A 57,671-nucleotide genomic window follows, 5' to 3' on the forward strand; every position below is an offset into this window, starting at 1 on the left:
GCCCAGCGTAAAATAGACTGCACCGATAATCAGATAGAAAACCGCTTCGACATACAGCGACCAAAACGATCCCGCCATTGATTTAAATTCAATCCCGGTTAACTGCGTCAGGGTTTCTGGATTGGTGAATATCAGCCCAGGCAACAGATTTCTGACATACGGCGTCATCACCGACCATTCCGGGAAGAAGCCACCCACCGCGAACAGCAGCATACTGGCAATAAACATGGCGGGAAACAGGCGCAGCCAGCGTTTCTTTAGAAAACTGAGGTAGCTCTCTGATTTATCCAGGGTCATAAAAATGACAAAACCTGAGATCATGAAAAATAACTCTACGCCGAGCCAGCCATAGTTAAATATTGGAAAATGTTGAGTTGCCGTGACATAGGGTAATAATTCCGGCCATCGCGCATAAGCATGATAACCAATAACCAGCAGAATCGCTAAGCCGCGCATTCCATCAAGATGCGTTATACGTGCGTGCATAATTCCCTCAGGAAAGATGACCGGAAAAAGATAACTCAAATTAACCTGACGCAGTTTTACAAGCAATAAGACTAATTCTGATTAACGACATCATGAATAAACAGCAGACCTAATAAATAGCCTTAGTTATTCACACTGAAAAGTGGCATTGATAAACTTGTTTTAATGGCATCGAATTGAGAAGGCTCATTGCATTTAAATGATTTTTTCTAAGATAGAGAAAATAAAAACAGGCCATTTATGAGTTAAGCATTAGATGGCCTGGAGAGAAATATCGCCTGTAAAATTAATCCCTGCGGAATTTCTGCTTTAACTATCACAATTTGTTATGAGGGCCGGGACCTACCGATTCACGCACCATCAACTCACCCGCAAAAGTTTTATCATTACGCATTTCGCCACCATCCAGCATTGAGATCAGGCGTTCGATAGTTTCCTGAATCATCTCGGTCACCGGCATCTTCACGCTGGATAGCGCCGGAATGGTGAACGGAGCCAGCGGAATATCGTCAAAGCCCATTACCGCGACTTGTGCCGGTACGGCAATGTGGTGATCGGACAACGCTTTCAGCGCCCCCACCGCCATATCATCGTTACTCGCTACCAGCGCACTAAATGCACGCCCCTGTGCCAACAGGTGTTCCACCGCCGCCATGCCGTTTTGCGCCTGCCATTTGCCTTCGACGATTAACGCCTCATCAACCGCAATACCCTGTTTTTCCAACGCGGCTTTGTAACCCGCCAGTCGTTCGCGTCCCGTCGGGGAATCGAGCGAGCCGGTGATAAAAGCTATCTCGCGATGTCCGAGGGCAATCAACTGCTCAACCGCTGCGGCGCTGCTGCGCTGCTGATCGGAGTAGATGCAATAGCTGTGGTGCTGACGCAGGCGACGATTGATCACCAGGATCGGGTGTTTGTGCTGTGCAATGATGCTATCCATCTCATCGGTAGTGAGAAAACGCGGATAGATAATCACACCATCGCAGCGCAGATCGAGCAGGAACTGGATCGCGGCGCGCTCCTCCTCGGCGCTGTGTTTGCCATCAACCAGTAACAACTGCCGCCCCTGCTGTTCCATCAGGCGTGCTGAGTGCTGCATCAGTTCGGTGAAATAGCTGCCGGTATACAGGGTATTGGTGATTACCAATCCGATGGTTTGGCTGGATTTGGTCGCCAGGTTTCGCGCCAGCAAATTAGGGCGAAAATCGGTTTCGGCGATGGCCTGGTACACCTTCTCACGCTTTTCCTGGCTGACATAACCGTTGCCGGACAGCACCCGGGAAACCGTCGCTTTCGATACACCTGCTACTTTTGCCACCTCAAGTATGGTCGCCATGTTTCACTCTTTTTCCATGCTGATTGCATCAGTTTACCTAAGCTGCGAATTATTCGGCAATTTTTCTACCCTCACGGATTCATGCCCTGCCGCTGTTAAACGATCAACTTCACACTTTCAACCAACAGTTTTTAAATTTCTTGCCTGATGCGTCGGGCGTCTTCATGATTTTGTGAAACCGGTTTCTCATGGCGAACAATCGCGCAGAAAACCGCTGTACCTCTACTTAAAAAAATCAGAGACCAAAAATCCATGGCTAAAAATTATGCGGAAGTCTCACGCGCCATCGTGGCTTCGCTCGGCGGCTTAAACAATATCGAAGCGGTGACGCACTGCATGACGCGCCTGCGTTTCGTGGTGAAAGACAGCAGCCAGATCGATAACGCCAACCTGAAAGCGATTCCCGGCGTCATGGGCGTGGTGCACACCGACACACAGTGTCAGGTGATTATTGGCAACAACGTTAACCTCGCCTATCAGGAAGTGCTGAAGCTCGGCACGCCAAACAGCGATGGCGCCGCGCCGGTGAAACGCAAAATCACCCTGCGCAGCATCGGTGCTGGCATTCTTGACGCGTTGGTTGGCACCATGTCGCCACTGATTCCAGCCATTATCGGCGGATCGATGGTGAAGCTGCTGGCGATGATGCTGGAAATGAGTGGCGTGCTTGAGAAAGGTTCATCGACGCTCATTATCCTCAACGTGATTGGCGACGGAGCCTTCTTCTTCTTGCCCATTATGGTGGCAGCTTCGGCAGCGTTGAAATTCAAAACCAATATGTCGCTGGCCATTGCCATCGCCGGCGTGCTGGTGCATCCAAACTTTGTTGATTTGATGGCCAAAGCGGCGCAAGGCCAGGCGGTAGAGTTTGCCGCTATCCCGGTAACCGCGGTGAAGTACACCTACACGGTTATCCCGGCGTTGGTCATGACCTGGATTTTGTCACACATCGAATACTGGATTGATCGCATCACACCTGCGGTGACCAAAAACTTCCTTAAGCCCATGCTGATCGTGCTGGTGGCCGCGCCAATCGCCATTGTGCTGATTGGCCCACTCGGCATCTGGATTGGTAGCGGTATTTCCGCGCTGGTGTATACCATTCACGGTTATCTTGGCTGGTTATCGGTGGCGATCATGGGTGCGCTGTGGCCGCTGCTGGTAATGACCGGCATGCATCGCGTGTTTACCCCCACCATTATTCAGACCATCGCCGAAACCGGCAAAGAAGGCATGGTGATGCCTTCGGAAATCGGTGCCAACCTGTCGCTCGGCGGCTCTTCCCTGGCCGTGGCGTTTAAAACCAAAAACCCTGAGCTGCGCCAGACGGCATTTGCCGCCGCGGCTTCGGCGATTGTCGCCGGTATTTCCGAGCCCGCGCTGTATGGCGTGGCGGTAAGGTTGAAACGCCCGCTCATCGCCAGCCTGATCAGCGGCTTTATCTGCGGCGCGGTGGCCGGTATCGGTGGACTGGCCAGCCACTCAATGGCTTCGCCCGGCTTGTTTACCAGCGTGCAATTTTTTGATCCCAGCAATCCGATGAGCATTGTCTGGGTCGGCGGCGTCATGGTGCTGTCGGTGGTGCTCTCTTTCATTCTCACGTTGATTCTTGGCTTCGAAGATATTCCGGTCACGGATGCCGCACAGCCAAAAGCGGCCGTCGATGAGACCAAGCCAGCCAACGTTAATTTATCAAAGGTGTAATTTTATGTCTGAAGTGACATTTCCAGCAGGATTTTTGTGGGGCGGCGCGTTAGCCGCCAATCAGTCAGAGGGGAGCTATCTGGCAGACGGTAAAGGCTTAACCACGGTGGATATGATTCCGCACGGTGAGCACCGCATGCCGGTAAAACTGGGACTGGAGAAGCGTTTTGCGTTGCGCAGCGATGAATATTATCCCAGTCATGACGCCATCGATTTTTACCGTCGTTATAAAGATGATATCGCGCTGATGGCGGAAATGGGCTTCACCGTATTTCGCACTTCCATTGCCTGGAGCCGCATTTATCCGCAGGGCGATGAATTAGCCCCGAACCCGCAAGGCATCGCCTTTTACCGTAGCCTGTTTGCAGAGTGTCAGAAGTACGGCATCACGCCGCTGGTCACGCTAAGTCACTTTGACGTGCCGATGCATCTGGTGACGGAATACGGCTCGTGGCGCAATCGTAAAATGATTGAGTTCTTTAGCCGCTACGCGCGTACCTGCTTCGAAGAGTTCAATGGCCTGGTGAAATACTGGCTGACCTTTAACGAGATCAATATCCTGCTGCACAGCCCGTTCTCTGGCGCCGGTTTGGTGTTCGAACCGGGCGAGAATCCGGAGCAGGTGAAATATCAGGCAGCGCATCACGAGCTGGTCGCCAGCGCGCTGGTAACGAAGATCGCCCATGAGATTAACCCCGACAATCAAATTGGCTGCATGCTGGCGGGCGGTAATTTTTATCCGTGGTCATGCAAGCCGGAAGACGTCTGGGCGGCACTGGAGAAAGATCGCGAAAATCTGTTCTTTATTGATGTGCAGGCGCGCGGTGCTTACCCATCTTATGCGGCTCGGGTGTTTCGCGAAAAAGGCGTTGAGATCGCCATGGAGCCGGAAGATACCGCCACGCTGCGGCATACGGTCGATTTCGTCTCCTTCAGCTACTACGCCTCACGCTGTGCATCGGCAGAGATGAATGAGCAAAATAGCAGCGCCGCCAACGTGGTGAAATCACTGACCAATCCGCACGTGAAGCGCAGCGATTGGGGCTGGGGCATCGATCCGCTTGGCCTGCGCATCACCATGAACATGATGTATGACCGCTACCAAAAGCCACTATTCCTGGTGGAAAACGGTTTAGGCGCCCACGATGAAATCAACGCCGACGGCGAAATTAATGATGATTACCGCATCAGCTATTTGCGACAGCATATTCAGGCGATGGGTGAAGCGATTGCCGACGGCATTCCATTGATTGGTTATACCACCTGGGGGTGTATCGATTTAGTGGCGGCATCGACCGGAGAGATGAGTAAGCGCTACGGCTTTGTCTATGTCGATCGCGACGACAAAGGTAACGGCAGCCTGCAACGCATTCGCAAAAAATCGTTCTGGTGGTACAAGCAGGTGATCGCCAGCAACGGACGTAATCTGGAATCGATTTAATTACGGGTATAAACGAGGATTTTGTAGGGTGCGCATGGATGCGCACATGGAGGCCATACATAGCACCCTACAGAGCCAGATTATGACCACCGACCGACAAAACGCTGTCGCTGCAGGATTTCCGCCTGGCGCGGCGTGGCAATTGGCCAGGCTTGCTGCGGGAACAGATACAGCCGAATACTGAACAGATGAAACAGCGGCGTCAGTACCCGTTCATCGCGCTTCGCTAGCTGCTCCAGCATTAGCAGCAGCAAATCCAGTTCATCCTGTAAATCCGCATGCGGCGGCGTTTGTAGCGATTTCAGACGTCGCTTCAGAAACAGCGCCAGCTCATGAAACATCTGTCCGCTATCCAGCTGATAGTGCTGCAGCAGCGCTTTATGCCGTGCGTAATAATCAAAGCTGTTGACGCCCAGCCACACTTCTTTGAGCAACATCCCGGCTGAGCGCATATCCGGATGCGGATCAAGCCGTAAACGCGGCAACACCACGTTAACCTTATCCAGCATCAGGCTAATAAAACGTTGTCGTCCCAACAGGGATGAACCATTACGCTCGGTCTCTTTAATAAAGCGCAGCAGCTCGCGCAGGCCTTGTCGCACCGCACGGCGCGCGGTCCAGGACGGCCGTTTATTGCGCATAATGGCGGGGGTGTTCACGGCGCTCCGCACGCCCCCCATCGTGGCGGTGGCATTGTTGATCAGTAGAACCAGATCGGGTTTCAAATGGTGACCCAGCCCAATAAAGCCGGGAATTTGAATCGCTACGCTCAGGCCAATCATATTGGTGGAGGGACGGGCGATCATCAGTGCAAGCATCATCAGGCCGGGCACGAGGCAGATCATCAACGCTTCAAACGAGGTGGCCTGTGGCAGCAACAGCGCCACATAAATCACGCTGATAATAATTGCGACGATAACGCCACGTACAAACAGCTTCATCGATGTCAGTGGCGTATCCTGGCTCGCCAGCAGCGAGCAGAGAATCGCCGCCATCACCGGCGCTGATGCGCCATCACGCCAACCCGATGCCATCCATAACAGACAGGATCCAAAGGTGGCGCAAAACGCGGTTAACGCCGAAAGTCTAATCAGCCCTTTGTCGAAAAAGCGGTGGGTGCGTTTGCCGCGCGCCAGCGTGGTGTCGCCAGAAAGATCGCTCACCAATCCCCCGACACTTTGATATGCCCCGGCAATACGCACGAAATCCGCCAGCCGCTCCATTAATCCAGTGAACAGCAGCCAATTTTCCGTGGGCAACGCGCCCTGCTGCCATGCGGCGTTGAGTTCAGCCTGGCAGCCACTCAACGTCTGCTGGATCGCGCTGGTTTCCCCTAACGCTTCGCCGTCGTTTAACCAGTGCAGAAACAGTTGGAAAGTGTGCGCGACGTTTTCGGGAAAGGTGATTTGCAGGGTGGATAGGCGCTGCAGGCGCATCTCAATCGCCGTCAGCGTCGGAATTAAATAGGAGAGATGCTGGTATTGCACGCTCACCAGACGAATCAGCCGCCGCGCGGCATCTCCCTCATACACGCAGTGCGTGATCAGCACTTCCACCTGCTGTGGATGGGTCGCCATACGAATCAGAATGTCATCGCGCTCGGGCGAATTATCGCCCGGAATCCCGGACAGCAGGTCGCTGCAGAGCTTGCGCGCATTGAGATACCAGTGACTGACGCTCTGCTCCAGTAGGCTACGCATCGATACCGGGAACAACAGCGCATGCACCAGGCTGCTGCAGACAATGCCGAGCGTGATCTCTTCGATGCGTGATATCACCGTACTGGTGATGGACAGCGGCGTAGCGACTTCCGGGAAACCCATGATCGCCGCGCTGTAACCGGCGAGCATAAACACATAACTTTTTGGCGTACGGTCATGCAGCGACAAATATAAGCAGACGCTGACCCATAACGAGACGCAGAAACAGAACAGCAACGGATGCTGTACCGTCGGTGGAAAAATAAAGAAGATGAATACGCCGCCCAATAAGGTGCCCAGCAGGCGAAACACCGATTTAGAGATGGTCGAGGCTGAATAGAGCTGAGAAGCCAGCAGCACGGTGGTGACGGCCCAGGCGGGTTTATCCAGGTTGAGTTCCAGGGCGAGGTAGAGTGCCAGAAAGGCGGCCAGACAGGTTTTTACAGCAAAAAAAACGGCGTTTTTTGAAAACCACTGCATGACACAAAGACCAGGATGTACTGAATGTTGCGTATCCTGCCAGAATGTAAAAAACCCTCACCCCGATAAATACGTCAAATTGTTTCGTAATCGAAAAACATGTTCATCAAACGCATTGTTAGCACGGATGAAACGTAAGCGTGGCTAATGGAGTTAGCCTGATGAGCCCCGTATTAGCGGCTAAAATGCCCACTACCCGCCGATTCACCTGTGGGAAACAGGGATCAGTTATCAGGCAAATAAATGTGTACTGGATCACACTTTGCTGTAGCCCGCCCTGTTGTTCTGGTTATCCATAAAATAATTTCGCGCATAAATCTCCCTGGTAAAAGCGACAGTGCGGGAAGAACGTTCGCCAGTAATGGCAAACGGAAGCATCAGTACATTTTTAAGCGCAGCGATGTTAATATTTACGCGCTTAATCAGGCGCTGATCCTTGCGAAGAACTTTCGGGAACGCAGTATGTTATGTAAACAACTTCATCATCGGCAAGCTGACTTGCTCCTCTCCCTGCTTCACGCCTGTAAGATTTTAATTAATGCCGTTTTTGTGCTGTTGTTTATTTCTCATGCGGCTTTTGCTGAAATAAAAGACGATAAAGCCAACCGTATTGTCAGCGGCATTATTAGTTTTACCCATTGGCCGGAATTAACCCGTGCCCCGCAACTCTGCGTATTCTCTTCGGCCCAGCATCTCTCCTTGCTGCCCAAAGCTGCGCCTGCGGCAACACCCTTCAGCGTGGTCTATTTGACCAATGAAAGCGAACTGGCGTTACAACACTGCGACGCGGTCTATTTCGGCGACCAGTCCCCGCAGCAACAGTTAGAACTGGCGAAACAATTCCAGGGCAAAGCCGTGCTGACGCTCGCGGAGAACAACGCAGACTGTACTGTTGGCGCCGCGTTCTGCCTGATCTTCAATACCGATCACACGCTGTTCTCCGTTAATCTTGATTCGCTTGCCCGCAGCGGCGTCAAGGTGAGTCCGGATGTGCTGTTGCTGTCGCGCAATGGAAGCAAATAAGATGAAATTCGAAAAATTAAGTCATGAAAAATCATCGATTCGTAATACGCTGCGCAAAATTAGCACCATTAACTCTGCGGTTATTTTACTGCTGTGCTGGCTGTTGCTCTCGTCTACTTCCCTGCTGTTTATTAAAAGCTACGAGAAAAGAAATCTCGAGTTGATTGCCGCCACGCTCAGCACTACTTTGACTGCCGCCACGGTATTTGAAGACAGCTACGATGCGCATAATAAAATCGCGCGATTGGGCAATGAAGGGATGTTCGACTCGGCGAAACTGGTGACGGACGATAACACCGTGTTGGTCGACTGGCATGATCAACAAGAACAAACCGGCTGGTTCTCGCGTTTATTGCGCGAGTGGATTTATCTCAAGCCGCTCACCGTTAATATCAACCACTCTGAAGCCACCGTCGGCATGCTGACGCTGGAAGGCACCGTAACCGGCGCTGCCGAATTTATTCGCTACTCGCTGATGATTTTGACCAGCGGTATGTTGTGCGTTTTAATTATCTCCTTCCTGCTGAGTGAATTCCTGCATCGCGGCATTCTCGCCACGCTGCGTAACATCACCAGCTCCATCCATTACGTGATTCAATCTGGCGATTTTTCCTTACGTATTCCGGAGAGCCCGACCCGCGAATTCCAACTATTTTCCGATGACCTCAACTCGCTGCTGAGCGAAATGCAGACGCTGCAGACCTCGCTAATGCGAGATAATCGCTCGCTGGCCGCCAAAGCGCTGGAAGATCCGTTAACCGGTCTGGCGAACCGCACGGCGTTTGTCGCTCAGCTCACCCGATTACTTGATCAACAATTTGCCAAAGAGCGCTTTGCCTTGCTGTTTCTTGATGGCGATCGCTTCAAAAGCATCAACGATAACTGGGGCCACGCCGCCGGCGATGAAGTGCTGAAAGCCATTGGATCACGCCTCTCCTCTTTGGCTTATCAGCAGGATTTGGTCGCCCGCTTAGGTGGAGACGAGTTTGCCATGCTGGTAAGCAGCCGGGCCAGCGAGGCGCACCTGCAACTGCTGATGCAAGAGATTAATGAAAGCATCAAGCATAAGATTGTGATTGCGGAAGGCACGCCGATCACCACGTCGGTGACCATTGGCTACGCCTGGTCGCAGCATGGCGACACGGTCGAGTCGATTCTGGAGCGCGCCGATATGAACATGTACAAAAACAAGGGAATGAGTAAGGTACGGATATGAAGATAAGAATTTTGCTGTTGATGGCGATGTTGGCGCTGGTCGGCTGCCAGTCAAAAGGACGTTTTACTGATGCGCAGATTGCGGCAATGCGTGATGCCGGTTTCAGTGAAAATAACGAGGGCTGGGGATTGGGCTTATCGGACAAAATACTGTTTGGCGTCAACGAATCGGAACTGACGCCCGCCAGTAAAAATACCATTCAGACGATGGCAAAAAATCTGGCGACAACCGGCATTACCCATGTGCGCATTGATGGCCACACGGATAATTACGGTAAAGCGGATTACAACCAACAGCTGTCGTTGAAAAGAGCCAACGCCGTGGCGGCGCAGTGGGCGCAAGGCGCATCGATTTCGCGTGACACTATCGTTACGCGCGGCTTAGGCATGAGCGCGCCGGTCACCACGAATAATAGTGCGCAAGGCCGCGCCCAAAACCGCCGTGTAGCGATTGTGATTACCGCGCCGTAATCAATTGGCGCTCGAGCGCATAGTGATATAAACGGTCGCGCGCCAAATTCTTCATTTTTACTTCGCACATTATATCGAACGCATTAAACGACAGCGCCCAATCATTTAACGTCTGATTAAAGTAGTAATCAGAGTGGGCGCGAAGTTTCGACTTCGATATGGCTAAATCCTGCTGATCGGGAAAACCGTGATCGGGGATGATGCCTTCCTGAGCAATTGAATAATGCAGCACCGGTCGCACACCGCGCCATGACTCGTTGATCAGTGCGATGCGTTCATCATCGGCCTGAATATAGTGGTTCTCTTTCACCCAATGATGGTGAATATCCAGCACCACCGGGCAGAGATTGCGCGCCTGTAACACATCATCCAGCGAGCAGGAGATTTCATCATTCTCCACCGTCAGCATATTGCGCGCTTCCGGACTCAGGCGGAGAAACGCCGCGCGAAATCCATCAATCCCCTTTTTACCGTTCATATGGATGTTGATTTTGAAATCCTGGAACTGCCGGCCAAAGCCCATTAACACCGCGCAAGTGGCGTGATACTCCACATCCTCTATTGCCCGATCAACCACGCCCTCATTATCGGACGCCAGCACCGTATATTGGCCGGGATGAAACGAGAGACGGATATGATGACTGCGCGCCAGATCACCGCAGCGGCGCAATAACGGCGTGAGTTCGGCTAACAGTTCGCCATACAGCTGGGTTGCTTCAGGCACGGTATAGAGCGGCAACAGATCGCTGCCAATACGCATCATGCGGAGAGCCTCAGGTTCTTTCGCCAGCTGCTCAAGTGTCAAGTAGAGGTTTTGTAGATTGTTTTGCGCCAGCAGGTTCAGCAGCGTGATGCGTGCATCATCATCCAGACTGAGAAAGCGCGTGCGGGTGGTACTTTTAAAGGGATACGGCTGTTTAGCCTGTTGATCCAGATACTTACAAGCAAAGCCTAATTTCATTTTATCCCCCATTTAATCAGCTTGAAAGCTTAGCTGTGATTGGGGAATGTGCCAGGTGCAGGATGCAGCTGCACCTGGCGCAAAGCGTAGGTCACCATTTATGGCGACCACCACAGGTTACACGTCCGGGAAGGTCATGCTGCTGCCCGGCGCTTCGCGATGCAGATGGATAAAGTTCAGGTGACGTTCGTACTGATCGAGAATATCGATGATCACCTGCTCTTTGTTGTAATCCATCAAATCATTGCCCTGGCTGCCTTCCAGCAGGAAGGTTTCGAGGCGGTAGTAGGTCGATTTACCGCTGCGAGCGCGGTAGGTGAAGCCCGGGACCGAATACTGCTGAGGCCAGATCTGATAGACGAAGTCCTGCTCTTCACCCAGCAGCACGCGCAGATCCAGGTGGCCCAGCGGCTGCGCTTCATCGGGTTCAACGCGCTCCAGCGAAACACGTCCGCCGCGCAGTTCCAGCTCTTTCGCCACATCCTGCATCGCCGGGAACAGCACCTCTTCCATCATTTTCTGCGTATAGCGCGTACCCGGATAGTTCATCAGGCGCGACAGGCGCTTCTTCCAGCTCAGACGATCGTTACTCGCCGGAATGTAAGGCGCAGTATCGCGGCTGGCGCTGGCGCGGCGATGATCTTCGACCTTGAGCGATTTATACAAGCCGGCCATCACAAAGAAGATCACGAAGCTGAACGGTAAGCCCATGATCACCGTGGCGTTCTGCAAGGCAGAAATGCCGTTGGTCATCAGCATGCCCATGGTCAGCACACCAATCGCTATCGACCAGAAGATACGCAGCCAGTTTGGCGCATCGCTATTGATGTCTTTCAGCTTCGAAGTGAAGTTACCCAGCACCAGCGAGCCCGAATCCGCCGAGGTCACGTAGAACAACATACCGGTGATGGTGGCAACCGAAGCACTGAGTTTAAACGCCGGATACTGCGCCAGCAGGCTGTAAAAACCACGCTCAGCATGCGCCATCACTTCCTGCGCAAAGCCCGCATCGCCGTGAATAATTTCATACAGCGCCGCGTTACCAAACACCGACAGCCACAGCAGCGTAAAGGTGAACGGAATAATCAGCGTGCCCAATACAAACTCACGAATGGTACGGCCGCGCGAAATACGGGCGAGGAACAGACCGACAAACGGTGACCATGCCACCCACCAGGCCCAGAAGAACAGAGTCCAGCTGTTCATCCACTCTTTCGGTTGATCAAAAGCAAAGGTGTTGAGCGTCATGCCCATAAAGCGATTGACGTAGTCGCCGACGTTCAGCACCAGCGCGTTGAGCAGGAAATCCGTTTTGCCCATAAACAGCACGAACAGGATCAAGCCCAGCGCCAGTGCGACGTTGAGTTCCGACAGAATACGAATGCCTTTATCGACGCCGGAGGTCACTGAAATGGTGGCGATAATCACCGACAGCACAATTAATGCCGCCTGGGCAGTGAATCCTTCGGGAATATCAAACAGCACGTTGAGGCCGTAGTTCAGCTGCACCACACCAATCCCTAACGTGGTCGCGATACCAAAGATGGTACCGATAACCGCGGCGATATCTACGGTATGGCCAATCGGGCCATTAATGCGTTTGCCGAAAATGGGGTAGAGCGCCGAGCGGATGGTAAGCGGCAGGTTGTAACGATAGCTAAAGTAGCCGAGCGCAATACCCATCAACGCATACATCGACCAGCCAGTAACGCCATAGTGGAACAGCGTCCACACCATCGCCTGGCGCGCGGCTTCCATGGTCTGCCCGGCCCCTTCTGGCGGCTGCATGTACTGCGTTACCGGTTCGGCAACTGAGAAGAACATCAGGTCAATCCCGATGCCAGCGGCAAACAGCATTGCTGACCAGCTCAGCAGGCTGAATTCAGGTTTGGATTGCTCCGGTCCGAGCTTGATCGCCCCATAGCGTGAGCACGCCATATAGACCACGAACACGATATACACCGTGGCAGCGAGCATGTAGTACCAGCCAAACGTGGAGGTGACCCAATTCACGGTGGTCTGTATCCAGTTGGCAGCTAATTCGCTGTAAAAAATCGTGACAAGTGAAAATGTCAGAATCAGTCCGGCTGAGGTGAAGAACACCACAGGATTGATTCTGTCTTTTTCACTGGCAGGTGGATTAATCATCGATTACCTCTGGTTAATTTCCTGTAATTCATGCCAATAAAGCCCGTTTTAGTCGCCATTGATGGCGATCCTGCGCGGGAAAGTGCGGTTTTCGTTGGGTGCGCGTTAATGCACACCTGCTGAGTTCCTTTCAACTCACCGCTCCGTTTTTGTAACAAACGAAGCACAGCATCCTAACAAATTTCTTTTTTATATTGAACGTGCAATCAAAAAAAGTTTTAATAGTGTCCTTACATTGCGGTGGAGCTGGAGTTTTATGCCAAAGGTGGGAATGCAGCCGATTCGTCGTCGGCAACTGATTGATGCGACCCTGAGCACCATTAACGAAGTCGGGATCAACGACGCCACCATTGCGCAGATTGCGCGCCGTGCTGGCGTATCGACGGGCATCATCAGCCACTACTTCAAAGACAAGAACGGTCTGCTGGAAGCGACGATGCGCGACGTAACGCGTCAGCTGCGTGATGCGGTCGCAGCAAGGTTGAAGCCGCTGGCCGATGCCAGCACCGAAGCGCGTCTGGTGGCGATTGTGGAAGGCAACTTTGATGATTCGCAGGTGCACAGCGCCGCGATGAAAGCCTGGTTAGATTTTTGGGCTAGCAGCATGCATCAACCACAGCTCGGACGCCTGGAACGCGTCAGCAGTCGTCGACTGTTTTCCACGCTGGCTGCCGAGTTTCGTCGCGCAATTCCCCGTGAGCAGGCGCGTCTGGCGGCACATGGCCTCGCCTCGCTGATTGATGGCCTGTGGCTGCGCGCCGCGTTAAGTGGCAAACCGTTCGATTTAGCCATCGCCAGAAGGCTTACCACCCAATTCATTCGTCAGCAGTTGGCTGACCAGAATCACTGAGGAAGGAGAAATCATGTCCCGATTCACCGAGCAACACCTTTATATCGATGGCGCACGCGTTCCAGCTGCGGCTGGCAACACATTCCAGACCATCAACCCGGCAAACGGCGAAGTGCTGGCCGAGGTTCACGAAGCCGAGCTCACGGATGTTGATCGCGCTGTCGCCGCGGCGAAAAAAGGCCAAAAAATCTGGGCAGCGATGACCGCAATGGAACGTTCACGCATTCTGCGTCGTGCGGTGGATATCCTGCGTGAGCGCAATGATGAACTGGCCGCGCTGGAAACCCTCGATACCGGTAAACCGCTGAGCGAAACCCAATATGTCGATATCGTCACCGGTGCCGATGTGCTGGAGTATTACGCCGGCTTGATTCCTTCGCTGGAAGGCCAGCAAATCCCGCTGCGCGACACCTCTTTCGTCTATACCCGTCGTGAGCCGCTGGGCGTGGTGGCCGGTATCGGCGCATGGAACTACCCGATTCAGATCGCCTTGTGGAAATCGGCACCCGCGCTAGCTGCCGGTAACGCGATGATCTTCAAACCAAGCGAAGTTACGCCGCTGACCGCGCTGAAACTGGCAGAAATCTATACCGAAGCGGGCGTGCCGAACGGCGTGTTTAACGTGGTGAACGGCCGCGGCGCGGTGACCGGCCAGCTGCTGACCGACCATCCGGGCATCGATAAAGTCTCCTTCACCGGTGGCGTGGCCAGCGGCAAGAAGGTGATGGCAAATGCCGCGGGCTCAACGCTGAAAGACGTCACCATGGAACTGGGCGGTAAATCACCGCTGATCATCTTTGATGATGCCGATCTCGACCTCGCCGCAGATATCGCCATGATGGCGAACTTCTACAGCTCCGGCCAGGTTTGCACTAACGGTACGCGCGTCTTCATCCCAGCCAAACTGCAGTCGGCATTTGAAGCAAAAATCGCCGAGCGCGTGGCGCGCATCAAAGCGGGTGACCTGAATCATCCTGACACTAACTTCGGTCCGCTGGTGAGTTTCGCGCATCGTGACAACGTGATGCGCTTTATCGAATCGGGTATCAGCGAAGGTGCGCGTCTGCTGTGCGGCGGTAAACGCCTGAGCGGCGCAGCATTCGACAAGGGTGCGTGGGTAGAACCGACCGTGTTCACCGACTGCCGCGATGAGATGACCATCGTGCGCGAAGAGATCTTCGGGCCGGTGATGTCAATTCTGAGCTACGAAAGCGAAGAAGAGGTGGTTCGCCGCGCGAACGCCACTGAATTCGGCCTGGCTGCCGGTGTCGTGACGCAGGATCTTAACCGCGCGCACCGCGTGATTCACCAGATTGAAGCCGGTATCTGCTGGATCAATACCTGGGGTGAATCGGCCGCTGAGATGCCAGTCGGAGGCTATAAGCACTCTGGCGTTGGCCGCGAAAATGGCCTGATGACGCTGCAAAATTACACCCAGGTGAAATCAGTGCAGCTCGAAATGACCCGTTTTCAATCCGTATTTTAATTTTGGCTTTTTAACCTGAGGAACGACTAATGGAATTTGATTACATCATTATCGGAGCCGGATCCGCAGGGAACGTTTTGGCGACAAGACTGACCGAAGATAGCAGCGTCAATGTACTGCTTTTAGAAGCGGGCGGCCCAGATTACCGCTTCGATTTCCGCACGCAAATGCCGGCGGCGCTGGCTTTCCCATTACAGGGCAAACGCTATAACTGGGCATACGAAACAGAACCTGAGCCGTATATGAACAACCGCCGCATGGAGTGCGGACGCGGCAAAGGTTTGGGCGGCTCATCGCTTATCAACGGCATGTGCTACATCCGCGGTAACGCGATGGATTTGGATAACTGGGCGAAAGAACCTGGCCTCGAGAGCTGGAGCTATCTCAACTGCCTGCCCTACTATCGTAAATCTGAAACGCGCGATATCGGTGCCAACGATTATCATGGCGGCGAAGGCCCGGTAAGCATCACTACCTGCAAACCCGGCAACAATCCGCTGTTTGCTGCGATGATTGAAGCGGGCGTGCAGGCCGGTTATCCGCGCACGGACGATCTTAACGGCTATCAACAGGAAGGTTTCGGTCCAATGGACCGCTTTGTGACGCCGAAAGGTCGCCGTTCCAGCACCGCGCGCGGTTATCTCGATACCGCGAAAACGCGTCCGAACCTGAAAATCATCACCCATGCCACCACAGACCGCATTCTATTTGACGGTAAACGTGCGATTGGCGTGCAGTATCTGCTGGGTTCCAGCAATACCTCACATAAAGTGCAGGCGCGTCGTGAAGTGCTGCTGTGCGCGGGTGCGATTGCATCGCCACAGATTCTGCAGCGTTCCGGTGTCGGCTCGGCTGAGTTAATGAAGCAGTTCGATATCCCGCTGGTGCACGATTTGCCGGGCGTGGGCGAAAACTTGCAGGATCACCTCGAAATGTACCTGCAATATGAGTGCAAAGAGCCGGTTTCGCTCTATCCGGCACTCAAATGGTGGAACCAGCCGAAAATCGGTGCCGAGTGGCTGTTTAACGGCACCGGCGTCGGCGCCAGCAACCACTTCGAAGGCGGCGGCTTTATCCGCAGCCGCGAAGAGTTCAGCTGGCCGAATATTCAGTATCACTTCCTGCCAGTCGCGATTAACTACAACGGCTCGAATGCTGTAGAAGCACACGGTTTCCAATGCCACGTTGGCTCAATGCGCTCACCAAGCCGCGGCCATGTGCGCCTGAAATCACGCGACCCACGTCGCGATCCGGCGATTCTGTTCAATTACATGTCGCACGAGCAGGATTGGCATGAGTTCCGCGATGCAATTCGTATCACGCGCCAAATCATTAATCAGCCGGCGCTGGACAAGTATCGTGGCAAAGAGATTAGCCCAGGCCTGGATTGCCAGACCGATGAGCAGCTGGATGAGTTTGTGCGCAACCACGGCGAGACCGCTTATCACCCGTGCGGCACCTGTAAAATGGGTACCGATGAAATGGCAGTGGTAGATGGTGAAGGTCGCGTGCACGGACTGGAAGCCCTGCGCGTGGTGGATGCCTCGATTATGCCGTTGATCATTACCGGCAATCTCAACGCAACCACCATTATGATTGGTGAAAAAATCGCGGATAACATTCGTGGTCGCCAACCGCTACCGCGCAGCGAAGCAGATTACTTTGTCGCCGGCGATAAACCGGTGCGCGCTGAACCGATGCGCGGATAACCACGCCATTCGCAGGGTAACGTTCTGTTACCCTGCTCTTTTACTTCATAACTCAATAAATCAATTGGTTATATCTCCGTCTGGCTATGCTAAGTCTTAGCCGTTACCATATCTGCAAAAGTAACTTTGCACAGTGATTGACGGAAAGTGATATGACTTCAGTGAATAGCGATCATCATGATTTAGCCGATACGTTCGCCTCGTTTTCTTTTCATCAGAGCATGCTGCTTAATCTGCTGGCGGTGATGGCGCCCTTATCGAAAACGGCGATCATGGCGGCGTTAAACGCTTTTGACAGCAAACCCTGTCGTATCAATCATCCCGAGTTAGATGCCTTATTGGAGGAGTTTCAACAAGCGGGTTTGATTGCCCTGGTGGAACAACGCTGGCAGCTCACTAAAAACTACGAAAATAAGGTTGTTTTGCAGCTGTTACGCCATCCCGAAGTCCTACACGCCGTTCTTGATCATTGCAGTACCTATCGCACCAAAGTCGTCGATATTCATAAGACACTTATGTGGATGTCTGCGCTGGCGGGAATGATGGATCAGCTCACCGAGCAGACTATCCGTTGGCGCTATTACGGAAATTTCCAACTGGACGATCACCCTGCCATTAAGCTGATTGCGGATGAGGCGGGAAGAGAGGCTTTTACCCTGCTGCATCACGATGTGCAAATCCTGCTGCTTTCCACCGCGCTCAGTGATGCCAGCGAGCAATTCAAGGTCAGCCCGCAACTCTGGCAGTTCGCACGTAACTTCGCCGCAGCTTTACCAAACATTCCTGGGATGATGATTGACGCCTTAGCGCTTGAGGCACTGTGGCGCGACGATCGTGACTTCCTGAAAACCGAATCATCTTATGCAGCTCAGTGCTGGTTGGCTTTGTATCAGGGAGAACCTCAGTCAGCGATGCAAGCCTGGCAGCTACTGGTAAAACAGCTGCGGAAGCTTACCGGCAAACGCAAACTGCAGCTGCCGCCGGAATTGGCGATATTAGCTGCCATCACCCTGTTTTCCCGTACTGAACCGCAACAGCCGGCCGAATTACTTGAACTCACAGAACAGAGCAAAAATGACAATATTGCCTGGTGGTTATTTGAAGGATTAATCACTAAGCGATTTGGTATCACGCCGAAGCAGCGCAGTTTTGAGTACATCGATAAGCCGCTCATTGGCATAGCCGGCATGTTTCAGGCCCTGATTCTGTACTGGCTTGGCGATATGCAACACGCCGAACAACAGCGTTCGCGCCTGCTGGAATTTGCGAAACAACTGGAAGAACGGGGTTATACGCTTCCCGCATTCGAAATGCGTACCCTTTTACATCATCAGTTCGCTGAACCTGCGCCTGAAAAACCCCGCCAGCGTCAGGCGATTAGCCAGCTTTGGCAGCGTAAAGAGACATGGGAATACGCGCTGGAAGCACTGGCGCAACTTTCGCCAAAGAGTAGCGAAAGCACGTCACGCCTCGCCTGGCTCTTGTCGCATAACGGCTATGGGATTGAGATGATTCCCGTGGAACAGAAACGGAATCAGCAAGGCTGGAGCAAGGGACGCTCCATCGCGTTAAAACGCCTGCGCCACGAATCCGATAAGCTGACGTGGCTGGTGGCGCAGGATCGCCAGGTCGCCAAACATATCACTTCGCACTACAACTATTACGGTTCGGATAGATATGAAGTTGACGCCAACAAAGCGCTGCCGCTGCTGGCCGGACATCCCGCTGTTTTCTGGCAAGATGCGCCGGATGTCCGCATCGATGTTGAGTCAGGACAAATCCAGCTCTCGATCAGCGAAAAGCACGGCCAACTTTGCCTTAGGCTCAACCCAACTTTCGACAGCCGCGATCAGGTGGTGATCGTTAATGAAACGCCGACCCGATTAGTTGCCTATGTGGTGAACGAAGCACACAGAAAAATTGCCGCGGTACTCGGCGAAGAACTGCGAATTCCCGCAACCGCGCGCGACAAAGTTTTGCGTTCGATTACTGCCGTTGCGCCGCTGCTGCCTATTCAGGCCGATTTGCCTGAGTTCACTGCCCACATTCCTCACGTCGAGGCAGATGAAAAAATTTATGCGCAGCTGTTGCCGCTGGGCGAGGGTTTACGCTTGCAACTGCTGGTTCGCCCTCTCGTCAACGGCAGCTGGCTGCCGGTAGGTCGCGGCAATGAGATAGTGCATGGTAAGCAAGACAAGCAAGCGGTGCAGACCCGACGCGATTTGAAACGCGAAGAGTCCAGCATGCAGCAAATTTTGCAAGCCTGCCCCCTATTGACGGAAACGGAGCAGGATAACCAGGAATGGCAATTTAACCAGACGCAGGATGCACTGGAAATGCTGAGCCAATTGCGAAGTGTCGATGGCAATTTACTCGAATGCGTCTGGCCCGAAGGTGAGCGGATGCGCTTTACCGGCCGCCGTGATATGCGTGCGTTAACGCTTAACGTGAAGCGTCAGGGAGAATGGTTCGCGTTATCCGGTGAGTTGAAGCTGGATGACGATAAAGTGCTAAAACTGCGTGAATTGTTGAAACTGGTTGAGGAGAGCGAGGGACGCTTTATTCGCCTTGGCGATCAAGAGTGGCTGGCACTGGATCATCAGCTGCGCCAACGTTTGCAACAGTTAATGCTGATGGCGGTAAAAGACAATAAGGCGCTGACGGTTAATACATTAACCCTGCCGTTTATCAAAACGCTCGCTGAAGAAGTCGGCGATTTGCGTGGCGATAGCGATTGGCAGCAGCAGTTGCATGAATTAAAGGCCAGAGAGAAACATCTGCCTGTCCTACCGAGTACGCTCAAAGCCGAATTACGCGATTATCAACTGGAAGGATTCTATTGGCTTTCACGTCTGGCGCATTGGGGTGTGGGCGCCTGCCTGGCGGATGATATGGGACTGGGGAAAACCTTGCAGACGTTAGCGCTGCTGCTGGAACGTGCTCCGCATGGCCCACAACTGGTTATCGCCCCCACATCCGTGACCTACAACTGGCTGAGCGAAAGCGCCAAATTTGCGCCAACGTTGCAGATGCGCGATTTTCGCTATCGCCGTGATATCTCTGATATCGGCGAATTTGATGTCGTGGTTGTCAGTTACGGCATGCTGCTGCAGGAAGCTGAACGCTTTGCCGCTACGCAATGGCACAGTGTGGTTTTGGACGAAGCTCAGGCGATCAAAAATGCGCAGACCCAACGCGCAAAAGCAGTGATGGCATTGAAGGCCGATTTTCGCTTAGCGCTCAGCGGCACGCCGATTGAAAACCATCTTGGTGAGCTGTGGAGTTTGTTCCGTTTCATTAATCCGCGTTTGCTGGGCGATCAAAAATCCTTTAGCCAAAAATTCACAGTGCCGATCGAGCATGGCAGCAAGCTCGCCGCTTCGACGTTGAAGCAACTGATAAAGCCGTTTGTCCTGCGCAGAACCAAAGCTCAGGTGCTTGACGAGCTTCCGCCGCGCACAGATGTTCTTCATCAAATTCCCCTGAGCGAGAGTGAAAAACATTGGTACGAGGCGCTGCGCCAGCAGGCCATTGAGAATCTGCAAGAGAGCAAAGACCTCAGTACCATTCAGGTGCTGGCGGAGATTACGCGCCTGCGTAGATTCTGCTGCAACCCTTCACTGGTTCTGCACGACGTTTCGCTGGAGAGTAGCAAGCTCAAGGCCTGCCTTGAAATCGTTAATGAATTACGCGAAAACCACCACAAAGCTTTGGTGTTTAGTCAGTTTGTTGACCATCTTGCCCTGCTGCGCGCAGCACTCGATGAACAGAATATCGCTTATCAATATCTGGATGGTTCAACGCCTCCGGCTGAGCGGAAAAAGCGTGTAAATGATTTTCAGGCGGGTACGGGCGATCTGTTCCTCATCAGTTTGAAAGCCGGTGGTACCGGACTTAATTTAACCGCGGCAGATTACGTTATTCATCTCGATCCGTGGTGGAATCCTGCGGTAGAAGATCAGGCCAGCGATCGCGCCCATCGTATCGGTCAGGAGCGACCAGTGACTGTCTATCGGCTGGTAATGGAAGGCACGATTGAAGAACAGATTGTTGGCCTGCATAACCGTAAACGTCAGCTGGCAGCCGACTTACTGGAAGGCAGTGATAGCGTGGGGAAAATGAATACCGAGACATTGTTGTCGGTGTTGCGTGGGGATTAATTAAGATGCTCATGGGCATATACCACCTTATATGCCCATTTAATTCTTTATAGAGCGGCCGCAACAGAATCCAACGTCAATTTCGCTGATTGAAAGACCACAGCAATGTCGCTAAAGCCCGGATCAAAAAACCACATTAAAGTATGTTGTAACTATAACCGTTAATTTGCCTCGTCGCATTTGGTAATACAAAGCCGCGCCCTCCTGCTGGCTTTTCTGCTTCAATGGGCCTCCCATTTCATGAGGGCCCACCATGAATCGCCGCCATTTTTTATCCTACCTTTCGCTTTCGGCGCTGGCCATGCGCAGCGGGATGACGTTTGCTGCTGCCACGCAAGTAACCACTAAAATTTTACCGCTGTGGCCCGATTTACCGCCAGGTGGCGGCGGCCCTTCTGGCAATGTGGTGATCTCAGACAAAGGCGCCCAACGCAATATTGTGCAGCCCACGCTTACGCTATTAACCGCTGCTAAACCCAATGGTCGCGCGGTCTTAGTTGCCGCAGGTGGCGGCTATACGCGTATTGAGATGGGTAAAGAAGCCTGGCCCGCCGCCGCCTGGCTGACGGCACGCGGCTACACCGCCTATGTGCTGAGTTATCGCTTGCCGCATGAAGGCTGGAAAGATGGCATGATAGTTTCATTGCAGGATGCACAGCGTGCGTTGCGCATGGTGCGGCAGCGTGAAAAGCATGTCAGCGTGCTGGGATTCTCGGCTGGGGGACATCTGCTCGGCATGGCCGTGACCCGCGCAGATTATCGTTCTTATAGGGCAACCGACGCGTTGGATAACCAACCGGCTAAAGCCGATCGCGCAGCGCTCATCTATCCGATTATCACGCTGGAGCCGCCCTATACGCATACTTCAACCCACAAGATTCTGGTCGGCAAAAAAGCCCCCACCAGTGAAGATGCACGTTGGTCAGTGCAGGAGTTCGTGAATCCGCAATCACCGCCCTTCTTTCTTGTGCAGGCTGAGGATGACCCGATCTCCGATCCCCACAACACGCTGATCATGGCCGATGCCTGTCAGCAGCAGCATGTACCGGTTGAGATGCATCGCTACAGCAGTGGCGGACATGGCTTTGGTATGGGCAGGCCCGGCACGCCCACCGTGGCGTGGCCGGAGCTCTATGAAAAGTGGTTGAGGCGTTAACTTACCTCAGCCGCTTGTTTGCTGGCTAACCCGGCCAGCAAGGTCTGTGAACTGGCAACCGCGCCAAAAATCCCGCCCTGCATATGAATCATGCTGAGTGCCGCTTCGTGATGCTTTAATTCGGTCGCGGCACAGCAATCGGACAACACCAGGCACTCGAAACCGCGATCGTTGGCTTCGCGCAGCGTGGTATGTACGCACACATCGGTGGTGATACCGCCGATGATCAGATTGCGAATACCGCGACTGTGCAGGATGAGCTCCAGATCGGTGGCGTAAAACGAGCCTTTCCCCGGTTTATCAATGATGATTTCACCCGGCAGCGGCGCCAGTTCCGGAATAATTTCCCAGCCAGGTTCGCCGCGAACCAGAATGCGCCCGCACGGACCCGGCGCCCCAATTTCCGCCTGCATGCGTTTCGAGCGCCAGCGCTTGTTGGCCGGAAGATCGCTGAGATCCGGCCGATGCCCTTCGCGGGTATGAATGATCGGAAATCCCAACTCGCGCATCTTCGCCAGCACCTGCTGTAGCGGCTTGATTGGCGCGCGCGTCAACGCGATGTCGTAGCCCATGCTGTCGACATAACCGCCCTTGCCGCAGAAGTCGGTTTGCATATCAATAACAACCAGCGCGGTATCCTGCGGGCTGCAACGACCGTCATACGGCCACAAATAAGGAGTTGAATCAATCGCATAATCAGGCATTTTTTTCCTCCATCACCTTCACTACGCTTTCACGTTTGAATTTGACAATCAGCGTGTAACTGGCCGCGGCAGTGACCAAACCAATCACCGCTTCACCGAACTGCGGGAAGGCAATGTGCGCAATTACCGCACACAAACTCCCTATCGCCCAGCCGGCGAAGGCGCTACCACGCAGACGACGCGCTTTACGCTGCTCGCTGATTTTGGCCATAAAGATCAAATCGACGATCATCACCGCGCCAAACGGCGGTACCACAATGCCAAGCAAACTTAGCCATTCAAGGAAGTAGGACCATACGCCAGCCAGCGCCAGTGCCCCGCCGATGACGCCGAGAATCACCGTCCACAGACGCATCTTGCTGCTGAACAGATGGCTGAAGCCCACCGCGCCGTTATACAGGCAGTGCGTGCATACCGAACCGAGGTTGATGAATACGAATAGGAAGGCGATGACTGAGAGCAGCATGCCGTGACCCATTAACATCGGCAGGAAGTTGCCACCGTTGCTCGCCGGATCAACTGCCGCGCCGACCGCGACAATCACGACGCCAAACAGGTAGGAGATGACGTTCGCCATCGGGAAAGCCGAAAACGCCGCGATCACCGCTGATTTACCGTCTTTTGACCAGCGGGTAAAGTCAGCAGTCATGGTACCCGAATCAGCGAAACCGGCGACCACCATCGTCACCGCAGTGCCCATGCTCATCACGCCCACCGCGCCGCTGCCCCCTTTAAACTGCGTAATGGTGCTGAAATCATGATGCTGGCCAATCAGCCATAAAGCCACTAAACCCAGCACCACAAACAGCGGCGCGGCGATAAGGCCGAGCACCGACAGCGCGCGCACCCCGAGAAACGTAATCGCGGTATACAGCACCATGGCGAACGCCGTCACCGCCAGCGCATTCCAGCCAAAAGTTTGATTGATCACCGTGCCCGTCAAGCCGGTCTGGAAGGCATACCAGCCAATCACCACCGTCGACAGGAAGCCAGAGACCAAAATGTAACCTTTAGTGCCGAAGGTGCGCTTCGCCTGTAGCGCGAAGTTCATGCCGGTATTGCCAGCAAACCAGCTCAGCGCGCCGACATAAGCAAACAGCACCAGGTTGCCCAGCAAAATCGCTATCAACGCGGGCCAAAAACCGAGATGCCAGGTAATGATGCCGCCGAACAGCGCGTTGGTGAGGATCATAGGAAAACCGAACCACACTGCCGATACCGAGCCGGTGGAGTGGCGATGGCTGAGCGGTACCGGCTCGTGTTCGAACTCCTGCTCCAGAGCAGGTGAATTTTTGTTAGTCATGGGCAACTCCGATTGAAACAGGATGAAGGTGATTCCAGGGTTGAATGCGCTCGAACGCGGCACTGGCCGCCAGCACCAGGCCATCGTCCAGATGACGACCCACGATTTGCATGCCAATCGGCAGGCCGCTGGCGGTGAAGCCCGCAGGCACGGACGCCGCCGGTTGGCCGGTAAAGTTGAACGGGAAACAGAAGGAGAGCCAGTGATCGCTGCGCACCATGCGGCCATCAATAATCTCCGGCCCCTGCATATTGAGCGGGAACGGCGGTACCGCCAGCGTCGGTGACAGCAGCAGATCGTAGTGCTGCATAAAGCGCCACATCTGATTGCACAGCTTCTTGCGCATGGTATTGGCATCAGTAAAGTTTTCGGCACGCCAGTCGCGTTGCAGCATGGCGCTGAGGTGTGGCGACATGCGCGAGCCAAGTTCAGCGTACATCTTGCGCATGCCGGTCAAATCGCTTTCAAAAGCCACCAGCGCGGCGAACGTCGCACCTTCATCGGCGATGCCGGGATCGACTTCATCCAACTCGGCACCCAGCTCCTGCGCAAAGCGTCGCGCCGCCTTTGTGACAACGTCACGCACTTCTGCATCCACGGCGATATAGCCAAAATCAGCGCTAAAGGCGATACGCAGTCCATTGAGCGGCTTGTCCAGAGACGCCAGCCAATCCACATCACTGCAGGGAATTGAGTGGCGATCGCGCATGTCTGGTCCCGCCATCACCGACATCATCAGCGCGCTGTCACGCACGCTGCGCGACATCGGACCGATGTGCTCTAAGGATTCCCAGCTGGATACGCCGGGATAGCGCTCGTCGCGACAGCCCGGCCAGAGCGGCACGCGCCCCATCGATGCTTTCAAGCCAAACACGCCGCAGTGGGCAGCAGGAATACGCACCGAACCGCCGCCGTCGCTGCCTAGCGCAATCGGACACAGGCGCGCCGCCAGGGCAGCACCGGAACCGGCGCTGGAACCGCCCGGCGTTTTGCTAAGATCCCACGGGTTGCGCGGTGAAGGGAATAACGGATTGTGTCCCACGCCGCTATAGCCAAACTCCGGCGCGGTGGTTTTGCCCAACAGCACGGCATCGGCAGCTAACAGGCGCTCAACGGTAATGTCATCTTCTTCCGGGACGAACTCGGCATAAGCATGCGATCCGGACGTGGTTTTTACCCCTGCGGTGCAAATCAGATCTTTCACCGCCAGCGGCACCCCCGCCAATGCACCCAGGGTTTCGCCGCGTGCGCGTTTGGCATCAATAGCCGCTGCCTGCTGCAGCGCCAACTCCGGCGTGGCGGTGCAAAATGCCTGAATCTGTGGCTCGCGCAGTGCCATGCGATCCAACGCGGCCTGCGTCAACTCTTGCGCCGTTACCTCCCCGCTACGGATCAACGCCGCCAGCGTCGTGGCATCTTCATCCAACAGTGCATCAAACATGCGAATACTCCCGATTTATCAACTAACGGGGATATTGCAGATTACGTGCCAATACTTTCCAAAAAATGACGCGTTTGAGCCAAAGCCAGATGGGATACGCTCTTGGATACAAGATCGAATACTTATGTTTCTTTACAATGCAGGCCGGGATGCGCAAAGCACAACAATGGCGCAACGCTGCGCCATGTTGAGGTGCAGACTTTGCCAAAATTGCGATGGAAATTAATCCTGCATCATTGATGAGAAAAACCGCGCACTCGCTATATAATCCCTTGCATATCGAAGCAAGGAGCGTTTTATGAATACCACTTACAGCCGACTTCTTCTCGCCGGCTTACTCACTTTTACCGCGCTATCCAGATACGCCAGCCGTGTAGTGACCGATCAGATTGGTCGCCAGGTAACCATTCATGGTTTTATGCCCCGCACTTAAACCGCAATGGCGGACAGCACCAGGCATAAAAGCGCCACGTACACCCGGGCATGCCACACATCGGGAACGGCCGGAATGCATCGGCGAGCAAACATGATGCCGCTAAAGCCGGCTATCACCAGCAGCACCAGGATTTTCAGGCTGATAAATCCCAGATAGCCGCTAGCGGCTATCTTTTGCCAACCGCTGATGGCGTAAGTGATAGCACCACAAATGGCCACCGGCAGTGACAGCGGATTGGCCGCGCTGACGCAATCGCGCATTGCGTAGCCGTGGCGGCGCAGTAGCGGTACGGTCATCACGCTGCCGCCAACGCCCAACATCGCGGCGATGATACCCATCGCCGTGCCGCCAGCACTGGCGGTCAGACGAGAGAGCGATCGCGGCGTGCTCCGGCTGAAGAACCCTTTGCGCAGCAGACAATCGGCGATGGTTACCAGCATGTAGATGATAAACAACCTGCGTATCCAGTTATCATCCATTTCGCCAGCCAGCGACGATCCGATCACCGCACCCAGCGCGATGAACCACAGCAGTGGGAGCAAGGTGGCTTTATTCAACTTGCCGCCACGCCAGTTGTGGTAGCTGGCCCAACCGGCGTTGAAGATCATCACTGCGGTCGAGGTGGCCACCGCGATGTGCATCGCGTCTGCCGCCAGCAGCGGTTGTTGCGCCAGCAGCTGGTAGACAAATGGCACAACTACAAAGCCGCCACCAAAACCAAACAGCACCGTGGTAATGCCGGTAGCAAACCCCGTCAGCACAATAATTAATAGCTCATTCATTAACGTTCTCAGCATCAGCAAATAAGTTACGCAGCTTACGCAGCCACCTGCCCGCTTCCCATTTGTGCAGCGCTCAATTAACCTTGCAAACCGGTCAATCTGAGACAGATAGCTAACATGCGGAATGGTCACATAGATGCATTCGATCAACTGGAGCGTGATGTGGTGGCGCTTGGCAATGACTATGCGCAGGGCCTTGTGCTGCCAGAACATCACCACCGCCGTGCACAATTACTGTATGGCGCAACCGGGCTGATGCACGTTGCCACTCAGGCGGGAGAATGGGTAGTTCCGCCGCAGCATGCAGTGTGGATCCCGCCGAACACCGCGCACAGCGTAAAGTTCGTTGGCGTCTCGACGCGCAGTTTGTACATCGAACCGCAGTGCGCGGCAACGTTACGCGCCAACGATCGCTGCAGCGTGCTTAGCGTTTCACCGCTACTGCGCCAGCTGCTGATTGAAGCCGTTGATTTACCGCCGTTATATGCATCCGATCGCGATCGATCGCTAATAAAATTACTGCTGCTAGAGCTGGCCGCGATGCCGACACGTGAGTTCGATATTCCGCTGCCGCAGCAGCCCGCGCTGCTGGCGCAGTGTCAGGCTTTTCTTCAGGCTCCGAGCATTCATGATGCCGCCGAACGCTGGGCCAGCGCGCTGTTTATGAGTTCCAGCACCTTCCGCCGCCATTTCCTGCAGCAAACCGGCTTGTCTTTCTCCGCCTGGCGACAGCGCGCCTGCGTTGTGACCGCGTTAGCGATGCTGGTCGCCGGGAAATCGGTGAACGAAGTGGCGCTGTCGCTGGGTTACGATAGCAGTTCGTCATTCTCCACCATGTTCCGCCGGGTTACCGGGCAGGTGCCGTCCTTTTACATTGACAACCGCTGAGTGAAATTTCGCCACTCTCTGGCGATTTCAGGCTGAAAACCCTGAGTTTCGAGCCGGAATAATCACCCTAACCTGCTGTTAATCATCGCTTTCCGCGTTTACTGCAAGCTTGTCGACGTTTTAGGCCATTAACTGCTGCTGCACCGCAGCTAAAAAGGCGCGCAGCGCAGCGGGTTGCCGTTCGCGCGACATATAGAGGCCATAAATCGCCAGCGTTTTGGCCTGATATTCAGGTAGCACGGTTTGCAGCTGTCCGCTGGCGATGCCGTTACGCGCTTCCATTTCCGGCACCATTGCCACACCGCATCCGGCGATGGCCGCGTCACACAGCACTGACGAAATGCCGGCGCTGAAATTGCCGCTCACCGCCGCCGAAACTAACTCGCCCTGCGCATCGTAAAACTGCCAGCTCTGCCCGGCGAAGCGGCTGTAGTGCAGGCAGTTATGCTGCGCCAAATCTTGCGGCGTCTGCGGCGTGCCGTGTGTCTGCAGATAATCCGGTGACGCGCACACCACAGAAACACACTCGCCTAAACGCCGCGCTATCGCGCCCGGTTCAGGATCGTCTGTAATACGCACAGCCACATCAATGCGCTCGCCTATCAGACTTACCGGCTGGTTATTGATTTCCAGCTCAATGCGCACGGCGGGATAACGCGCCAGGAATGCTGGAATCATCGGCCCCAGAATATGCGTCGCGGTCGAGTGCGCACAGGCAATGCGCAACGTGCCATGCGGTTCGCCATCAGCACCTTGATCGGCGATCTCTTCAGCCAATCTGGTCAGCGCCCGCGATTTAGCGAGGATGTTTTCTCCGGCTGGCGTGATGGTCAATTTGCGCGATGAACGGTGCAGCAAGCGTGCCCCGGCCCATTTTTCCATCTCATCCAGATAACGACTCACCATCGGCCGCGAGATATCCAGCGCACGCGCGGCGGCGCTTAAGCTGCCCAATTCACAGATGCGGTTAAATACCGCTGCTGCCGTTACTCTGTCCATCGCCACTCCATCTGATCGTTTTACGAAACTGATCATATCCAGTTTCGGGAATTCTACCAGTCGCGAATTTCCCTACAATAGAGCGCTCAAGCACGGCGCACCGCCGGAGAAAGGAACACATTCGATGAAAGTAAAAATTCTGTCGCTGGCACTGGCCGTCGCCGCCCTGCCAGCATTCGCTGCGCCACTGCAGTTGCAGGTCTATAACCCGCAGGAGAACGGCATTTTCCCGGTCTCCTCGACGCTGGTTTCCGGTCCGCATGAAGCTATGCTGATCGATGCACAATTCAGTACTAAAGATGGCGAAAAGTTGGTGCAGATGATCAAGGCGAGCGGCAAAAAGCTGACGCAAATCGTCATCACTTCTGGCGATCCTGACTTCTACTTTGGGCTGGAGCCGATTGTTAAAGCCTTCCCTGACGTGAAAATCGTGGCAACGCCAGAAGTGGTTAAGCATATCGCAGCCACCAAAGCGGCAAAATTGGCCTATTGGGGCCCGCAAATGAAGGATGGCGCGCCGCAGCAGCTGTATGTACCGCAGGTCACGCAGGCGACCCGCTTTACGCTGGACGGCGAAACGCTGGAGCTGCGTCACGCCAATGATTACGCCGCCTACATATGGATCCCTGCCAACAAGGCCATTTTGGGTGGCACCGGCGTGGCTTCCGGCATTCATGTGTGGACCGCCGATACGCAAACGCCCGCCATTCGTCAGCAATGGCGCAAGGTACTGACAGAAATGCAGCAGCTGCAGCCAAAAGTGGTGATTCCGGGTCATTATCTGGGTACGCGCCCAGCGGGCGATGCAGCGATTAGCTTTACGCTTAACTACCTGCAAAACGTTGAAAAAGCGCTGCAGTCGCACAAGAGTTCTACCGCCGTGATCGAGACTATGAAAGCCGCTTACCCCAATCTTCCAGAGGAGAGTTCGCTGGAATTGAGCGCCAAAGTAAACACCGGCGAAATGAAGTGGTAGTGACGGTTACCGGCACCTGAGCTTGCGCAGCGGAAATACCGGTGCTGCAAGAACAATACAAAGAAGCGTTGATTTGATAGGATTTTGGCCCGAATTGACAAACTAAGGTTACGGGCCATGCCCCCAAAGAGAGCGACAATGATTGGCTTGATGGCCATTCTGCTGTGGAGCACGATTGTAGGACTGATAAAAAACGTCAGCGAAGGCTTCGGTCCGGTTGGCGGTGCTGCGCTTATCTACAGTGCCAGCGCATTTCTGCTGCTGTTGTGCGTCGGCTTTCCTAAACTGCGCACTTTTCCGCGCAGCTACCTGATCATCGGCAGCGTGCTGTTTGTCTGTTACGAACTGTGTTTGTCGCTGTCATTGGGCTTTACCCATAGCGGCCGCCAGGCGATTGAAGTTGGCATGGTCAATTATCTGTGGCCGAGTATCACCATCGTGTTGGCGGTGATCGTTAATCGACAAAAAACCAGCCTACTGATTATTCCCGGCGTATTACTTGCCGTAGCAGGGATTTGCCGGGTGCTGGGCGGCGATCAGTTTTTTTCTTTGAGCGAGATAGCGAACAACGTGCGGGATAATCCGCTGAGTTACGGCCTGGCGTTGAGCGGCGCAATCATCTGGGCGGTGTATTGCGTGGTAACGAAAAAAATTGCCAACGGCAGCAATGGCATAACTCTGTTCTTTATTCTCACCGCATTGACGCTATGGGTGAAATTCCTGCTTTCACCACAGCCGCCGTTTATCTTGTCCGCGGAGGTTTGGATCAGTTTAGCGCTGGCTGCCATGGCGATGGGCTTTGGTTACGCCGCGTGGAATGTTGGCATTCTGCATGGCAACGTGACAATTTTAGCCGCGGCGTCTTACTTCATCCCGATAATCTCGTCGCTGCTGGCGGCCTTTATCCTGCGCTCGCATCTGACTCTCCCTTTCTGGCAAGGCACCGCGATGGTCAGCCTTGGATCGCTGATCTGCTGGTGGTCAACGCGTGGCCAGCAAGCATAATGCTTATCCACAGAACAAAATTAACTCATTGATCATTTCCTGCACAACTTGCTTACCGTTGCTATTATAGCGACGCAACACACAGCAATGCGTTGCTACGAGAATGTTCAGATTGGTAACGTTTACCTGGCCCGCTTTGCGGGCTTTTTTTTTGCGCATTATAAATATTTGGGTTTCTCAGTACGGAATCCCAGACCAATTAAGCGGCCAAACAGATGACGCAAAAACGGAAAGCGCCCGATAATCTGCGGAACTTTACTCGGCGTACTGCGCTTACGTTTGTTGCTGCTCATCTTGATCTGCAGAAATTGCGTGGCAACCGTCGGGAACTGGCGGCGCTGCTGCACTTTTTGCAGATCGCGCAGTGTGACCTTGCCCTGCTGAAGCGGCCTCGTCAGCATGTTCGCAGCGGCGACCGCATCCTGAATCGCCAGATTGACGCCAACGCCACCAATCGGTGACATCGCGTGTGCCGCATCGCCGATGCAAAGCACCCCAGGCTTCATCCAGTGGTCAAGGCGGTCGATACGTATCGACAACAACTTGAGCTTCTCCCACGCATCCACTTCCGCCATGCGTTCTGCGCTAAAGGGTGCAACTTCCGCAATGCTGCTTTTCAACGCAGCCAAGCCCGCCAGCTTAAGCTCATCGAATTGGTTTTTCTGAATGGTGTAACCGCACTGCCAGTAATCACCGCGATCGATGACGATGAAGTTTTGCTTCGGCCCTTTATGGCCCATGCCCAACTGCGGATCGTCCGGCTGTTTCTCCAGCCGAAACCACAGCACATCACGCGGCGATCCAAAGCTTTTACCGGTCAATCCGGCTTTGGCTTTGACCTGAGAATTCCGTCCGTCGGCACCAATCACCAACGCGGTGCGGATGATCGTTGTTTCGTTACCCTGTAACGTTTTCACGCCGCAAACCACCCCCTTTTCATACAGTAACTCGTCAAATTCGGTGGATTGCAGCAGCGTAAAGCCCGGAAACTGTGCCGCCTTTGCGGCAAGGAAGTTGAGGAAATCCCACTGCGGCATAAAAGCGATAAAGCGGCACTGTACCGGTAAACGTGAAAAATCAGCCATGGTGATCTCCTCACCGGCGACTTCTGCCTGTAGCTTCTCCGCCCGTTGATGTGGCAACGCCAGCAACGCATCCAGCAGGCCGAGCTGCCGCATAATTTCCAGCGTTGAGGGATGAATGGTGTCACCGCGAAAATCGCGCAGAAAATCAGGATGCTTTTCAATGACCACCGCGCGAAGTCCAGCGCGCGCCAGAAGATAGCCCAGCATTAAACCGGCTGGACCGCCGCCGACGATACAACAATCCGCCTGCAACTCCTCTCCCTGTACTGCCTGCATCGTCTACCTCGGTTCAAAAATGATAATGGTTATCATTTATAGCATACGCTGATTTTAATGTGATGAAACAAACGGTGAAGCCTGATGTGCGGGTGGCACGGCAAAATTACGCTGCATACGTCTTATCTCTTCCGCTGGCGGCAAACCAAACAGCCGTTTGAATTCGCGATTAAACTGCGAAGCGCTCTCATAACCTACGGCGTGGCAGGCCGCAGCGGCTGTCATCTCCTGACGTACCATCAACATTCTCGCCTGATGTAAACGCACCGATTTCACATACTGCATTGGCGGTTGATGGGTGATGTTTTTGAAATGGGTGTGAAAGGTTGGCACGCTCATGCTGGCCACTGCCGCGAGCTGGCCCAGCGTCAATGGCTGAGCATAGTGCGCATGAATATGGCTGAGCGCTCTGCCCACTTTGCCAAACTGCCCTTGTAACGTCAGAGCCGATCGCAGCGCGCTGCCCTGAGGACCGGTTAACACGCGATAATAGAGTTCACGGACCAGCGAGGGACCGAGCATGTGTGCATCTAACGGATGGTTTAACGCGGTGAGAAATCGCAGCACGGTGGCGCGTAACGTCTCATCCATCGGACTCGACATCATGCTCTGCGCCGCTTGCGCCGCGAACGCCACATCCTGCTGTTCCAGCTGCAGCATTAATTCAGTCGCGACGTTGAAGTCCAGATGCATGTAGATCGCCAGCAACGGATGCTCTGCGGATGCGGCGGTTTCCATGGTAAAAGGCACCGGCACGGAAACCGCCAGATAGTGTTGCTCATCATAAAGATAAACCTGATCGCCAAAGAAACCGCGCTTGGTGCCCTGACAGACAATCACGATGCCGGGATCGTACAGCACCGGCGTGCGCGCCAGCGGGCGGTCGGAACGCAGCAGGCGCACACCGGGCAATGCGGTGAGGTTGTATCCCTCATGCGGCGCTAACCTTTTGAGCAGATCGACCGTCTGCTGCTGTAAACTCGGCTTCAACGTCATAACCGCTCACTCATAAGATTAGGCAACAATTAAAGCAGATAAGGCCTTACCGACCTAACATCCCGAGAATATTATGCATCTTCCACTTTTTCGCGGAGTTCGGCAAATGTCTAGATTAAAAACGTTATTGATTACCGGCGTAAGCAGCGGATTTGGCCGCGCGTTGGCCGAGGTCGCACTAAGCCGTAGCTATCAGGTGGTTGGCACGGTGCGAAATGCGGCTGCCAAAGCGGAGTTTACAGCTCTGCATGCGGAAAATGCTTACGCTTATCAATTAGACGTCACCCATTTCGCAGCGATTGCGGATGTGATCAACGATATTGAGGCCAATCTCGGCCCAATTGATGTGCTGGTAAATAATGCCGGTTATGGGCATGAAGGCGTAATGGAAGAGTCCTCACTGGATGAGATGCGTCGCCAGTTTGACGTTAACGTGTTTGGCGCGGTGGCGATGACCAAAGCGGTGTTGCCATTCATGCGTGAGCGACGTCGGGGACATATCATCAACATCACATCGATGGGCGGTTTTATTACCATGCCCGGCATCAGCTACTACTGCGGCAGCAAATTTGCGCTGGAAGGTATCTCGGAAACCCTGAGCAAAGAGCTGGCGCCCTTTAACATCCATGTGACCGCTGTCGCACCCGGATCGTTTCGGACCGACTGGGCCGGGCGTTCGATGGTTCGCAGCGCGCGCAGCATCGCTGACTATGATGCGCTGTTTGATCCTATTCGCCAGGCGCGTGAGGAAAAAAACGGTAAACAACTGGGCGATCCGCTTAAAGCGGCAAATGCCCTGCTGCAACTGATCGAAAGCAATCATCCGCCTGCGCATCTGTTGCTGGGCAGCGATGCATTGGGCTTGGTACGACAGAAACTGCAGGCGTATAGCGAAGAGATTGACCACTGGGAAGCGCTAACGCGCTCGACTGATGGTCACAACGGCTAATTAAAAATTAAGGCATAGCGTGGATTATCCATAATGGATCATCCTTCGCTATGCCTGACGCTATTTAAGCAAGTTAGACTTTACGGCTTCATTATTAGAAGCGATATTGCAAACCCACCGTCACAGTATAGTTTTTGTTAGAAATACCGGCTGCATCGCCGCCAAATGACGCTGATTGACCGCTGGTGGTATCAATAACCTGAGTGCCGCCTTTGCCTTCTTCATATTTGCTGTAGCTAAATTCGGCAAATACTTTCGCATTAGTGGTCACATAATAACCCGCATCGACCGTGGCACCGTAATAACGCGAATTCGAAGTCTTCTCACGGAAAGTCAAATCACGCATATAGTGTTCGTCATTATCATGCGCGCGTACCCAATCACTGAATTTTAACAGCGCATTAAATTCGAAATCATTAATACGGTAGCGACCAACCAGACCGACATAAGGCATGGAGAAGCGCTGGCTATAACCAATACCGCGCGAGCCGTTCGGGAAATTACCCACGAAATTGCCGTTATCGTAATCATAAGAACCGCCATACGCCGTCCAGCTAAAGCGAGTTTCTTGATAACCGGCTACCGCACCAATTTTATAAGCATCATCCTGCAGGAACCAACCCTTAACATTCAGATCATATTCGTTGGCATGGTTCAAATCGGTGTTTGGATGCGAAGAGTGATCGGTCCAGCTAGACTGGTTGCTGTTCTGCCAATCGTAATCATCCATGTGGCCAGAACCTGATGCCAGCGACGTCCAGCCACGCGCGTTCAGGGTCAGGAAAGAGAACGCATCCCATGAAAAATCGCCTTTAAGAATGGCGACGTTTTTAATTTTCCAGTCAAGCTGGCTAATTTTACGCCCGTTACTGGCGTCATAAACCAGCTCTTTCGATTTGCCACCCAACATCCCGACTGATGTTGCCACACTTATGCTGTCAGAGGAGAAGTTTGGTGCGAAATCTGCAGAAGCGGCAGACGCCGTTCCTGAAAGTGCGGCCATCATCAATACCGCAACAGTACTCTTTTTCATTATTTATCCCGTGCTGAAATTAAATTAATCCCTAAACTGCGGGCACAGACTAAAGCGCAGGAAATTGTCAGGCAAGTGTAAATTTATCGCTAAAATAATAGCATTAAGAGTTTACGAAAATTAATTAATGAATCTGGCAAGGCGGTCGATAATGGCTGATTGCGCTTTCAGCCATGGCGAAGAATAGGCAGTCAGGCGATCAAGATTGGCCGATTCTACAAACTTTCGGAGAAAATAAACCCGCACCGCCGTATCAGTAGCAGCGCTCATTTATTCTTGCAGCGAATTAATTAACTTAACTCAATTTAATCCGGATGCCACATTGGCTTATTGCGCGCATAAATTTGAGTTAATTTTATATTGCATAATTTTCACACAAAAAAAATAAGTTCAATCCACCATCGTGAAATATTTTCAACCTGAGCCTTAAGTGCAATTTTATCTGCTCGATACTCTCTTTAGAAGCTGGATTCTTTCACATCGTTGGCAAGACTTTGCGCCTTTGGAGCCAGTAATGGATAAGCTGTTGTTAACAATAAGTTAGCACTTTTGGCCAAATCCACGCCAAAATGATTCTCCATATTCCTGTACAGATTAATTTATTTTGTATAACTTTACTGGGCACAAAGGTCACACGTTAACCTTGAAGGATGGAACCATGCGTCAGGATCGTAACTCTTCTTCGGCGTCACAGGCTATTGCACGCTACTTCAAAGAAGCTTCATTGCCTTCGCAACAGGAAACCTTAGGACAGATTGTGGTTGAAATCCTGCGTTCTGGACGGACGCTAAGCCGCAAAACGCTCTGTACTAAATTGCTTTGCCGCATGGAGCAGGCGCGAGGTACGGAAGCAGAAATTCACTATCAGCAATTAATTGGGCTGATGTTTTCCGTAGAACGTGAATCGTAAAACAGGCGCTGCCAACCTGAAATTAACCAAGTGGTTTCCGCCTCATTAGACTTGTCGCGTTAGACTGAATCCACTTTGTTATCTGCCAAAGGTCAGCCGCGATAACCAGAGAGTATCTATGTACAGAAGTGATGAAGAACGACTCACCGACATCATCATGGGCGATGCAATTTTACAGCTGCTGAAAAAATCCGGGCCAGTTTCTACCCGCGCCCTGCTTGATAAACTGCGGATTATGGCGTCACTCGAACGTGATCCGCCGCGGCAGGCCGCGCTCAGCCGCGCGATGACGGAAGTGATGCACCATATCGACGTGCCCCAGCAGAGCGGTGTGGCGCTTAAAGATACCGATAACGTCACCCACATTTTCCGCAACCGCGATGGCTCCGGTAACGGCACCAAGCATTAATTTATCGGCGGGATGACGGCCTGCTAACGTCATCCTTTCCTTACAATACGCAGTCAAAATCCGTCTTGTTTTCTCACCGAACTCTGTTAGATTCAGGGTTCGCACTCTCTCTTGTGAGCTTTTATGTCTTATTTCAACGCATTAACCACAACAAGCACCACCACCACCGCTTATGGCGGCGGCGTGCGTGTTTCTGTGGCGAAGACATAAGCTTTCAGATTCCCCAGCCCCGTCAGTTGAAGAACGGGGAATAGTCTCCGTTCATAGCATGCAGAAAGGAGACGCATCATGCAGCAACCCCATTCCAAAGCACTGTTGATTATTGATATGCAGCAAGGGTTATTTCATGGCCCGCAAGCGCCGTTTGCTGCAGCATCGGTGTTAGCCAACATCAATCAACTTATCGATCGTGCCGACACCGCCGATGCGCCGATTTTTCTCGCTCGCCACACCGGCCCAGAAGGCTCGCCCTTCGCCGAGAGCAGTCCGTTAACCCAGCTGATTCCTGAGTTGCACTACGAGGCGGATCGCCACCGGGTATTTGTGAAAAAATACCCTAACTGTTTTCGTGATACTGAACTGCTGACAGCGATGAAACACGCCGGCGTTGAAGAAGTGGCCATCGTTGGGATGAAGAGTGAATATTGTGTGGATACCACCTGTCGTGCTGCAGCAGATTTAGGGTTTCGCGTAGTGCTGATTGAGGATGGGCATACTTCTGTCGATAGCGGCCTGCTAAGTGCAGAGCAAATTGTTGCGCACCATAATCAAACCCTGGCTGGGCCATTTGTAAAGCTGGCTAAGAGTGCAGAGTATATTTTCTGAGTGCTAACAAAGAGGGCTAACACCCTCTTTTTTTGTTCCATAACTACATGAGCTCAATGCCAAAGCGTTTAAGTAGTATCGCCCACAGAACAAATAACAGGATGGTCAGCAGACAACTCGCCACCAGCGTGGGCCAAAATCCCCAGCGCTGATACAGAAATGGGAAGGCGATAAACATCGGCAATGTCGGCACCACATACCAGAAGGTGTACCACGCATGGCTGGCGATTTTGGCCTGACTCTGCCCTTCCAGCTTCATCCATATCAGCACCAGAACCGTGACTAATGGCAGAGCGGCAATCAGTCCGCCGAGCCGATCGCTACGTTTTGCCACTTCAGAAATCAATACCACCATGCCCGCCGTGATGGCGTATTTGGCGAGAAGCCATAACATCCCGTTATCCTTGCTGCATTAATGACGAATCGCGCAGCCGCATTGCGACATTTCGCCCGGCACATGTTTACCATGATGCGAATGACGCACCTGCAATTCACCCTGCTGCCACGCATTGCTGTCATCGCTTCGGTTATCCAGCAGACGATTGAGCGCTTCGGCCACCAGCAGATCACGGCGCTGCGCCCAGCTGGTCAGATGCCAGGTCGAGGCGCGCGCTTCATCGACATCATCAAACCCCACCACCGCGACATGTGCGCCCTGTGCGAAATCGCGCACCGCTTGTAACGCGCCAAACGCCAGCACGTCACTTTCACAGAACAACGCATTAATGCGCTCGGCAGCACGCGTTTTTTTCAAATATGCCATCATCGCCTGATAGGCCATTTCGCGATCGTTATTTCCGGCGCTGAGCTGAACCTGCAACGCCTTCTGTTCGGCTTGCAGGCTGGCGGCAAAGCCCAGCATCTGGCGCGCTGGCGTCGCATTCTGCTGGCTATGCATAAAACCAAAGCGTTGATGTCCTTGCGATAACAGCAATGATCCCATCTCTGCGCCCGCATCATAACCATCGGCAATCACCACGTTGGCATCGCTACTGGCGCTGTGGCACAGATGCACCGTCGCCACCTGCGGCAGAATATCCGCTGCTACGCTGAGTTCATCGGCAAACAGCGACGTCAGAAATACCAACCCGCCAATGTTAAGCGGTGCCAGATTGCGCAAAGTTTGTTGATAGCTTTCGCGTGAAGTCACATTCAGTAGCACAGTGATAAAACCACGCTCATTAAGCTGACGCGTCACCTCATTCAGCAGCTTTACACTATTTGGATTGATGAATTCATCGCTGACAATGCCGACGATAGGGAAATTAACGGACATGGACTGACTCTCCTGCAACTTAGCGTGCGGTGATTATTTGTAGGTAGGTAGATAAGCATTCCACGTTACCCGAATAATCTGCTATCGCCAATCACCGCTGCGATGAGCACGCATTGCGCCATCGCCCGTATTCAGCCGCTACAGTAAATAGAGGAACAGCCTGGTTAAATGGAGAGATAAACATGAATGCACCCGTTATGCGCGTTGCCAGACCCGTTACCGAACTGGCGCGAAGCCGGGAGATGTACTGTCGCGGATTAGGTTTGACCGAGATAGGATCGTTTGAAGACCACGCCGGGTTTAGCGGCATAATGCTGGGACAACCGGGCGTACCGTGGCATCTGGAATTTACCCTCTGCAGTGCACATCCCGTGGAGCCGCGCCCCTCAGAAGAGGATTTATTGGTGTTTTATCTGCCAGAAAAAAGTGAATGGCAGCGTATTTGCCAGAGCATGATCGCCGCCGGCTTTACGCGCGTTACATCCTTTAATCCCTATTGGGAACAGCAAGGCCAAACTTTCCAGGATCACGATGGCTATCGCACGGTGATCCAGTGTCAGCAATGGCCGTGATCGGTAACATTCAGGTGCGCAACAATGCGCACCTGACAGCTACTCCTCCAGCAATATCGCAAAGCCGCCATAAATCATGCGTTTGCCATCGAAAGGCATATTTTCACCCAGCGCTTTCATGCGCGGATCGGACATCATTTTGCCGTTGGCGGCGTCGCGCACCTCTTTCGACGCATACTCAATCCAGCTAAACACCACCGTTTCGCCCGCCTCAGCTTTCACCGCACGATAGAAATCGGTCTGCGTACCTTCAGGCACATCATCCGCCCAGCACTCGACGATACGCGTGGCGCCGAACTCCTTAAACAGCGGCGCGGCTTTGGCCGCCATGGCGCGATAATCCTCCTTATTCGCTTCCGGCACCGCTACGACAAAACCATCAACGTACGACATAGCTTGTTACTCCGTCGTCATTTACGCGGTCAGTAATAACCGCACAGTAATTGTATAAATGATGTGCAACAACAGCCGATGTTGAGATGCAAAATTGCGCACTTACTCGCAGATTCTGCGCGCGCCTGACGAATTACGTTACACTGACGCCTTTGATCGTTACCTCAGCGAGAAATTTATGCGCATTACCCTTGAACCGGCCGATCAGCCGTTTATTCACCGCTTATTGGGTGAAGAGATTGACAATATTGACACCGCATCACCCCATGCAACGCAGTTACACCAGGCGCTCAACAATGCACGTCAGCAAAAGAATCATGAAGCCGACCTCGACTGGAAGCGCAACGCGCTGTTTCTGCTGTTGTTCGTTTTTTTGTATGCCGCACTAGGCGCCTCATTAACGCTGGACCTTACCCCGCAGGTTTCCAGCCATAAAAGCCTTGCCTACGCGCTGGAAGCAGTGCCGGTGCTGATCGCGTTCTCCGGCTTGTTTATATCGTTGCTCTATCTATTTCTCACCCGCAGCGGTGCACGTCGGCTGCGTAATTGGGAGCAAGGTATTTTTACGCTGGAGAAATACAGCGGCGTGAATCTCAGCCGGCAGATTAATGAGATGGGTGCGCGAACCACCAACTATTCGCACTCGGCGATTAACGTGGCGCTGGCACTGTTTATTTGCGTGACCTGGGTGGTGATGTACAACTATTTCACCTTTACCACCAGCGGCGTGATTGGCAGCGTGATTTCACTGTTTATCACCACCATGACTTACGTGATTCTGGATATTCAGCTGCTGAAATCGAATTCATCCATCGCGATTGATGAGCCGCTGATTCCGGCAGAAGATGAGAAAGAAAAGCCTTAAATCGTCTGCTTCTAATCGAGGCATAACAGGCCGAATGCAGACCGGTTAAAAACGTTTATAGCGGCGCTATTTATCGCGTAATAAACAGCGCCGCTACGATGCGTGCATCAAGTCATATCAGTAGTCATACCTTAACTGAGCTCACTGCCATTGCTGGCAATCACCCGACGATACCAGTCAAAGCTTTTCTTTTTCAAACGCGAAAAATCACCGCTGCCATCATCATTTTTATTGACGTAAATGAAGCCATAGCGCTTGCTGTATTGCCCGGTAGTGAAAGAGACACAGTCAATACATCCCCAGGGCGTATATCCCATCAGATCAACGCCGTCTTCCGTCACGGCTCGCTTCATCTGCTCGATGTGAGCACGCAAATAGTCAATGCGATAGTCGTCATTGACCTCGCCCTTTTCATTTATCTGATCGACTGCACCAAATCCGTTTTCCACAATAAACAGCGGTTTTTCGTAACGTTCGTAGAGAATATTCAGAACATAACGCAGTCCGACTGGATCGATCTGCCAACCCCAGTCCGAGGCTTTGACATGCGGGTTCGGCACGCTGCCCTCAAATCCAGACAGTGCCGTACCGCTGCCGGCATTTTCTTTGCTGACGGCATTACTCATGTAATAACTCAGCCCGATATAATCGGCACATCCCTCACGCAGGATTTGCGCATCACCGGGCTCCATGACAATGTGGTATCCCTTACGCTGCCACTCGTTAAGAATATAAGCCGGATAATGACCGCGCATATGAACATCACTGAACAGGAAGCGTTCCCGCATGGCTTCCTGCGCATACATGACGTCATCCGGATGACAGGAGAATGGATACAGCGGCACCATCGCAATCATGCAGCCAATTTGCAGTTCAGGATTGATGTCGTGACCCAGCTTCACCACCTGCGCACTGGCGACAAATTGATGGTGCAGAACCTGATACATGCACTCTTCGGGATTTGGCTCCTGGGTAAAAATAACCCCAGAGCAGCAGTAGCCGAAAAGCGGGGTTTTCCAGTTGCGCTGATTATTAATTTCGTTGAAGGTCATCCAGTATTTTACTTTGTGCTGGAAGCGCTTAATCACTACCTCACTGAAGTGCACGAAAAAGTCTACTACCTTTCGATTTTTCCAGCCGCCATATTCGGTTACCAGCAAATTGGGCATTTCAAAATGGGACAGCGTAATGACCGGCTCTATCCCATATTTTAATAGTTCATCAAATAATGCGTCGTAAAAACGCAGCCCCTCTTCGTTCGGCTCTGATTCATCGCCGCGGGGGAAAATACGCGACCAGGCAATCGATGTACGAAAGCAGCGGAAGCCCATTTCGGCCAGCAGCGCGATGTCTTCACGATAGTGATGGTAAAAGTCTACTGCCTCGTGATTCGCATACCGGTAGCCTTCCTGCACACCGTCAGTGATGATGCGCTCAACGCCGTGCGCCCCGCTGGTTAGAACATCGACGATGCTCGGGCCTTTCCCCCCCTGATTCCAGGCGCCCTCAACCTGATGAGCCGCAACCGCGCCGCCCCACATGAAATTGTTCGGAAATGGGTTATTCATATTCACTCTCTCAATTAATTCAGATGGTGCCTGGCTGAGGCATGGCGCGAACGTCTGCTTCGCTCTGTTCTTTGAATCCTGCCACCCAGGTAAACAGAATGCCCAGCATGAATGCCACGACTATCGATACCAGGAATCCGAGAAACTGCGTCATATGCCCTTCTTTGAAGAACACCGGTAGAACGGCAATGCCAGGGATACAGTAGCTCCAGGACACCGCGTTGAAGGCTCCGGCAATGACGCCGCCAGCAGCACCGGCCAGGCAGCCACAAATCATCGGCCGCTTAAGGCGCAGTGCAACACCATAGATGGCGGGTTCGGTTATGCCAAACAGTGCGGTCACGCCCGCCGATAACGCCATACGCTTAAGCTCAGCATCCTTCGCTTTCAGATAGACACCCAGTACCGCGCCCGCCATGCCAAATACCGCGGAAGCTTGCAGTCCAGTAAAGGTGTCGTACCCCAAGGTTGCGTAGTTCCCGACGGTAACGGGCGTGATCCCCCAGTGCACGCCTAACGTCACCAGAGGCATCCACAGGGCACCCACAACAAATCCAGCAATAGCGGGGCTCAGGTGATAAAGGGTGTTATAGACCCCGCCGATAGCGCCACCAATCATGTTGCCGATGGGACCAAATGCCAGCAGCGTCAGCGGCACCATGATGGCGATGCAGAACATTGGCGTGAACAGGTTTCTGATCACCAGGGGAAGGACACGCTCAAAGAAACGCTGAACATAAGACATGCCCCAGACCATCAAAATGATCGGGATAACGGACGAGGTATAACTCAGATACTGCACCGGCAACCCCATAAAGGTCAGCGGTGCGGCATCAAGTGGAATGCCGGCAATCTCAACCAGCACCCTGGAGATGGCGGGATTTTCCACCGCGCTCTTCATTAACGCCTGCACTGTGGGATCGGCCGAGTTAGCTGTCAGGATTTTGTTAGCCGTCAACATATTCAGGTAATCCGGCGACACCAGCGCACAGGCGGAAATCACTGCCGTGAACGGATTTACATTGAATTTTTTTGCCGCCGTAAAAGCAACCATTACCGGAAGGAAGGTAAAGCCGGTCCAGGAAACATAATTAAGGATGCGATAGGTGCCACCCGCTGGATCCATTACGTCGATGGCGGTAAGAAGTGAAATAATGCCCTGCAACACACCACAGGCGGCCAGCGGATAAAGAAAAGGCGCGAATATGCTGGAGATAATATCCATGATGCGGCTGACAATGCCCACGTTGGGAGGCTCTACCGCAGCATTTTCATCAATGGTGAGTAAATTCTGAACCTCGCGGTAAGCATCACCGACGTGATTACCTATCACCACCTGCATCTGGCCGCTAGCCTGCATGGCGGTAATCACCCCTTTTACCCGCTTCAGTGATTCGACTTCAACCTGAGAATAATCTTTAAGCACAAATCTCAGACGCGTGGCACAGTGCGTGATACTTATCACATTATTATCGCCACCAATCAGTCTTACGATCTCTTTCGCAGAATCCGCATAATTTATTGCCATGTTATTTTTCCATTGCCAGAGGGAAATTTGCCCATCAGGAGCGAACTAATCCGGCAATGTTAGAAAAACGCTTCGGCAATGTCACCTGGTCACAATATGTTTTTGCGGGTCTTTAATTACAAAAATGTCACACCACGTGACAGCTCACTGACATTATTTACCACTAATTTTCGACCAATGGATTCAAGAATAAAAATAACCGGAACCTGCGTCGTAATATCGTATTCATTGTCAACCAAAATGCGCGACACGTGATAGGGAATAATAAAGTCTGACAGCTTCGCCAAGGTTGAATCAGCCTTACAGGTAATAGCAATAACTTTGCACTTATGAATAACAAACTGTCGGGCAAGCTTCAAAATTTCAGGGGTTTCGCCGGAAACGGAGAGCACGATGGCCACTGAACTCTGTACCATATCGGTACTCACCGGATAATAGGGATCATCAATGTGATTACTGAACTTGCCAATATTTGAGAAAAAACGTGCACCATACCTGCCAAGCGTCCCGGAGCTGCCTGCGCCGGCAAAGAACACCCGCTCGGCATCACGAATGTGTCCTGCCGCATGGGTAATCAGCTCTTCAAACTCATCGTTTCTAATGCTTTTAAAGAACGTCATTATTTCTTCAGCACCATGAGGAATAAGTAAGGTGCTGTTTTTGCGCAACTGCAACTTCATACTCGCTTTAAGTTCCGAGTAACCTTTGAAATCCATTTTTTTACAGAATCGCAGAACCGTCGCGGTAGAGACACCAGAATTATCTGCCAACTCCCGTATCGTCATATAAATAACCGCGTTAATGTTCTTGATAATATAGTTGTGCACGCTACTTTCAAGCGCGTTTAGCTGAGAGAGTTTTCTGGCGTCGAACATTTATTTAAATATCCTGATGCGACAATTATGTTGCCTATCATGTCACAAAGCGTGACATATCTACCGCCTTTAACGCTGAAAGCGTCATGCTCACCAAAAAGAAATTTCATTAAATGTGATAGTTAGCACATTTCGGCGCAAGGACGGCGCGAGAAGCCTCATGCTTAATGACTCACAAAGAAGTTATGGCACTGGAAAACAGGTTACAGCCCCGTTATCATCGGCCCATCTTTTCACTTACTGATAACTAAGGAGGATTACTATGCTGCCGTGTGAATTGTTTATTTACTCACACTTCTATAGTAATTGGCCGCGCTCAGGCATTGCCGCACTCGTGCTGCGATAATCCGCCCTGAGCGAAGTTGTCTGAATATCTTTACTCTCTGGGTTGTCGTCAGCTTTTCTATGACGTCAGGCTTTTTTGCGCCTGCAACTTATGAGTAAGCACATGAGCACTCTACTTTCCGCCCACGCTGTCGGCTTCGATAACGCCTTCGGTGCCCTGTTTCACGATATCCATTTCAGCCTGAAAAAAGGCGACCGCATCGGTTTGCTGGGTGATAACGGCACCGGCAAAAGCACCTTGCTAAAAATCCTCAGCGGCGAACTGGCAGCCAGCCACGGCAGCATTACCCAAGCCAACCACTGTTTGCTGGCGCGTATTGAGCAGCATCTGCCTGCTGAACTGCATACTGCTTCACTGCTCGATGCCGTAATGGCGCGTTTGCCAGAACAGCGCGATGGCTGGCGCGCCGAAGCGCTACTCGGCAGCCTCGGTTTTAGTGAGCAGCAACAGTTACAAACCGTCGCCACGCTGAGCGGCGGCCAGCATATGCATTTGCTGCTGGCGCGGGCGCTGGTCCTCCAGCCGGATCTGCTGCTACTGGATGAACCCAGCAACCACCTTGACCTGCCAACACTGCTATGGCTGGAAAACTTTCTTACCCGTTGGAGCGGCAGTTTTGTGCTGGTTTCGCATGACAGCACCTTGCTGGATCGCGTTACTAACTGCAGCTGGATTCTGCGTGATAAGGGACTGCAATACTTCCGTCTGCCCTGCACGGCCGCACGTCAGGCGTTACTTGAACAAGATGCAGCCGACGCGCAACGCTTTCAGGCTGAGCAGAAGGAGATCGATCGCGTCGAGAAAAGCGCCAAACGTCTGGCGATTTGGGGACGCACTTACGATAACGAAGGTTTGTCACGCAAAGCTCAGCAAATGGAGAAGCGCGCCAGTTGGTTGAAAGAGGCGCAAACCACGCTGAGTGAAGGATCCTTGGGGCGGCGGCAGCTGCACGGTGAAGCGCTGGAGGCCGACCGCGTACTGGCGCTGCCGGAAATGTCGATTCGGCCCGCCGATGACGCGCCTGCGCTGTTTTCGCTGCCGCTGCTGCAGGTGAAAAGTGGCGATCGCGTGGCGATTGTCGGACACAACGGTTCGGGCAAATCATCGTTGCTGCGGCAGCTGTGGCGGGAATATCAGCAAACCGACAGCGCGTTGTTTCATCCGCGTGCGCGACTTGGCTACTACGACCAAAGTCTGCACCAGCTGCGCGATGCGGATACGCTGAGTGACGCGCTGACCCATTTCGCAGCGCTCAGCGACGAACAGCGCAAAATGGCGCTGATCGCTGCCGGTTTCCCCTATCTGCGGCATCAACAGCTGATTGGTTCACTCAGCGGCGGGGAGCGCTCGCGTCTGTTGTTTGTTGGATTAACATTGGCGCGTTATTCGATACTGCTGCTCGATGAACCCACCAACCATCTGGATATGGTGGGCAAGGAGGAGCTGGCGGAGGCGCTAACTCAGTTCGACGGTGCAGTTTTACTGGTATCGCACGATCGCCAGTTAATCGCCAACAGCTGTAACCGCTTCTGGTTGATTGAGGATCGGCAACTGAGCGAGTGGCATGATTTTGCGGCGGTCACCGAACGCCTGCGGGCTGAGCCGCCGGAAACCACGTTTGCCAATTCTCAGGCCGATTCCCTGGAGATGTCACAGGCAACGGATGAAGATGCCCTGCTGCTGGCGCTGCTGGAGGTCGAAAGCAAGCTGGAAGAGGATCTGGCGCGCAAGCCGAAGCATCAAAAGCCTGGGTTACAGGCACAATGGCGTGAGGAGATTGCGATGCTTAAAGCCCAGCTCGATCTGTAAGATGTAGACCCGGGTGGCCAGCGATGGCCACCTTATGCCATAAGCATTCGGCTTAACGCTTCCGCCGTCCTCTTCAGCTGTTGCGCCGGATTGCGGCCAATCAACACATATTGATAGCCCGCACGATGCCACCACACAATATTCATCCCCTGGCGTTTTTCCTGCATCAGATCGGTTGCTTGCTGATGATCCTCGCGTGAAATACACAGTGCCATCGGGCCATAACTGCTGTGATTCCAGGCAATCTGGCTAATCAGCGCATCGTCATAACGCAACATGCGCACGCTTTTCAACGCCGCTTCTGGCAAGGTTAATTGCGCCGGTGTGAAGTGCAGATCGAGATCCCGCGCGGTACGCGCCAGCGATCGCTGCAAAACCTGCGGTGAACTGTCGACATCCGCCAGCGTTTCCGCACTGTAGAGCGACATATATTGCGCTTCCAGCTCACGGATTTTTGCGCTTTCACCTGGCTCAGCTTTTATCACCGGACGCGCCAGAAAACCGATGCCACTGCCCACCAGCAAAAAACTGACCGAGGCGGCAATCAGCGCACGACGGCTAACCTGCAACGGCGACGGTTGTGGCGCACGTGGCGTGGTGGCCAGCAAATGCTGCAAACGCGAAGTCATACGTTCCAGCGGCGCCTCATCCAGTATCGGCGCAAACGCCTCGGCGAAAGGTTGATTGCTTTTCATCAGCTCGGCGGTACGCGCTGACAGCGCCTCGCTACGTTTGAGCTCATTCTCAAAGGTCTGCGCTTCATCCGCGCGCATCTCGCCATCCAGCCAGGCAACGATGGCCTCATCCGCATAGGGCGAACTAAAACGGGCTGCCTTCACAAACGTTTCTCCTGTGCTGCAGGCCGCGCCGATACGGCGCTGGCTAAAGTACTTCTCGCGGCTGCCAGACGGCTCATGATGGTGCCAATCGGCACCGCCAGCGTGTCGGCCGCTTCCTGATAGGTGAAGCCCTCGACGTAAACCAAAAAAACCGCGTTGCGCTGCGCTTCCGGTAATTGCCCCACGCGCTGCATCACTTTGGCGTACTGGCGGCGCTCTTCGTTGAGCGCCTGCTGATCCGCTGCCACCAGCTCATCGCTATCCACAAAACCCTGGCCCGCACGTACCCGCTGCGCGCGCAGTTCGTTAATCCACACCGAGTGCAGCACGCTAAACAGCCAGCGGTCGATACGCGTGCCAGGCGTGTATTGGCCACTTCGCTCCAGCGCGCGCACGCAGGTGGATTGCACTAGCTCCTCGGCCACATCGCGATTGCGCGACAGCACCATCGCGTAACGCCACAGGCGTGCCAGGTGTGCCGCTAAGTGCTGGCGGACTTCAGTGCTGGTAATTTTTTCGTCCTCCGCAGGTCGCGATCATCAGGTTTCCGGATGTCCCTGAATAGCCGCATTGAGATCGCGGTACTCTTCGCAATCCACGCCACACAGCGATTTAATAATGGTGAGCTGCTGCTTTGCCAAATCTGGACGACCTTTAATCATCCAGGCTTCGCCGAGATATTCGCGCACTTTGGCATATTTCGGGTCCAGCGCGATCGATTTCTGATAATAGCTCATGCCTTCATCGGTTCGTCCCAGCTTACGCGTGGCGTAACCGCGATAATTCCACGCCTCTTTGGTGTTCTGATTATGCAGCGTATCCAGCAGATTGAGCGCGGCCTGGTATTCGCCCTTTTTCGCCAGGTGATACGCATAATTGGTCTTATCGCTGTCGCTCAGCATGCTGGTCTTTTCCGGCACGCATGCTTTGGATTTACTGTCATAAACCTGTCCTTTCGGGCAATCCGGAACCTTTTTGTCGCTATCGTCATCGCCCATCGCCAGTGCAGTTGGCGCATGCAGCGCCAGCAGCAAAGCTGGCATCGCTAACCAGCGCAACTTCATCATCGTCTTCATCATTTTTCCTCACGGAGTGGCATACAACGCCAGGTTGTTCTGAGTCAAAAAGTGGCTCAGATAGGCTGTAAACAACTCAGCGGTGATTTCTATTCGGTAAAAATGATCTTTTTTTCTTCCCTGCCGTCTGGCGCAGAAAAATAACGGAAAATTTACTCCTGATTATTGCCGTAAGTGATTATGATTCTCACTTCATAAAAGGGACGCTTATGCTGACTATTTCTAAAAAGTGGCTTTTAGCCGCACTCGCTGCTGTCATTCTCCTGCTACTGATCTGGCATTTCTCTGGGTCGCGCAATAAACCGAATACCGTCGTCACCGCCGTGGTGCGCCAGGGCGATATCGAAAACGTCATTGCTGCAACCGGCAAAATGGACGCGGTTGAGCGCGTCAATGTCGGCGCGCAGGTTTCTGGTCAGGTAAAAAAGCTCTATATCAAGACGGGCGATAACGTTACTAAAGGCCAGCTGATCGCCGAGATAGACGATCAGCCGCAGCGCAGCGATTTGCGCAATGCGCAGGCGGCACTCAGCGTGGCGCAAGCTGATTTAGCGACGCGAGAAGCCACGCTGTTACGGCAGGACGCACAATTCAAACGTCTGCAACAGATGATTAAAACCAATGCGGTATCTCGCCAGGATTTTGATCAAGCGGCGGAAGCCTGGAGCATTGCGCAGGCGGAGCTGACGGCGCAGAAAGCGCGCGTAATTCAGGCGCAAATTGAGGTTGATAAGAAGCAGCTCGATCTCGGCTATACGCGCATCATGGCGCCGATGGATGGCACCGTGGTCGCTATTGTCACCAGGCAAGGTCAGACGGTTAATGCGGTACAAACCGCGCCAACAATCGCCAAACTGGCGCAGCTGGGCACCATGACCATCAAAGTGCAAATCTCCGAGGCGGATATCAATAATGTGCAGCCCGGGCAAAAGGCGTGGTTCACCACCTTCTCGAATCCAGACAAACGCTATAACGCCACGCTGCGCAGTCTCGAACTGGCTCCCGAATCGGTGATGAAAGATGATGCGCTGATGGGCAATAGCGAAAGCACGCCGAGCAGCAGCACCAACGCCGCAGTCTATTACAACGCCCTGCTTGATGTGCCCAACCCGGACAATGCGCTGCGCATCTCCATGACCGCGCAGGTCAACCTGCTGCGTGATGCAGCGAAAAACACTTTGCTGGTGCCGGTGCAGGCGATGAAGAGAGATGCCGATGGCAAAACCTACGTCGAAATCCCGGACCAGGATAACAAACCGGTGAAACGCACCATCACCACCGGCATTTCCGACAGCGTGGACATTCAGGTGTTGAGCGGCTTAAAAGCCGGGGAAAAAGTGATCCTTGCCACCCAGACCGCAGGCGCTGACAAGGTGCTAATGTGAATATTATCGAACTGAAAAACATCCAGCGCAGCTATGTTAACGGTTCGCAATCCCTGCATGTGCTGAAAGACATCAATCTGAGCATCGCCAGCGGTGAGCTCGTGGCGATCATCGGCCCGTCCGGTTCGGGAAAATCCACGCTGCTGAATATTCTCGGCTGCCTGGATGCGCCGGACAGCGGCGACTATTTGATCGGCGGGCAGAATACCGCCAGCTTGTCGCCGGATGCGCTGGCTAAAGTGCGTCGTGAGCATATTGGCTTTATCTTCCAGCGCTATCACTTGATGCCGGACCTCAGCGCGTTGAGTAACGTTGAAATCCCGGCTATCTACGCCAATCTTCAGGGCAAAGCGCGCCAGCAGCGTGCGGCAGATCTGCTGGCACGTTTAGGCTTACAGGGCCGCGAACACCACAAGCCGGGCGAACTCTCCGGCGGCCAGCAGCAGCGCGTGAGTATTGCGCGTGCGCTGATTAACGGTGCCGAAATTATCCTCGCCGATGAACCCACCGGCGCGCTGGATTCACACTCTGGCGAGGAAGTGCTGCGCGTCCTGCACGATCTCAATCGCGAAGGTCATACGGTGATCATCGTGACGCACGACATGAAAGTGGCGCAGCACGCCGATCGTATTATTGAGATTCAGGATGGCGAGATTTTTGCCGATAGCGGCCGCAAACAGGATGACGCGCGCGCGCGTTACGTCCCTGCATCCCGCAAAAGTCACAGCAAACTGCGCGGATTGATTGACCGCTTACGCGAATCGTTGCGCATGGCGCTGAATGCCATGAACGCCCATCGGCTGCGTACCGCATTAACCATGACCGGCATTATTTTTGGCATTGCAGCGGTGGTGACGGTGGTGGCGCTCGGCCAGGGCGCGCGGCAAAAAACCCTCGAGAGCATTTCCGGGCTCGGCACCAACGTGGTGTCGGTGTATGCCGGCGGTGATTTCGTTGAGGATGAGGCGCATCCGGTGCTAACGCTGGTGATGGCGGATGCGGAAGTGATCGCGCGTCAGCAGTTTGTCGCCGCGGTAAGCCCGGAGATGATCGCCAGCCAGCCGATTCGCTATCTCTCCAACTCGTCGAAAACCTCGGTGTACGGCGTCGGCAAAGACTACTTCCAGATTCAGGGCATTAAGCTGCTGGAAGGCAGCAACTTCAGCGACGAACGGCATGCGCGCCAGGAGATCATCATTGATACCAACACGCGCAATAAGCTGTTTGGCGAACAGGCTGAAAGTCCGGTTGGCAAGATGATCGTGCTGGGGTCGGTGCCAGTGCGCGTGATTGGCGTGGCGGATAATAATGATGGCATGTCGCCTAATCGCCTTAGCGTATGGCTGCCATGGAGCACCGTGATGTATCGCATCAGCGGACAAACCGCGCTCACCAGCATCAGCATTAAGTTAAAAGAGGATGTGGTCAGCGGCCCGGCTGTCGAATCGCTGACGCAACTGCTGACGGCACGTCACGGCACCAAAGATTTCCTGATGTTCAACCGCGACAAATATCGCAAAGCCATCGAGGATGCGGCGGCAACGCTTACCTTGTTAATTCTGCTGGTGGCCTCGATTGCGTTGATGATCGGCAGCATTGGCGTAATGAATATTATGCTGGTGTCGGTAACGGAGCGTACCCATGAAATCGGCGTGCGCATGGCGGTGGGCGCGCGACGCGGCGATATCATGCAGCAGTTTATGATTGAAGCGGTGTTGGTGTGTTTAGTCGGCGGATCGCTCGGCGTGGCGCTGGCGTTGGTGATTGGCCCTATCATCAGCTTGCTGGCAGGTGGCATGATCACCGCGATATTCTCGTGGCAATCAGCGGGTGCAGCGTTTGCCTGTTCCACTATCATCGGCATGATTTTTGGCTATCTGCCCGCCCGCAAAGCCGCGCGGATGGATCCGGTCGCGGCGTTAGCGAGCGAGTGATTTGAAACGGTGCGCATAAATGCGCACCCTGCAAGTTCGTAGGGTCGCCATTCATGGCGACCGTCAAGCATATAACTCAGATCAGCATCGGCAAGGTTGCGCTGGCCGTTTGCTGGCTGGCCGCCAGGTAACGCGCATCGTGCGTCATTAATTCATTAATCAACACTTCTACCAGCATCATCGCGCCCACTTTGCCGCTCAACGCGCCCGCGTTGAATGGCCCTTCCGGACGCGCCGCCACCAGCAACATATCGGCTAAATTGCCCATCGGGCTGCGCAGCGTATTACTCAGCATCAGCACGCGCGCATGCTGCTTTTTCGCCACTTTCACCACGTGCATCACATCCTTCGTCGAGCCAGATGCCGAGATAGCGATGACCAAATCGCCCTCTTGCAGCGTCGAAGCATTCATCGCCGCGCGGTGCATGTCACCAAATAATTGCGCCGATTTTCCCAGGCGCAAAAGACGATAATGCAGATATTCACCGGTAATCGCGCTGGCCGCCACGCCATAAATCTGGATGGTTTTGGCCTGATGCAGCGCCTCCACCGCATGCTGCAGCACCTCGCGGTTGATGAATTTTCCGGTATCACGCAGCGCCTGCACCGTCTCCTCAACCAGCATATCGATGCTGTCACCGCTGGCCATCGCTGCGGGCTGATTGTGCTGCACATCCAGCGCCAGCGCCATTTTGAATTCGGTATAGCCCTTGCAGCCCAGATGACGGCACAAACGCGTCACGCTGGCTTCACTGGTTTCCGTTTCGCGCGCCAGCTCGGTAATGGTGAGATACAACACTTTTTGCGCATCGGTGAGAATAAAATCGCCCAACTTTTGCAGCGTTGGGCTATAGCCCGGCAACGCCTGGCGCAGGTGTAGCAAGATGTTTTCATTGTCCGTCACGGCTACCTTCCTTCTACACGTCATTTATGCGGCACAGTGTGCAGCAGATTAGGGCATAAGTGAAAGCTATCACAATAATGATGGAAATTTTCAACCGATGAATTAGATTGTGGTAATAATTTTTACCACAAGCATACTTCAGGGATAAAAATTTATGTCATCACTGTTCAGCGCTACCTCTTCAGGCGGTTGGTTTGAAAAAGCCCAACGCTTTGGCAAGTCGTTTATGTTGCCTATTGCCGTCTTACCCGCCGCCGGTTTGCTGCTGGGCATTGGCGGTGCCCTTTCCAATCCTAATACCGTTAAGGCTTACCCTTTTCTCGATGTCGCCTGGTTACAAGGCGTTTTCACCATCATGGCGAGTGCCGGTTCCGTGGTGTTCGCCAACCTGGCGGTGCTGTTTGCGGTTGGCGTCGCAGTCGGGCTAGCGAAAAGTGACAAAGGCACCGCGGGGCTTGCCTCTCTTCTGGCCTATCTGGTGATGAATGCCACCATCAATGCGCTGCTGACGCTGACCGGCGTGCTGGCGCAGGACAATCTCAGCGCGGTGGGACAAGGAATGGCGCTCGGCATTCAGACACTGGAGACCGGCGTGTTTGGCGGCGTGGTTATCGGGCTGGTGACCGCCATGCTGCATAACCGCTACAACAAGATTGCCCTGCCGCAGTTCCTCGGCTTCTTTGGCGGTTCGCGCTTCGTGCCGATCATCAGCTCGTTCGTCGCTATTCTGGTGGGTGCGGCGATGACCATCGTCTGGCCGCATTTCCAGAAGTTGATTTTTGGCCTTGGCGGCTTAGTTGATGCCACCGGCTATTTTGGCACCTTTATCTACGGCTTCGTGCTGCGCATGCTCGGCCCGTTCGGCCTGCATCACATCTTTTATCTGCCGTTCTGGACCACCGCGCTCGGTGGCAGCGAAGTGATCAATGGGCAGTTGGTGGAAGGCACGCAGCGCATCTTCTTTGCCCAGCTTGCCGATCCCGCTACCCAGCAATTTTACGTTGGCACGTCGCGCTTTATGTCGGGGCGCTTTATCACCATGATGTTTGGCCTGATTGGCGCATGTCTGGCGATGTATCACACCGCCAAACCGGAAAACCGCCAACGCGTCGCCGGCTTGTTGCTCTCTGCGGCGCTGACCTCCTTCCTGACCGGCATCACTGAACCGATCGAGTTCTCATTCCTGTTTGTCGCGCCGGTGCTGTATGTCATTCACGCGCTGTTCGATGGCCTGGCATTTATGATCGCCCACATCCTGCACATCACCATTGGCCAAACTTTCTCCGGCGGATTGATCGATTTCATCCTGTTCGGCGTGTTGCAGGGCGAAGCCAAAACCCATTGGTGGTACATCCCGCTGGTCGGCGTGCCGTGGTTCCTGCTCTATTACTTCACCTTCCGCCTGCTGATTACCCGCTTCAATTTCAAAACGCCGGGCCGTGAAGATGCGCAGCTTGAAAGCGCGCCGATGGTGGCCGGCGAGCGTCCGCAACAGGTGATCGCTGCACTGGGTGGCAAAGAGAACATTAGCGAACTGGATTGCTGCGCGACGCGCTTGCGTATCACGCTCATTGATAGCAGCAAACTGGATGAGGTCGGATTGAAAGCCACTGGCGCACGCGCCGTGATCCAACGTGGCAAAGGCGTACAGGTCATTTACGGCCCGCACGTCACCATTATCAAAAATGAAGTAGAGGAGTTACTTGCGCTATGAAAGCACCGATGCTGGTACAGATTAAAGGAAAACTGGTGGTTTCGTGTCAGGCTCTGGAAGATGAGCCGCTACACAGCCCTTTTATTATGTCGCGCATGGCATTAGCCGCGATGGAAGGTGGCGCAGCGGCGATTCGCGCCAACAGCCTGATCGACGTGCAGCAGATTATGCAAACCGTGGATCTGCCGATTATCGCCATCATCAAACGCGATTATCCCGGCAGCGATGTCTACATCACCGCCACCTTACGCGAAGTGGATGAGTTGATGGTTGCCAATCCAGCGATGATGGCGCTGGATGCCACGCTGCATGCACGCCCCGGCGAGTTGCAGCTGCCAGAATTGGTGGCGGCGATTCGTCAGCGCTATCCGCAGTTACTGTTGATGGCCGACATTGCGACGGTAGAAGAGGCGCGTCAGGCCTCGCAGCTAGGCTTTGATTGTATCGGCACCACGCTGCACGGTTACACCGAGGAAACACAAGGCTGTTATTTGGCGGCCGATGATTGCCGTTTCCTGCGCGAGGTGCTGGCAGCGGTAACCGTGCCGGTGATTGCCGAGGGGAATGTTGAATCACCAGAAATGGCGGCGCATTGCCTGGCGTTGGGCGCGCACGCGGTGGTGGTGGGCGGCGCGATTACCCGCCCACAGCAGATTACCCGCCGCTTTGTGAATGCCATCAGTGAATAACCATAAGGTGCCCATCACTGGGCACCTTAACGGGTTACTGCGTGGTTTTCTCATTCACCACGGCGGCAACTTCAGACGGTGCCATCTGATTTAGATCTTTATACAGACTTGCCATATACAGCACGATAACAAGTGAGAAAGGCAATCCACACAGCACTACCGCGGTTTGCATCGCACTGAAGCTGCCCGCATACAGTAAACCGGCACACACCAACGTGGTGACGCATGCCCAGAAGATACGCAGCCATGCCGGTGCATCGTCGCTCACGCCGCCGCCTTTGCTTGATAGATTGGCAATCATCAGCGTGCCGGAATCCACTGGCGTCAGGAACAGCACGAAGCTGATGAGGATGGTGAATCCGGCGACCAACTGGGTAAACGGCAGATACTCAAACAGTTTGAACACGGCCATCGGCGGATCGCTCAGCGCCACCTGGCCAAGAATGGCATGACCGCCCTCCAGCACCAGACTGATCGCAGTATTACCAAACAGCGACAGCCATGCGAGAGTAAAGCCGAGCGGAATCAACAGCACACCGAAGATCAATTCGCGAATCGTACGGCCTTTGGAAATACGCGCGATGAACAGACCAACAAAGGGCGCCCAGGCAACCCACCACGCCCAGTAGAACAGCGTCCAGGCGCCCTGCCACTGGCGCGCTTTACCATACAGGTAGAGATTGAAGCTCTTGCCGACAATCGAAGTCAGATAATCGCCGACGTTTTGCATCATGCCGTTGACCAACGTCATCGTCGGTCCGGCAACGAACACAAACAGCAACAGCAGGCAAAGAAAACCGACGTTGATGTTGGATAACATCGCAATCCCTTTCTCTACTCCGGTCACTGCCGCCAGCGTCGCCACGACCATCATCAGCACGATTAATATCATCAACACGTTAGTGTTTTGCGGAATGTGGAAGAGATAGTTGAGGCCGGAGTTCACCAGCAGCGCGCCGATGCCGAGGTTGGTCACCATCGAGATCACCGTCACCAGGATGCCAAAGCTATCAACCAAATGCCCAATCCAGCCATGAATCCGCTTACCAAACAGCGGATAGAGCGCGGAACGCAAGGCGAGCGGTAGATCGCGGCGATAGGCAAACCACGCCAGCGCCGTGGCGATTAAGGCGTATAGCGCCCAGCCATGCAGGCCCCAATGTAAGAAGGTAATCGCCATCGCCTGACGCGCCGCTTCAACCGTTCCACCTTGACCTTCCGGCGGTTGCAGGAAATGGTCGAGCGGTTCATAAGCACCGTAATAGACCAGCGCGATACCAATGCCCGCCGAGAACAGCATGGCGACCCACGAGGCATAGCCAAACTGCGGTTTTTCATCGTCATGGCCGAGTTTGAGTTGACCAAAGCGGGATAACGCCAGCCAGAAAACAAACACCATACACACCACCATTAGCAGCATGTAATACCAGCCAAACATATCCGCCACCCAGAGTTGGGCGTGGTTTAGCCATTTCTGACTCGCCGAGGGATACAGCACGATCATAAAGGCCAGCACCAGAATCACGCTGGCTGAACTCAGAAACACCGCGAAGTTAACGCGGATTGGTTCTTCTTCTACTTTGATGGGGCTATGACTCTTCACTGTCATGGTTCTCTTCCTGGTACAGGTAAACAGCGGTTCCGGATGGCAACATATAGTTAACATTCGACCACATTTATTTGACATTTATGCAGCATAAAGTACATTGATTGAACGTTCAATCAATCAATAAACATTCCAATAAAAACAAGCGGAGTCTTGACGGTGCGCAAAGAAATTCCCGAAAAACGCAAAGAGCAGCTGATTAACGCCGCATTTGAAACCATCGGCGACATAGGGCTGGCGGGAATCACCCTGTCGCAGGTGGCCAGGGAGGCCGGCATGTCTACCGGTATCGTCAGTCATTACTTCGGTGACAAAGAGGGATTGTTAAACGCCACCATGCGCAAGATCCTGCGCGATCTGCGCGATGGCATTGCGGAATGCCGGGCCAACGCCCCCAGGCAAGATGTTCGCGCGCAGCTTTTTGCCATCATCGATGCCAACTTCCATCCCAGCCAAACCAGCGCCAATTCAATGCGCGCCTGGCTCGACTTTTGGGCCGCGAGTATGCACAACAGCGAACTGCGCCGCCTGCAACGCCTTAACGATCGGCGTCTTTACTCGAATATTTGCTGGCAGTTTCGCCAGGTGATGTCGCCAGAGCTGGCGCGCAAATCGGCACGTGGACTGGCGGCGTTGATTGATGGCCTGTGGCTGCGCGGCAGTCTGACCGGAAAGGATTTTGATGTAGAGCAGGCATGTTCGATCGCCCGCGACTATGTCGAGGAAAAACTGGCAATGCTGCCAGTTGCGTAACAAAAGAGCCAAAAGCTAAGGAACAGACAAGAATGGCAAAGTATCCCCTACAACAACTCTACATTGATGGTCAGTTGACCGATGCCAGTGGCAAAGAGACGTTTGAAACCATCAACCCCGCCAACGGCGAGGTGCTGGCACAGGTACAACGTGCCACGCAAGCCGACGTCGAACGTGCGGTAGCCAGTGCTGAGCG

At 53.6% G+C, this 57,671-nt stretch carries 51 protein-coding genes (2 of these 51 cut by a window edge); 27 read left to right on the plus strand and 24 right to left on the minus strand.

Annotated elements, in window-relative coordinates:
- Both AC790_RS09910 and AC790_RS09915 read right to left on the minus strand, forming a co-directional pair.
- Positions 1 to 486 carry the beginning of an acyltransferase gene (locus tag AC790_RS09910; RefSeq protein ID WP_049851652.1) on the minus strand. Its footprint begins 585 nt before the window's first position, so only the first 486 of its 1,071 coding nucleotides appear in the window; the start codon lies at positions 484 to 486; the stop codon falls past the left edge of the window.
- A gap of 316 nt (positions 487 to 802) precedes the next feature.
- The gene (locus tag AC790_RS09915; protein WP_049851653.1) at positions 803 to 1,822 is read right to left on the minus strand and encodes a LacI family DNA-binding transcriptional regulator; all 1,020 of its coding nucleotides are present in this window, start codon (positions 1,820 to 1,822) and stop codon (positions 803 to 805) included.
- Positions 1,823 to 2,074: 252 nt separating this feature from the next.
- Here AC790_RS09915 and ascF point away from each other — a divergent pair, with 252 nt between their 5' ends.
- Both ascF and AC790_RS09925 read left to right on the plus strand, forming a co-directional pair.
- Entirely contained in the window at positions 2,075 to 3,526 is a 1,452-nt protein-coding gene (gene ascF, locus AC790_RS09920; RefSeq protein WP_049851654.1) for a PTS cellobiose/arbutin/salicin transporter subunit IIBC, read from the plus strand.
- A gap of 4 nt (positions 3,527 to 3,530) precedes the next feature.
- Positions 3,531 to 4,967, plus strand: coding sequence for a 6-phospho-beta-glucosidase (locus tag AC790_RS09925; protein WP_049851655.1), 1,437 nt, complete (start codon positions 3,531 to 3,533; stop codon positions 4,965 to 4,967).
- An 80-nt stretch (positions 4,968 to 5,047) separates the two neighbouring features.
- Here the strand turns inward: AC790_RS09925 and AC790_RS09930 are convergent, their stop codons facing one another.
- Entirely contained in the window at positions 5,048 to 7,147 is a 2,100-nt protein-coding gene (locus AC790_RS09930) for an FUSC family protein (protein ID WP_049851656.1), read from the minus strand.
- Positions 7,148 to 7,390: 243 nt separating this feature from the next.
- Between AC790_RS09930 and AC790_RS09935 the strand changes: the two genes are divergently transcribed.
- Genes AC790_RS09935 through AC790_RS09945 form a run of 3 tightly spaced genes read left to right on the plus strand, consistent with a single transcriptional unit; the run spans position 7,391 to position 9,856 of the window.
- The gene (locus AC790_RS09935) at positions 7,391 to 8,170 is read left to right on the plus strand and encodes a YfiR family protein (RefSeq protein ID WP_082204277.1); all 780 of its coding nucleotides are present in this window, start codon (positions 7,391 to 7,393) and stop codon (positions 8,168 to 8,170) included.
- Position 8,171: 1 nt separating this feature from the next.
- A complete protein-coding gene (locus AC790_RS09940; RefSeq protein WP_049851658.1) occupies positions 8,172 to 9,386 on the plus strand; it encodes a diguanylate cyclase domain-containing protein in 1,215 nt (404 codons plus the stop codon).
- Positions 9,383 to 9,856, plus strand: coding sequence for an OmpA family protein (locus AC790_RS09945; RefSeq protein WP_049851659.1), 474 nt, complete (start codon positions 9,383 to 9,385; stop codon positions 9,854 to 9,856). Before AC790_RS09940 ends, AC790_RS09945 begins: the two co-directional genes overlap by 4 nt.
- Here AC790_RS09945 and uvsE read toward each other — a convergent pair.
- Both uvsE and AC790_RS09955 read right to left on the minus strand, forming a co-directional pair.
- Positions 9,843 to 10,817 carry a UV DNA damage repair endonuclease UvsE gene (gene uvsE / locus AC790_RS09950; protein ID WP_049851660.1) on the minus strand — a complete coding sequence of 325 codons (975 nt, stop codon included), beginning with the start codon at positions 10,815 to 10,817 and terminating at the stop codon, positions 9,843 to 9,845. The two genes, AC790_RS09945 and uvsE, sit on opposite strands and share 14 nt — an antisense overlap.
- A gap of 117 nt (positions 10,818 to 10,934) precedes the next feature.
- Positions 10,935 to 12,965: a choline transporter gene (locus tag AC790_RS09955; protein WP_049851661.1), complete on the minus strand. Its 2,031-nt coding sequence runs from the start codon at positions 12,963 to 12,965 to the stop codon at positions 10,935 to 10,937.
- 256 nt (positions 12,966 to 13,221) lie between these two features.
- Here AC790_RS09955 and betI (AC790_RS09960) point away from each other — a divergent pair, with 256 nt between their 5' ends.
- From betI (AC790_RS09960) to AC790_RS09980, 5 genes are all read left to right on the plus strand, one after another.
- Complete coding sequence (gene betI, locus AC790_RS09960; protein ID WP_007890113.1) at positions 13,222 to 13,815, plus strand: transcriptional regulator BetI; 594 nt, start codon at positions 13,222 to 13,224, stop codon at positions 13,813 to 13,815.
- 13 nt (positions 13,816 to 13,828) lie between these two features.
- The gene (gene betB / locus AC790_RS09965) at positions 13,829 to 15,301 is read left to right on the plus strand and encodes a betaine-aldehyde dehydrogenase (protein ID WP_049851662.1); all 1,473 of its coding nucleotides are present in this window, start codon (positions 13,829 to 13,831) and stop codon (positions 15,299 to 15,301) included.
- Between the two features lie 29 nt (positions 15,302 to 15,330).
- Positions 15,331 to 17,010: a choline dehydrogenase gene (gene betA / locus AC790_RS09970; RefSeq protein ID WP_049851663.1), complete on the plus strand. Its 1,680-nt coding sequence runs from the start codon at positions 15,331 to 15,333 to the stop codon at positions 17,008 to 17,010.
- A 152-nt stretch (positions 17,011 to 17,162) separates the two neighbouring features.
- Positions 17,163 to 21,170: a DEAD/DEAH box helicase gene (locus AC790_RS09975; protein WP_049851664.1), complete on the plus strand. Its 4,008-nt coding sequence runs from the start codon at positions 17,163 to 17,165 to the stop codon at positions 21,168 to 21,170.
- Positions 21,171 to 21,423: 253 nt separating this feature from the next.
- A complete protein-coding gene (locus tag AC790_RS09980) occupies positions 21,424 to 22,326 on the plus strand; it encodes an alpha/beta hydrolase (protein ID WP_049851665.1) in 903 nt (300 codons plus the stop codon).
- Here the strand turns inward: AC790_RS09980 and AC790_RS09985 are convergent.
- From AC790_RS09985 to AC790_RS09995, 3 genes are read right to left on the minus strand one after another with little or no spacing between them, the layout of a single operon-like run.
- A complete protein-coding gene (locus AC790_RS09985; protein WP_007890118.1) occupies positions 22,323 to 23,030 on the minus strand; it encodes a cysteine hydrolase family protein in 708 nt (235 codons plus the stop codon). The genes AC790_RS09980 and AC790_RS09985 overlap by 4 nt on opposite strands.
- The gene (locus AC790_RS09990) at positions 23,023 to 24,333 is read right to left on the minus strand and encodes a cytosine permease (RefSeq protein ID WP_049851666.1); all 1,311 of its coding nucleotides are present in this window, start codon (positions 24,331 to 24,333) and stop codon (positions 23,023 to 23,025) included. Before AC790_RS09990 ends, AC790_RS09985 begins: the two co-directional genes overlap by 8 nt.
- Positions 24,326 to 25,774: an amidase gene (locus tag AC790_RS09995; RefSeq protein WP_049851667.1), complete on the minus strand. Its 1,449-nt coding sequence runs from the start codon at positions 25,772 to 25,774 to the stop codon at positions 24,326 to 24,328. Before AC790_RS09995 ends, AC790_RS09990 begins: the two co-directional genes overlap by 8 nt.
- A gap of 298 nt (positions 25,775 to 26,072) precedes the next feature.
- Between AC790_RS09995 and AC790_RS25235 the strand changes: the two genes are divergently transcribed.
- A complete protein-coding gene (locus AC790_RS25235; RefSeq protein ID WP_255351266.1) occupies positions 26,073 to 26,207 on the plus strand; it encodes a hypothetical protein in 135 nt (44 codons plus the stop codon).
- On the opposite strand, the gene AC790_RS10000 is transcribed toward AC790_RS25235, so the two are convergent.
- Complete coding sequence (locus AC790_RS10000) at positions 26,204 to 26,992, minus strand: sulfite exporter TauE/SafE family protein (RefSeq protein ID WP_049851668.1); 789 nt, start codon at positions 26,990 to 26,992, stop codon at positions 26,204 to 26,206. The genes AC790_RS25235 and AC790_RS10000 overlap by 4 nt on opposite strands.
- A gap of 117 nt (positions 26,993 to 27,109) precedes the next feature.
- Between AC790_RS10000 and AC790_RS10005 the strand changes: the two genes are divergently transcribed.
- Positions 27,110 to 27,880, plus strand: coding sequence for a helix-turn-helix transcriptional regulator (locus AC790_RS10005; RefSeq protein ID WP_049851669.1), 771 nt, complete (start codon positions 27,110 to 27,112; stop codon positions 27,878 to 27,880).
- A 120-nt stretch (positions 27,881 to 28,000) separates the two neighbouring features.
- On the opposite strand, the gene AC790_RS10010 is transcribed toward AC790_RS10005, so the two are convergent.
- Complete coding sequence (locus tag AC790_RS10010) at positions 28,001 to 28,879, minus strand: LysR family transcriptional regulator (protein WP_049851670.1); 879 nt, start codon at positions 28,877 to 28,879, stop codon at positions 28,001 to 28,003.
- Between the two features lie 124 nt (positions 28,880 to 29,003).
- Between AC790_RS10010 and AC790_RS10015 the strand changes: the two genes are divergently transcribed.
- Positions 29,004 to 29,855: a Vmh family MBL fold metallo-hydrolase gene (locus AC790_RS10015; protein ID WP_049851671.1), complete on the plus strand. Its 852-nt coding sequence runs from the start codon at positions 29,004 to 29,006 to the stop codon at positions 29,853 to 29,855.
- 117 nt (positions 29,856 to 29,972) lie between these two features.
- Positions 29,973 to 30,860: an aromatic amino acid DMT transporter YddG gene (gene yddG, locus AC790_RS10020; protein WP_049851672.1), complete on the plus strand. Its 888-nt coding sequence runs from the start codon at positions 29,973 to 29,975 to the stop codon at positions 30,858 to 30,860.
- A gap of 158 nt (positions 30,861 to 31,018) precedes the next feature.
- Here yddG and AC790_RS10025 read toward each other — a convergent pair whose 3' ends face one another.
- Positions 31,019 to 32,221 carry an FAD-dependent oxidoreductase gene (locus AC790_RS10025; RefSeq protein WP_049851673.1) on the minus strand — a complete coding sequence of 401 codons (1,203 nt, stop codon included), beginning with the start codon at positions 32,219 to 32,221 and terminating at the stop codon, positions 31,019 to 31,021.
- Between the two features lie 54 nt (positions 32,222 to 32,275).
- Positions 32,276 to 33,217, minus strand: a complete 942-nt coding sequence (locus AC790_RS10030) for an AraC family transcriptional regulator (RefSeq protein WP_049851674.1) — start codon at positions 33,215 to 33,217, stop codon at positions 32,276 to 32,278.
- 106 nt (positions 33,218 to 33,323) lie between these two features.
- Between AC790_RS10030 and AC790_RS10035 the strand changes: the two genes are divergently transcribed.
- Positions 33,324 to 34,166: an oxidoreductase gene (locus AC790_RS10035; RefSeq protein WP_049851675.1), complete on the plus strand. Its 843-nt coding sequence runs from the start codon at positions 33,324 to 33,326 to the stop codon at positions 34,164 to 34,166.
- Between the two features lie 94 nt (positions 34,167 to 34,260).
- Here the strand turns inward: AC790_RS10035 and AC790_RS10040 are convergent, their stop codons facing one another.
- The gene (locus AC790_RS10040) at positions 34,261 to 35,199 is read right to left on the minus strand and encodes an omptin family outer membrane protease (protein ID WP_049851676.1); all 939 of its coding nucleotides are present in this window, start codon (positions 35,197 to 35,199) and stop codon (positions 34,261 to 34,263) included.
- Positions 35,200 to 35,857: 658 nt separating this feature from the next.
- Between AC790_RS10040 and ycgZ the strand changes: the two genes are divergently transcribed.
- The 3 genes from ycgZ to AC790_RS10055 all read left to right on the plus strand — a co-directional run bounded on the left by ycgZ (position 35,858) and on the right by AC790_RS10055 (position 37,343).
- Entirely contained in the window at positions 35,858 to 36,109 is a 252-nt protein-coding gene (ycgZ, locus tag AC790_RS10045) for a regulatory protein YcgZ (protein WP_049851677.1), read from the plus strand.
- A gap of 118 nt (positions 36,110 to 36,227) precedes the next feature.
- Positions 36,228 to 36,518 carry a hypothetical protein gene (locus AC790_RS10050; protein ID WP_049851678.1) on the plus strand — a complete coding sequence of 97 codons (291 nt, stop codon included), beginning with the start codon at positions 36,228 to 36,230 and terminating at the stop codon, positions 36,516 to 36,518.
- Between the two features lie 288 nt (positions 36,519 to 36,806).
- Positions 36,807 to 37,343: a cysteine hydrolase family protein gene (locus tag AC790_RS10055; protein ID WP_049851679.1), complete on the plus strand. Its 537-nt coding sequence runs from the start codon at positions 36,807 to 36,809 to the stop codon at positions 37,341 to 37,343.
- Between the two features lie 43 nt (positions 37,344 to 37,386).
- Here AC790_RS10055 and AC790_RS10060 read toward each other — a convergent pair whose 3' ends face one another.
- Together AC790_RS10060 and AC790_RS10065 are read right to left on the minus strand one after the other, a co-directional pair.
- Entirely contained in the window at positions 37,387 to 37,737 is a 351-nt protein-coding gene (locus tag AC790_RS10060) for a DUF3147 family protein (protein WP_049851680.1), read from the minus strand.
- Between the two features lie 18 nt (positions 37,738 to 37,755).
- Positions 37,756 to 38,619 carry a substrate-binding domain-containing protein gene (locus AC790_RS10065; RefSeq protein ID WP_049851681.1) on the minus strand — a complete coding sequence of 288 codons (864 nt, stop codon included), beginning with the start codon at positions 38,617 to 38,619 and terminating at the stop codon, positions 37,756 to 37,758.
- Between the two features lie 182 nt (positions 38,620 to 38,801).
- Between AC790_RS10065 and AC790_RS10070 the strand changes: the two genes are divergently transcribed.
- Positions 38,802 to 39,191: a VOC family protein gene (locus AC790_RS10070; RefSeq protein WP_049851682.1), complete on the plus strand. Its 390-nt coding sequence runs from the start codon at positions 38,802 to 38,804 to the stop codon at positions 39,189 to 39,191.
- Between the two features lie 39 nt (positions 39,192 to 39,230).
- Here the strand turns inward: AC790_RS10070 and AC790_RS10075 are convergent, their stop codons facing one another.
- Positions 39,231 to 39,584 (minus strand): DUF1428 domain-containing protein, encoded by a 354-nt coding sequence (locus tag AC790_RS10075; protein ID WP_049851683.1) that lies wholly within the window; start codon positions 39,582 to 39,584, stop codon positions 39,231 to 39,233.
- Positions 39,585 to 39,762: 178 nt separating this feature from the next.
- Between AC790_RS10075 and AC790_RS10080 the strand changes: the two genes are divergently transcribed.
- Complete coding sequence (locus tag AC790_RS10080) at positions 39,763 to 40,449, plus strand: hypothetical protein (RefSeq protein ID WP_049851729.1); 687 nt, start codon at positions 39,763 to 39,765, stop codon at positions 40,447 to 40,449.
- Positions 40,450 to 40,580: 131 nt separating this feature from the next.
- On the opposite strand, the gene AC790_RS10085 is transcribed toward AC790_RS10080, so the two are convergent.
- From AC790_RS10085 to AC790_RS10095, 3 genes are all read right to left on the minus strand, one after another.
- A complete protein-coding gene (locus AC790_RS10085) occupies positions 40,581 to 42,017 on the minus strand; it encodes a 6-phospho-beta-glucosidase (RefSeq protein WP_049851684.1) in 1,437 nt (478 codons plus the stop codon).
- Positions 42,018 to 42,036: 19 nt separating this feature from the next.
- Positions 42,037 to 43,545: a PTS transporter subunit EIIC gene (locus AC790_RS10090; protein ID WP_049851685.1), complete on the minus strand. Its 1,509-nt coding sequence runs from the start codon at positions 43,543 to 43,545 to the stop codon at positions 42,037 to 42,039.
- A 116-nt stretch (positions 43,546 to 43,661) separates the two neighbouring features.
- A complete protein-coding gene (locus AC790_RS10095; protein ID WP_007890139.1) occupies positions 43,662 to 44,420 on the minus strand; it encodes a MurR/RpiR family transcriptional regulator in 759 nt (252 codons plus the stop codon).
- Positions 44,421 to 44,868: 448 nt separating this feature from the next.
- Between AC790_RS10095 and AC790_RS10100 the strand changes: the two genes are divergently transcribed.
- Positions 44,869 to 46,575, plus strand: coding sequence for an ABC-F family ATP-binding cassette domain-containing protein (locus AC790_RS10100; RefSeq protein WP_049851686.1), 1,707 nt, complete (start codon positions 44,869 to 44,871; stop codon positions 46,573 to 46,575).
- Between the two features lie 32 nt (positions 46,576 to 46,607).
- On the opposite strand, the gene AC790_RS10105 is transcribed toward AC790_RS10100, so the two are convergent.
- The 3 genes from AC790_RS10105 to AC790_RS10115 form a co-directional block, all read right to left on the minus strand.
- On the minus strand, positions 46,608 to 47,414 hold the full coding sequence (locus tag AC790_RS10105) for an anti-sigma factor (protein WP_049851687.1): 807 nt from the start codon (positions 47,412 to 47,414) through the stop codon (positions 46,608 to 46,610).
- Positions 47,411 to 47,863: a sigma-70 family RNA polymerase sigma factor gene (locus AC790_RS10110; protein ID WP_235440738.1), complete on the minus strand. Its 453-nt coding sequence runs from the start codon at positions 47,861 to 47,863 to the stop codon at positions 47,411 to 47,413. The genes AC790_RS10105 and AC790_RS10110 overlap by 4 nt, the downstream gene beginning before the upstream one ends.
- A 90-nt stretch (positions 47,864 to 47,953) precedes the next feature.
- Positions 47,954 to 48,490: a tetratricopeptide repeat protein gene (locus tag AC790_RS10115; RefSeq protein WP_049851689.1), complete on the minus strand. Its 537-nt coding sequence runs from the start codon at positions 48,488 to 48,490 to the stop codon at positions 47,954 to 47,956.
- A 209-nt stretch (positions 48,491 to 48,699) separates the two neighbouring features.
- Here AC790_RS10115 and AC790_RS10120 point away from each other — a divergent pair, with 209 nt between their 5' ends.
- Together AC790_RS10120 and AC790_RS10125 are read left to right on the plus strand one after the other, a co-directional pair.
- Positions 48,700 to 49,875 (plus strand): efflux RND transporter periplasmic adaptor subunit, encoded by a 1,176-nt coding sequence (locus AC790_RS10120; protein WP_049851690.1) that lies wholly within the window; start codon positions 48,700 to 48,702, stop codon positions 49,873 to 49,875.
- Positions 49,872 to 51,809 carry a MacB family efflux pump subunit gene (locus AC790_RS10125; RefSeq protein WP_049851691.1) on the plus strand — a complete coding sequence of 646 codons (1,938 nt, stop codon included), beginning with the start codon at positions 49,872 to 49,874 and terminating at the stop codon, positions 51,807 to 51,809. Before AC790_RS10120 ends, AC790_RS10125 begins: the two co-directional genes overlap by 4 nt.
- 76 nt (positions 51,810 to 51,885) lie before the next feature.
- Here the strand turns inward: AC790_RS10125 and AC790_RS10130 are convergent, their stop codons facing one another.
- Positions 51,886 to 52,713, minus strand: a complete 828-nt coding sequence (locus tag AC790_RS10130; RefSeq protein WP_007890143.1) for a MurR/RpiR family transcriptional regulator — start codon at positions 52,711 to 52,713, stop codon at positions 51,886 to 51,888.
- A gap of 154 nt (positions 52,714 to 52,867) precedes the next feature.
- Here AC790_RS10130 and AC790_RS10135 point away from each other — a divergent pair, with 154 nt between their 5' ends.
- Both AC790_RS10135 and AC790_RS10140 read left to right on the plus strand, forming a co-directional pair.
- Complete coding sequence (locus AC790_RS10135; RefSeq protein WP_049851692.1) at positions 52,868 to 54,427, plus strand: maltose/glucose-specific PTS transporter subunit IIC; 1,560 nt, start codon at positions 52,868 to 52,870, stop codon at positions 54,425 to 54,427.
- Complete coding sequence (locus AC790_RS10140; protein WP_049851693.1) at positions 54,424 to 55,116, plus strand: N-acetylmannosamine-6-phosphate 2-epimerase; 693 nt, start codon at positions 54,424 to 54,426, stop codon at positions 55,114 to 55,116. The genes AC790_RS10135 and AC790_RS10140 overlap by 4 nt, the downstream gene beginning before the upstream one ends.
- A 34-nt stretch (positions 55,117 to 55,150) precedes the next feature.
- On the opposite strand, the gene AC790_RS10145 is transcribed toward AC790_RS10140, so the two are convergent.
- The gene (locus AC790_RS10145; RefSeq protein WP_049851694.1) at positions 55,151 to 56,725 is read right to left on the minus strand and encodes a BCCT family transporter; all 1,575 of its coding nucleotides are present in this window, start codon (positions 56,723 to 56,725) and stop codon (positions 55,151 to 55,153) included.
- 156 nt (positions 56,726 to 56,881) lie between these two features.
- Here AC790_RS10145 and betI (AC790_RS10150) point away from each other — a divergent pair, with 156 nt between their 5' ends.
- The gene (betI, locus tag AC790_RS10150) at positions 56,882 to 57,475 is read left to right on the plus strand and encodes a transcriptional regulator BetI (protein ID WP_007890147.1); all 594 of its coding nucleotides are present in this window, start codon (positions 56,882 to 56,884) and stop codon (positions 57,473 to 57,475) included.
- A 32-nt stretch (positions 57,476 to 57,507) separates the two neighbouring features.
- A protein-coding gene (gene betB, locus AC790_RS10155) for a betaine-aldehyde dehydrogenase (protein ID WP_049851695.1) crosses the window boundary here: on the plus strand, positions 57,508 to 57,671 show its 5' portion. It continues 1,309 nt past the right edge of the window; the window shows 164 of its 1,473 coding nt (coding positions 1-164); the start codon lies at positions 57,508 to 57,510; its stop codon lies off the right edge, out of view.

It is taken from the genome of Pantoea sp. RIT-PI-b, assembly GCF_001187905.1.
Taxonomy (GTDB): domain Bacteria; phylum Pseudomonadota; class Gammaproteobacteria; order Enterobacterales; family Enterobacteriaceae; genus Pantoea; species Pantoea nemavictus.

Bases quoted from the DNA above. Each gene is read 5' to 3' on its own strand.
- AC790_RS09945 (WP_049851659.1), top strand. From the start codon at position 9,383: ATGAAGATAAGAATTTTGCTGTTGATGGCGATGTTGGCGCTGGTCGGC.
- AC790_RS10005 (WP_049851669.1), top strand. From the start codon at position 27,110: ATGCGGAATGGTCACATAGATGCATTCGATCAACTGGAGCGTGATGTG.
- AC790_RS10095 (WP_007890139.1), bottom strand. From the start codon at position 44,420: ATGTTCGACGCCAGAAAACTCTCTCAGCTAAACGCGCTTGAAAGTAGC.
- AC790_RS10070 (WP_049851682.1), top strand. From the start codon at position 38,802: ATGAATGCACCCGTTATGCGCGTTGCCAGACCCGTTACCGAACTGGCG.
- AC790_RS10015 (WP_049851671.1), top strand. From the start codon at position 29,004: ATGAAAGTAAAAATTCTGTCGCTGGCACTGGCCGTCGCCGCCCTGCCA.
- betI (WP_007890113.1), top strand. From the start codon at position 13,222: ATGCCAAAGGTGGGAATGCAGCCGATTCGTCGTCGGCAACTGATTGAT.
- AC790_RS10100 (WP_049851686.1), top strand. From the start codon at position 44,869: ATGAGCACTCTACTTTCCGCCCACGCTGTCGGCTTCGATAACGCCTTC.
- AC790_RS10035 (WP_049851675.1), top strand. From the start codon at position 33,324: ATGTCTAGATTAAAAACGTTATTGATTACCGGCGTAAGCAGCGGATTT.
- AC790_RS09980 (WP_049851665.1), top strand. From the start codon at position 21,424: ATGAATCGCCGCCATTTTTTATCCTACCTTTCGCTTTCGGCGCTGGCC.
- AC790_RS10065 (WP_049851681.1), bottom strand. From the start codon at position 38,619: ATGTCCGTTAATTTCCCTATCGTCGGCATTGTCAGCGATGAATTCATC.
- uvsE (WP_049851660.1), bottom strand. From the start codon at position 10,817: ATGAAATTAGGCTTTGCTTGTAAGTATCTGGATCAACAGGCTAAACAG.
- betA (WP_049851663.1), top strand. From the start codon at position 15,331: ATGGAATTTGATTACATCATTATCGGAGCCGGATCCGCAGGGAACGTT.
- AC790_RS25235 (WP_255351266.1), top strand. From the start codon at position 26,073: ATGAATACCACTTACAGCCGACTTCTTCTCGCCGGCTTACTCACTTTT.
- AC790_RS10030 (WP_049851674.1), bottom strand. From the start codon at position 33,217: ATGACGTTGAAGCCGAGTTTACAGCAGCAGACGGTCGATCTGCTCAAA.
- AC790_RS09940 (WP_049851658.1), top strand. From the start codon at position 8,172: ATGAAATTCGAAAAATTAAGTCATGAAAAATCATCGATTCGTAATACG.
- AC790_RS09995 (WP_049851667.1), bottom strand. From the start codon at position 25,774: ATGTTTGATGCACTGTTGGATGAAGATGCCACGACGCTGGCGGCGTTG.
- ascF (WP_049851654.1), top strand. From the start codon at position 2,075: ATGGCTAAAAATTATGCGGAAGTCTCACGCGCCATCGTGGCTTCGCTC.
- AC790_RS10140 (WP_049851693.1), top strand. From the start codon at position 54,424: ATGAAAGCACCGATGCTGGTACAGATTAAAGGAAAACTGGTGGTTTCG.
- AC790_RS10090 (WP_049851685.1), bottom strand. From the start codon at position 43,545: ATGGCAATAAATTATGCGGATTCTGCGAAAGAGATCGTAAGACTGATT.
- AC790_RS10055 (WP_049851679.1), top strand. From the start codon at position 36,807: ATGCAGCAACCCCATTCCAAAGCACTGTTGATTATTGATATGCAGCAA.
- AC790_RS10000 (WP_049851668.1), bottom strand. From the start codon at position 26,992: ATGAATGAGCTATTAATTATTGTGCTGACGGGGTTTGCTACCGGCATT.
- AC790_RS10025 (WP_049851673.1), bottom strand. From the start codon at position 32,221: ATGCAGGCAGTACAGGGAGAGGAGTTGCAGGCGGATTGTTGTATCGTC.
- AC790_RS10110 (WP_235440738.1), bottom strand. From the start codon at position 47,863: ATGGTGCTGTCGCGCAATCGCGATGTGGCCGAGGAGCTAGTGCAATCC.
- AC790_RS09935 (WP_082204277.1), top strand. From the start codon at position 7,391: ATGTGTACTGGATCACACTTTGCTGTAGCCCGCCCTGTTGTTCTGGTT.
- AC790_RS10050 (WP_049851678.1), top strand. From the start codon at position 36,228: ATGTACAGAAGTGATGAAGAACGACTCACCGACATCATCATGGGCGAT.
- yddG (WP_049851672.1), top strand. From the start codon at position 29,973: ATGCCCCCAAAGAGAGCGACAATGATTGGCTTGATGGCCATTCTGCTG.
- AC790_RS10080 (WP_049851729.1), top strand. From the start codon at position 39,763: ATGCGCATTACCCTTGAACCGGCCGATCAGCCGTTTATTCACCGCTTA.
- AC790_RS09955 (WP_049851661.1), bottom strand. From the start codon at position 12,965: ATGATTAATCCACCTGCCAGTGAAAAAGACAGAATCAATCCTGTGGTG.
- AC790_RS09985 (WP_007890118.1), bottom strand. From the start codon at position 23,030: ATGCCTGATTATGCGATTGATTCAACTCCTTATTTGTGGCCGTATGAC.
- AC790_RS10085 (WP_049851684.1), bottom strand. From the start codon at position 42,017: ATGAATAACCCATTTCCGAACAATTTCATGTGGGGCGGCGCGGTTGCG.
- ycgZ (WP_049851677.1), top strand. From the start codon at position 35,858: ATGCGTCAGGATCGTAACTCTTCTTCGGCGTCACAGGCTATTGCACGC.
- AC790_RS10145 (WP_049851694.1), bottom strand. From the start codon at position 56,725: ATGACAGTGAAGAGTCATAGCCCCATCAAAGTAGAAGAAGAACCAATC.
- AC790_RS09925 (WP_049851655.1), top strand. From the start codon at position 3,531: ATGTCTGAAGTGACATTTCCAGCAGGATTTTTGTGGGGCGGCGCGTTA.
- AC790_RS09975 (WP_049851664.1), top strand. From the start codon at position 17,163: ATGACTTCAGTGAATAGCGATCATCATGATTTAGCCGATACGTTCGCC.
- AC790_RS10060 (WP_049851680.1), bottom strand. From the start codon at position 37,737: ATGTTATGGCTTCTCGCCAAATACGCCATCACGGCGGGCATGGTGGTA.
- AC790_RS09990 (WP_049851666.1), bottom strand. From the start codon at position 24,333: ATGACTAACAAAAATTCACCTGCTCTGGAGCAGGAGTTCGAACACGAG.
- AC790_RS09930 (WP_049851656.1), bottom strand. From the start codon at position 7,147: ATGCAGTGGTTTTCAAAAAACGCCGTTTTTTTTGCTGTAAAAACCTGT.
- AC790_RS10115 (WP_049851689.1), bottom strand. From the start codon at position 48,490: ATGAAGACGATGATGAAGTTGCGCTGGTTAGCGATGCCAGCTTTGCTG.
- AC790_RS10120 (WP_049851690.1), top strand. From the start codon at position 48,700: ATGCTGACTATTTCTAAAAAGTGGCTTTTAGCCGCACTCGCTGCTGTC.
- AC790_RS09915 (WP_049851653.1), bottom strand. From the start codon at position 1,822: ATGGCGACCATACTTGAGGTGGCAAAAGTAGCAGGTGTATCGAAAGCG.
- AC790_RS10135 (WP_049851692.1), top strand. From the start codon at position 52,868: ATGTCATCACTGTTCAGCGCTACCTCTTCAGGCGGTTGGTTTGAAAAA.
- AC790_RS10040 (WP_049851676.1), bottom strand. From the start codon at position 35,199: ATGAAAAAGAGTACTGTTGCGGTATTGATGATGGCCGCACTTTCAGGA.
- AC790_RS10075 (WP_049851683.1), bottom strand. From the start codon at position 39,584: ATGTCGTACGTTGATGGTTTTGTCGTAGCGGTGCCGGAAGCGAATAAG.
- AC790_RS10010 (WP_049851670.1), bottom strand. From the start codon at position 28,879: ATGGACAGAGTAACGGCAGCAGCGGTATTTAACCGCATCTGTGAATTG.
- betB (WP_049851662.1), top strand. From the start codon at position 13,829: ATGTCCCGATTCACCGAGCAACACCTTTATATCGATGGCGCACGCGTT.